45 protein-coding genes (1 of these 45 only partly in view) are annotated in these 57671 nt (G+C 69.6%); 26 read left to right on the forward strand and 19 right to left on the reverse strand.

Going from position 1 to position 57671, the window contains the following annotated elements; translation table 11 throughout:
* The first annotated feature begins 107 nt into the window (after nt 1-107).
* The 3 genes from OG736_RS32615 to OG736_RS32625 all read left to right on the forward strand — a co-directional run bounded on the left by OG736_RS32615 (nt 108) and on the right by OG736_RS32625 (nt 5460).
* Nucleotides 108-1049 (forward strand): DUF4232 domain-containing protein, encoded by a 942-nt coding sequence (locus OG736_RS32615; protein WP_327185543.1) that lies wholly within the window; start codon nt 108-110, stop codon nt 1047-1049.
* Nucleotides 1050-1375: 326 nt separating this feature from the next.
* The gene (locus OG736_RS32620) at nt 1376-2845 is read left to right on the forward strand and encodes a 3' terminal RNA ribose 2'-O-methyltransferase Hen1 (RefSeq protein ID WP_327185544.1); all 1470 of its coding nucleotides are present in this window, start codon (nt 1376-1378) and stop codon (nt 2843-2845) included.
* Complete coding sequence (locus tag OG736_RS32625; RefSeq protein WP_327185545.1) at nt 2842-5460, forward strand: polynucleotide kinase-phosphatase; 2619 nt, start codon at nt 2842-2844, stop codon at nt 5458-5460. The genes OG736_RS32620 and OG736_RS32625 overlap by 4 nt, the downstream gene beginning before the upstream one ends.
* 371 nt (nt 5461-5831) lie before the next feature.
* Here OG736_RS32625 and OG736_RS32630 read toward each other — a convergent pair whose 3' ends face one another.
* Both OG736_RS32630 and OG736_RS32635 read right to left on the reverse strand, forming a co-directional pair.
* Nucleotides 5832-6743, reverse strand: coding sequence for a hypothetical protein (locus OG736_RS32630; RefSeq protein ID WP_327185546.1), 912 nt, complete (start codon nt 6741-6743; stop codon nt 5832-5834).
* Nucleotides 6740-7909 (reverse strand): SPFH domain-containing protein, encoded by a 1170-nt coding sequence (locus tag OG736_RS32635; RefSeq protein WP_327185547.1) that lies wholly within the window; start codon nt 7907-7909, stop codon nt 6740-6742. The genes OG736_RS32630 and OG736_RS32635 overlap by 4 nt, the downstream gene beginning before the upstream one ends.
* 185 nt (nt 7910-8094) lie before the next feature.
* On the opposite strand from OG736_RS32635, the gene OG736_RS32640 reads away from it, so the two are divergent.
* Together OG736_RS32640 and argF are read left to right on the forward strand one after the other, a co-directional pair.
* The gene (locus OG736_RS32640) at nt 8095-9318 is read left to right on the forward strand and encodes an arginine deiminase (protein WP_020125172.1); all 1224 of its coding nucleotides are present in this window, start codon (nt 8095-8097) and stop codon (nt 9316-9318) included.
* A gap of 175 nt (nt 9319-9493) precedes the next feature.
* Complete coding sequence (gene argF / locus OG736_RS32645) at nt 9494-10507, forward strand: ornithine carbamoyltransferase (protein ID WP_327185548.1); 1014 nt, start codon at nt 9494-9496, stop codon at nt 10505-10507.
* A 144-nt stretch (nt 10508-10651) separates the two neighbouring features.
* On the opposite strand, the gene OG736_RS32650 is transcribed toward argF, so the two are convergent.
* The gene (locus OG736_RS32650) at nt 10652-11113 is read right to left on the reverse strand and encodes an ATP-binding protein (RefSeq protein WP_054243760.1); all 462 of its coding nucleotides are present in this window, start codon (nt 11111-11113) and stop codon (nt 10652-10654) included.
* Between the two features lie 313 nt (nt 11114-11426).
* On the opposite strand from OG736_RS32650, the gene OG736_RS32655 reads away from it, so the two are divergent.
* Together OG736_RS32655 and OG736_RS32660 are read left to right on the forward strand one after the other, a co-directional pair.
* On the forward strand, nt 11427-12254 hold the full coding sequence (locus OG736_RS32655; RefSeq protein WP_327185549.1) for an enoyl-CoA hydratase family protein: 828 nt from the start codon (nt 11427-11429) through the stop codon (nt 12252-12254).
* A 2-nt stretch (nt 12255-12256) separates the two neighbouring features.
* A complete protein-coding gene (locus tag OG736_RS32660) occupies nt 12257-14644 on the forward strand; it encodes a bifunctional salicylyl-CoA 5-hydroxylase/oxidoreductase (protein ID WP_327187764.1) in 2388 nt (795 codons plus the stop codon).
* A gap of 111 nt (nt 14645-14755) precedes the next feature.
* On the opposite strand, the gene cysC is transcribed toward OG736_RS32660, so the two are convergent.
* From cysC to OG736_RS32675, 3 genes are all read right to left on the reverse strand, one after another.
* Nucleotides 14756-15307, reverse strand: a complete 552-nt coding sequence (gene cysC, locus OG736_RS32665; protein ID WP_327185550.1) for an adenylyl-sulfate kinase — start codon at nt 15305-15307, stop codon at nt 14756-14758.
* Nucleotides 15308-15404: 97 nt separating this feature from the next.
* Nucleotides 15405-16232: a PaaX family transcriptional regulator gene (locus tag OG736_RS32670; RefSeq protein ID WP_327185551.1), complete on the reverse strand. Its 828-nt coding sequence runs from the start codon at nt 16230-16232 to the stop codon at nt 15405-15407.
* A 15-nt stretch (nt 16233-16247) separates the two neighbouring features.
* Entirely contained in the window at nt 16248-17975 is a 1728-nt protein-coding gene (locus OG736_RS32675) for an AMP-binding protein (RefSeq protein WP_327185552.1), read from the reverse strand.
* 308 nt (nt 17976-18283) lie between these two features.
* Between OG736_RS32675 and OG736_RS32680 the strand changes: the two genes are divergently transcribed.
* Together OG736_RS32680 and OG736_RS32685 are read left to right on the forward strand one after the other, a co-directional pair.
* The gene (locus OG736_RS32680) at nt 18284-19420 is read left to right on the forward strand and encodes an acyl-CoA dehydrogenase family protein (protein ID WP_327185553.1); all 1137 of its coding nucleotides are present in this window, start codon (nt 18284-18286) and stop codon (nt 19418-19420) included.
* The gene (locus tag OG736_RS32685; protein WP_327185554.1) at nt 19417-19815 is read left to right on the forward strand and encodes a RidA family protein; all 399 of its coding nucleotides are present in this window, start codon (nt 19417-19419) and stop codon (nt 19813-19815) included. Before OG736_RS32680 ends, OG736_RS32685 begins: the two co-directional genes overlap by 4 nt.
* A 252-nt stretch (nt 19816-20067) precedes the next feature.
* Here OG736_RS32685 and OG736_RS32690 read toward each other — a convergent pair whose 3' ends face one another.
* Nucleotides 20068-20271, reverse strand: coding sequence for a DUF5999 family protein (locus OG736_RS32690; RefSeq protein WP_327185555.1), 204 nt, complete (start codon nt 20269-20271; stop codon nt 20068-20070).
* A 230-nt stretch (nt 20272-20501) separates the two neighbouring features.
* Here OG736_RS32690 and OG736_RS32695 point away from each other — a divergent pair, with 230 nt between their 5' ends.
* Nucleotides 20502-20930 carry a DUF6299 family protein gene (locus OG736_RS32695; RefSeq protein ID WP_327185556.1) on the forward strand — a complete coding sequence of 143 codons (429 nt, stop codon included), beginning with the start codon at nt 20502-20504 and terminating at the stop codon, nt 20928-20930.
* Between the two features lie 383 nt (nt 20931-21313).
* Here the strand turns inward: OG736_RS32695 and OG736_RS32700 are convergent, their stop codons facing one another.
* From OG736_RS32700 to OG736_RS32715, 4 genes are read right to left on the reverse strand one after another with little or no spacing between them, the layout of a single operon-like run.
* A complete protein-coding gene (locus OG736_RS32700) occupies nt 21314-22492 on the reverse strand; it encodes an ABC transporter ATP-binding protein (RefSeq protein ID WP_327185557.1) in 1179 nt (392 codons plus the stop codon).
* Nucleotides 22489-23349 carry a molybdate ABC transporter permease subunit gene (modB, locus tag OG736_RS32705; protein WP_327185558.1) on the reverse strand — a complete coding sequence of 287 codons (861 nt, stop codon included), beginning with the start codon at nt 23347-23349 and terminating at the stop codon, nt 22489-22491. The genes OG736_RS32700 and modB overlap by 4 nt, the downstream gene beginning before the upstream one ends.
* Nucleotides 23346-24152: a molybdate ABC transporter substrate-binding protein gene (gene modA / locus OG736_RS32710; RefSeq protein ID WP_327185559.1), complete on the reverse strand. Its 807-nt coding sequence runs from the start codon at nt 24150-24152 to the stop codon at nt 23346-23348. Before modA ends, modB begins: the two co-directional genes overlap by 4 nt.
* A 59-nt stretch (nt 24153-24211) precedes the next feature.
* A complete protein-coding gene (locus tag OG736_RS32715) occupies nt 24212-24598 on the reverse strand; it encodes a TOBE domain-containing protein (protein WP_327185560.1) in 387 nt (128 codons plus the stop codon).
* A 276-nt stretch (nt 24599-24874) separates the two neighbouring features.
* Here OG736_RS32715 and OG736_RS32720 point away from each other — a divergent pair, with 276 nt between their 5' ends.
* Complete coding sequence (locus OG736_RS32720; RefSeq protein WP_327185561.1) at nt 24875-25315, forward strand: molybdopterin-binding protein; 441 nt, start codon at nt 24875-24877, stop codon at nt 25313-25315.
* 123 nt (nt 25316-25438) lie between these two features.
* On the opposite strand, the gene OG736_RS32725 is transcribed toward OG736_RS32720, so the two are convergent.
* The 4 genes from OG736_RS32725 to OG736_RS32740 all read right to left on the reverse strand — a co-directional run bounded on the left by OG736_RS32725 (nt 25439) and on the right by OG736_RS32740 (nt 28838).
* A complete protein-coding gene (locus tag OG736_RS32725; protein ID WP_054243411.1) occupies nt 25439-25834 on the reverse strand; it encodes a TOBE domain-containing protein in 396 nt (131 codons plus the stop codon).
* Between the two features lie 257 nt (nt 25835-26091).
* Nucleotides 26092-27621, reverse strand: a complete 1530-nt coding sequence (locus OG736_RS32730; RefSeq protein WP_327185562.1) for a UDP-N-acetylglucosamine 1-carboxyvinyltransferase — start codon at nt 27619-27621, stop codon at nt 26092-26094.
* A gap of 64 nt (nt 27622-27685) precedes the next feature.
* Nucleotides 27686-27886 (reverse strand): DUF4236 domain-containing protein, encoded by a 201-nt coding sequence (locus tag OG736_RS32735; RefSeq protein ID WP_327185563.1) that lies wholly within the window; start codon nt 27884-27886, stop codon nt 27686-27688.
* A 100-nt stretch (nt 27887-27986) separates the two neighbouring features.
* Nucleotides 27987-28838: a class I SAM-dependent methyltransferase gene (locus OG736_RS32740; protein WP_442817101.1), complete on the reverse strand. Its 852-nt coding sequence runs from the start codon at nt 28836-28838 to the stop codon at nt 27987-27989.
* Nucleotides 28839-29004: 166 nt separating this feature from the next.
* On the opposite strand from OG736_RS32740, the gene OG736_RS32745 reads away from it, so the two are divergent.
* The 7 genes from OG736_RS32745 to OG736_RS32775 all read left to right on the forward strand — a co-directional run bounded on the left by OG736_RS32745 (nt 29005) and on the right by OG736_RS32775 (nt 38976).
* Nucleotides 29005-29604: a TetR/AcrR family transcriptional regulator gene (locus OG736_RS32745; protein ID WP_327185564.1), complete on the forward strand. Its 600-nt coding sequence runs from the start codon at nt 29005-29007 to the stop codon at nt 29602-29604.
* Nucleotides 29605-29852: 248 nt separating this feature from the next.
* Entirely contained in the window at nt 29853-30242 is a 390-nt protein-coding gene (locus OG736_RS32750) for a CYTH domain-containing protein (RefSeq protein WP_327185565.1), read from the forward strand.
* 149 nt (nt 30243-30391) lie between these two features.
* The gene (acnA, locus tag OG736_RS32755) at nt 30392-33109 is read left to right on the forward strand and encodes an aconitate hydratase AcnA (protein WP_327185566.1); all 2718 of its coding nucleotides are present in this window, start codon (nt 30392-30394) and stop codon (nt 33107-33109) included.
* Between the two features lie 363 nt (nt 33110-33472).
* Nucleotides 33473-34198: a response regulator transcription factor gene (locus OG736_RS32760; protein WP_327185567.1), complete on the forward strand. Its 726-nt coding sequence runs from the start codon at nt 33473-33475 to the stop codon at nt 34196-34198.
* A gap of 233 nt (nt 34199-34431) precedes the next feature.
* On the forward strand, nt 34432-35859 hold the full coding sequence (locus OG736_RS32765) for a HAMP domain-containing sensor histidine kinase (protein WP_327185568.1): 1428 nt from the start codon (nt 34432-34434) through the stop codon (nt 35857-35859).
* A 473-nt stretch (nt 35860-36332) separates the two neighbouring features.
* Nucleotides 36333-37673 (forward strand): DUF3500 domain-containing protein, encoded by a 1341-nt coding sequence (locus tag OG736_RS32770; protein ID WP_327185569.1) that lies wholly within the window; start codon nt 36333-36335, stop codon nt 37671-37673.
* Between the two features lie 238 nt (nt 37674-37911).
* A complete protein-coding gene (locus OG736_RS32775) occupies nt 37912-38976 on the forward strand; it encodes a lytic polysaccharide monooxygenase auxiliary activity family 9 protein (protein WP_327185570.1) in 1065 nt (354 codons plus the stop codon).
* 384 nt (nt 38977-39360) lie between these two features.
* Here the strand turns inward: OG736_RS32775 and OG736_RS32780 are convergent, their stop codons facing one another.
* Nucleotides 39361-40353, reverse strand: coding sequence for an acetylxylan esterase (locus OG736_RS32780; protein WP_327185571.1), 993 nt, complete (start codon nt 40351-40353; stop codon nt 39361-39363).
* Between the two features lie 271 nt (nt 40354-40624).
* Between OG736_RS32780 and OG736_RS32785 the strand changes: the two genes are divergently transcribed.
* The 6 genes from OG736_RS32785 (at nt 40625) to OG736_RS32810 (ending at nt 48677) form a co-directional block, all read left to right on the forward strand.
* The gene (locus tag OG736_RS32785; protein WP_327185572.1) at nt 40625-41617 is read left to right on the forward strand and encodes an ABC transporter permease; all 993 of its coding nucleotides are present in this window, start codon (nt 40625-40627) and stop codon (nt 41615-41617) included.
* Nucleotides 41614-42528: a carbohydrate ABC transporter permease gene (locus OG736_RS32790; protein ID WP_327185573.1), complete on the forward strand. Its 915-nt coding sequence runs from the start codon at nt 41614-41616 to the stop codon at nt 42526-42528. The genes OG736_RS32785 and OG736_RS32790 overlap by 4 nt, the downstream gene beginning before the upstream one ends.
* Before the next feature lie 33 nt (nt 42529-42561).
* Nucleotides 42562-44217, forward strand: coding sequence for an ABC transporter substrate-binding protein (locus tag OG736_RS32795; protein ID WP_327185574.1), 1656 nt, complete (start codon nt 42562-42564; stop codon nt 44215-44217).
* Complete coding sequence (locus tag OG736_RS32800) at nt 44214-45719, forward strand: GH39 family glycosyl hydrolase (protein ID WP_327185575.1); 1506 nt, start codon at nt 44214-44216, stop codon at nt 45717-45719. The genes OG736_RS32795 and OG736_RS32800 overlap by 4 nt, the downstream gene beginning before the upstream one ends.
* Before the next feature lie 205 nt (nt 45720-45924).
* On the forward strand, nt 45925-46611 hold the full coding sequence (locus OG736_RS32805; protein ID WP_327185576.1) for a hypothetical protein: 687 nt from the start codon (nt 45925-45927) through the stop codon (nt 46609-46611).
* Nucleotides 46608-48677, forward strand: coding sequence for a beta-galactosidase (locus OG736_RS32810; RefSeq protein ID WP_327185577.1), 2070 nt, complete (start codon nt 46608-46610; stop codon nt 48675-48677). Before OG736_RS32805 ends, OG736_RS32810 begins: the two co-directional genes overlap by 4 nt.
* Here OG736_RS32810 and OG736_RS32815 read toward each other — a convergent pair.
* From OG736_RS32815 to OG736_RS32825, 3 genes are all read right to left on the reverse strand, one after another.
* Entirely contained in the window at nt 48671-50740 is a 2070-nt protein-coding gene (locus OG736_RS32815) for an alpha-glucuronidase (protein ID WP_327185578.1), read from the reverse strand. The genes OG736_RS32810 and OG736_RS32815 overlap by 7 nt on opposite strands.
* Nucleotides 50741-50766: 26 nt before the next feature.
* Complete coding sequence (locus tag OG736_RS32820) at nt 50767-51291, reverse strand: hypothetical protein (protein WP_327185579.1); 525 nt, start codon at nt 51289-51291, stop codon at nt 50767-50769.
* A 109-nt stretch (nt 51292-51400) separates the two neighbouring features.
* Nucleotides 51401-55255 carry a GH92 family glycosyl hydrolase gene (locus tag OG736_RS32825; RefSeq protein ID WP_442817102.1) on the reverse strand — a complete coding sequence of 1285 codons (3855 nt, stop codon included), beginning with the start codon at nt 55253-55255 and terminating at the stop codon, nt 51401-51403.
* 399 nt (nt 55256-55654) lie between these two features.
* On the opposite strand from OG736_RS32825, the gene ngcE reads away from it, so the two are divergent.
* Nucleotides 55655-57118, forward strand: coding sequence for an N-acetylglucosamine/diacetylchitobiose ABC transporter substrate-binding protein (ngcE, locus tag OG736_RS32830; protein WP_327185580.1), 1464 nt, complete (start codon nt 55655-55657; stop codon nt 57116-57118).
* Nucleotides 57119-57163: 45 nt separating this feature from the next.
* Nucleotides 57164-57671: the 5' portion of a carbohydrate ABC transporter permease gene (locus OG736_RS32835; RefSeq protein WP_054243397.1), read on the forward strand. It continues 419 nt past the right edge of the window; only the first 508 of its 927 coding nucleotides appear in the window; its start codon is at nt 57164-57166; the stop codon falls past the right edge of the window.

Consider the following 57671-nt stretch of genomic DNA (forward strand, 5'->3'; position numbering starts at 1 on the left):
ATTGTCCGGACGGCCCGGACGCGCCGCCGATCATGTGTGACACGGCTGTGACCGGAGGTATGGCTTCCGTCACAGTCGGCATGGCCGGGCCCTGATGAGGTGGCCGGATGCGCAGACCCCTCCCACTCCTCCCGGCCCTCGCCGCCGTGCTGCTCCTCACGGGGTGCGGATCGGAACAGGCCGGCACCCAGAACGGCGGCGTCGGCGCGAGCGACTCGACGCCGCGGACACAGGTCACCCAGCCCGCCGTGGACGGGGTCCGGATCACCTCGGTGACCATCCCCTCCGCCTCCGCTAGCCCCAGCGCATCCGACGGCGGCCTGGTCAAGGCCGAACGCCTCCCGACCGGGCGCGCCGCCGGTTCCGGCATCTCGGCCGCGTACGAGGTCACCAACCCCGGCACCGAGGAGTTGACGTACACCGTCCGTTTCGACTTCACGACGAGCGCGGGCGAGGTCATGAGCAACGAACTGGTGACCGTGCGCTCGGTGGGGGCCGGCCGGACGGTACGGGGCACCGTACGACCGGGGGAGCTCGTGCCGGGAGCGTCGCCGGTGACGACGGTGAAGGTCGGCGAGGTGACCAAGGTCCCGGCGGACGAGGCGCCGACCGAAGCCGGGGTCTGCCCGCCCTCCGGGGTCCGCGTCTCCGCCGACGACGGCGACGCCGCGATGGGGCTGCGCGTCGTGGGACTCGTCCTGGAGAACTGCGGCGATCGGGACTACACGGTGGACGGCTACCCACAGGTGACCCTCCTGGACGAGGACCACGAGCCGATCGACGGCGTCAAGATCTTCAAGGGCAGCGGCGGCATCTCCACCGTCACCGGGTTCGACGACCCGCCCCGGCCCGTCACGCTGAAGCCCGGCGAACACGCGAGAGCCGGCCTGATGTGGCGCAACACCACCGGCTCCGGCACCGCGGTCGACGTCCCGTACGTCCGGGTACGAGCCAAGGCCGACGCGGAGCCGGTGACGGTGACCCCCCACCTGGACCTCGGCACCACCGGAAAGCTGGGCGTCAGCCCGTGGCGAAGCACACCGGAGTAACAGCCGGACGGAGGGACGGCGGACGGAGCGGCGGACGAACCGGTGGTCCGAGAAACCTCCGGAAGGGGCAAGCCGGAATCCGGCGGCGCGCTACCGGCGGCTGAGAATTCGGCGACGGGAGATCGAAAGCGCGAAGCCGCACGCCTTCCGAAACCTCCGGCCGCCTCGCCCCCACCCCCGGCCCCCGGTGTCTGACCAGGGCGGACGGCCGTCGGTCGGCTTGGAAAATCGCGAGTGGCGCGGAAACGTTCTCTGTACGTTGTAGGGGTGCGCGAGCGCACGATCAGCGCTTCCGCTCCTTCTTCCGAACCCACCGAGGCACCCACGTGTTCCTGACGATCAGCACCACCGGCACCCCTGAACGTCCCGCCACCGATCTGGGCTTCCTGCTGCACAAGCATCCCGACAAGGCGCAGGCGTTCTCCACCTCGTACGGCAAGGCCCACGTCCTCTATCCCGAGGCCGATGCCGAGCGCTGCACGGCGGCGCTGCTGCTGGAGGTGGACGCCGTGGCGCTGGTCCGGCGCGGCAAGGGCAAGGGCCGGGGTGGTGCTCCGGACGCGGCCCTCGCCCAGTACGTCAACGACCGCCCCTACGCGGCCTCCTCGCTGCTCGCGGTCGCCCTGAGCGGCGTGTTCTCCAGCGCGATGCGCGGCGTGTGCGCGGCGAAGCCCGAACTCCCGTCCCAGAAGCGGCCGTTGCGTGTCGAGGTACCCGCACTGCCCGCCCGCGGCGGCGTCGACCTCGTACGCGGTCTCTTCGAGCCGCTCGGCTGGGCCGTGAGTGCCGAACCGGTGGCCCTCGACACGGAGTTCGAGGAGTGGGGAGATTCGCGGTATGTGAGCCTGGTCCTGGAGGCCGAGACGCTCACCGTCGCCGAGGCCCTGCGTCACCTGTACGTCCTGCTGCCCGTCCTCGACGACGCCAAGCACTACTGGGTCTCCTCCGACGAGGTCGACAAGCTGCTGCGCGCCGGTGAGGGCTGGCTGTCGGATCACCCCCAGCAGAAACTGATCACCAGCCGTTACCTCTCCCGCCGCTGGTCGCTGACCCGCCAGGCGATGGAGCGGCTGGAGCTGGTCCGGCTCGCCGAGGCCGACGACAGCGAGGTCGAGGAGATCGACAACGCGGTCGAGGCGGAGGCCGAGACGGAGGAGCGCCCGACCCCGCTTGCCGTGCTGCGCCGCGAGGCGATCGTCACGGCGCTGACGGAGTCCGGGGCGGCCCGGGTCCTCGACCTCGGCTGTGGACAGGGCCAGTTGGTGCAGGCGCTGCTGAAGGACCCGCGCTTCACCGAGATCGTCGGTGTCGACGTGTCGATGCGCGCGCTCACCATCGCCTCCCGGCGGCTGAAACTGGACCGCATGGGTGAGCGGCAGGCCTCCCGCGTCCAGCTCCTCCAGAGCTCGCTCGCCTACACCGACACCCGTCTCAAGGGCTACGACGCCGCCGTGCTCAGCGAGGTGATCGAGCACCTCGACCTGCCCAGGCTGCCTGCCCTGGAGTACGCGGTGTTCGGTTCGGCCCGCCCGCGCACGGTCCTGGTGACCACCCCGAACGTCGAGTACAACGTCCGCTGGGAGAGCCTCCCGGCAGGACACGTCAGGCACGGCGACCACCGCTTCGAGTGGACCCGCGAGGAGTTCCGCGGCTGGGCGGCCACCGTCGCCGAACGGCACGGCTACGTCGTCGAGTTCGTCCCGGTCGGCCTGGACGACCCGGAGGTCGGCCCACCCACGCAGATGGCCGTTTTCACCATGAGCAGTGTGAACGAGAAGGAGGCGAAGGCAGCATGACCGAGACTCAGGTTTCCACGAAGCAGGGCCGTGTACTGCCCGTCACCGACCTCTCCCTCGTCGTTCTGATCGGTGCGTCCGGGTCCGGCAAGTCCACCTTCGCCCGCCGCAACTTCAAGGCCACCGAGGTCATCTCCTCCGACTTCTGCCGAGGTCTGGTCTCCGACGACGAGAACGACCAGAGCGCGACACGGGACGCCTTCGACGTCCTGCACTACATCGCGGGCAAGCGGCTCGCGGCCGGCCGTCGCACGGTGGTCGACGCCACCAGCGTGCAGCAGGACGCCCGCCGTCAGCTGGTCGACCTGGCGAAGCAGTACGACGTTCTGCCCATCGCCATCGTGCTGGACGTGCCGGAGGAGGTGTGCGCCGAACGCAACGCGGCCCGCACCGACCGCGCCGACATGCCCCGCCGGGTCATCCAGCGCCACACCCGCGAACTCCGCCGCTCGCTGCGCCACCTGGAGCGCGAGGGCTTCCGCAAGGTGCACGTCCTGCGGGGCGTCGAGGACATCGAGAACGCCTCGGTCGTCACCGAGAAGCGCTACAACGACCTGACCCACCTCACCGGCCCGTTCGACATCATCGGCGACATCCACGGCTGCGCCTTCGAACTCGAGGGACTCCTGGGCAAGTTGGGCTATGTGGACGGCGTTCACCCGGAGGGCCGGCAGGCCGTGTTCGTCGGTGACCTGGTCGACCGGGGCCCGGACAGCCCGGGCGTGCTGCGTCGCGTGATGGCCATGGTCAAGTCGGGCAACGCGCTCTGTGTGCCCGGCAACCACGAGAACAAGTACGGCCGTCACCTGCGCGGCCGCAAGGTCCAGCACACCCACGGCCTGGCCGAGACCATCGAGCAGATGGAGAGCGAGAGCGAGGAGTTCCGCACCGAGGTACGGGAGTTCATCGACGGCCTCGTCAGCCACTACGTCCTCGACGGCGGCAAGCTCGTGGTCTGCCACGCGGGTCTGCCGGAGAAGTACCACGGCCGCACCTCCGGGCGCGTCCGCTCGCACGCGCTGTACGGCGACACCACCGGCGAGACCGACGAGTTCGGCCTGCCGGTGCGCTACCCGTGGGCGGAGGACTACCGGGGCCGCGCGGCGGTGGTCTACGGCCACACGCCCGTACCGGAGGCCACCTGGCTGAACAACACCATCTGCCTGGACACCGGCGCCGTGTTCGGCGGCAAGCTGACCGCGCTGCGCTGGCCGGAGCGGGAGCTGGTCGACGTACCGGCGGAGCAGGTCTGGTACGAGCCGACGAAGCCGCTGCGCTCCGAGGCACCCGGCGGGCACGACGGCCGCCCGCTGGACCTGGCGGACGTGCACGGCCGACGCATTGTCGAAACCCGTTACGAGGGCCAGAACCGTGTCTCGATCCGCGAGGAGAACGCGGCCGCGGCCCTGGAGGTCATGAGCCGTTTCGCGGTGGACCCGCGGCTGCTGCCGTACCTGCCGCCGACGATGGCCCCCACGGCCACCTCGCACGTCGAGGGCTACCTGGAGCACCCGGCGGAGGCGTTCGCGCAGTACGCGCAGGACGGTGTCGCGCGGGTCGTGTGCGAGGAGAAGCACATGGGCTCGAGGGCGGTGGCCCTGGTGTGCCGGGACGCGGAAACGGCGCGTAAGCGTTTCGGCGTGGACGGCCCCACCGGATCCCTCTACACCCGTACGGGCCGGCCGTTCTTCGACGACGAGAGCGTGACGGAGGAGATCCTCGGCCGGATACGGACGGCGGTGGACGAGGCGGGCCTCTGGTCGGAGCTGGCCGCGCCCGACAACGCCTCCGGTGAGGTGGACTGGCTGCTGCTGGACGCCGAGCTGATGCCCTGGTCGCTGAAGGCCTCGGGGCTGCTCCGCTCGCAGTACGCGGCCGTGGGCGCCGCGTCCCGCGCGGTCTTCCCGGGCACCCTGTCCGCCCTGGAAGGCGCGGCGGCACGCGGTGTCGACGTCGCGGACCTCCTCTCCCGCCAGCGTGAACGCGCCTCGGACGCGGCCGCGTTCACCGAGGCGTACCGCCGCTACTGCTGGACGACGGACGGTCTGGAGGGCGTACGGCTGGCCCCGTTCCAGATCCTCGCGGTCCAGGGCCGCAGCCTGGCCGACCTGCCCCACGACGTACAGCTGTCGCTCCTCGACCGGCTGGTGGAACACGACAACACGGGTCTGCTCCAGACGACCCGGCGCCTCTACGTCGACACGGCCGACCCCGAGTCGGTCCGGGCCGGTGTCGACTGGTGGCTGGAGATGACGGGCCGAGGCGGCGAGGGCATGGTCGTCAAGCCGCTGGGCGCCCTGGTCCGATGGGGGTCCCCCCGCTCGAGCGAAGCCGAGAGTGGGGGAAGCGAGGGCCGCCTGGTCCAGCCCGGCATCAAGTGCCGGGGCCGCGAGTACCTCCGGATCATCTACGGCCCGGAGTACACCCGTCCCGACAACCTCACCCGACTGCGCGGGCGCTTCCTCAACCACAAACGGTCGTTGGCGATCCGCGAGTACGCCCTCGGCCTGGAAGCCCTGGCCCGCCTGACCGAGGGCGAGCCCCTGTGGCGCGTCCACGAGGCGGTCTTCGGCGTGCTGGCCCTGGAGTCGGAGCCGGTGGACCCGCGGTTGTGAGCGGGGCGTCGGGGCTCCGACGCGACGGGCGAGGAGCTGTGCTGCGCCGCGTTCGTCCGGCTGGACGGGGCGCAGGCGGTGCTCGCCCGGGTCGGACTGCCCGGCCGCCACGACCGGCCGCCGGACGTCCCTGGGCATGCGGAGCAACTGCCGCCCCGACCGGTGCACGGGTGCCTGCGGCTCAACCCAGCGTTGGCGGGCAGGGGCTGTTGGTTCGGCTCAACCCCGGTGTCGGCGGGGAAGGGTCGGTGGCTTGGTCCAAACCGGCACTGTCGGGCGCGGCCGGTAGTTCGACGCAAATCAGCGCCAGGGGGCGAGAGTTGGCAGAACCGCCCAACCTGGCCACGCTGTAAGGGGGTTGGCGCTGTGGCTCAACCGACGAGCCGCAGCGCCGTCTCCGCCCGTCCCACCCGTACCCGCTGCCCCCACGTCAGCTCCACCGCATCGCTCTCGATCCCGTCGCCGAAGGCGATGAGCCGTTCCGATTCGACGGTGAGCGTCAGGCGGCCGCCGGTCGCGAGTTCGCCCGCGACCAGCGAGGTGCCGGTCGCGGGGGACGGCCACGCCTCCCGCACGAACCACACCAGCCGGTCCTCCGTCGGGCCAGGGAGGCGCAGGCTCCTGTCACCCCCGCCGCCCCGCTCCTGCCATACGGACCGGATCCAGCCGGTCGCCCCGGTGCCGGTGCCCACCAGCACCCCTGAGGAGGCCTGTGCCTCGACGGCACCCCCGTCGTCGTCGAGGCCCAGGCGGTAGCGGGCGGTCTGGTGGCCCGCGGCGCCCAGATAGATCTCGTTCAGGGCCAGCAGCCGCTGGGTGTCGTCGGCCACCGCCTCGACCATGGTCAGCCCGTCCGTGCCGGTGCCCGCGGCGAGCACGGAGGGCAGGAGCAGCCGGGCGTCCGCAGGGCGGTGGCGGACCAGGACGCCCGGGTTGCGGCCGGGGTCGGTGTCGATGCCCACCACCGGCTGACCGGCCAGGTACTTGGCGACGTTCGCCACCAGTCCGTCCTGGCCGACCACGACCACCACGTCCTCGGGGGCGAAGAGGAAGCGGTCCAAGTCCGAGCGCTCTACCCGTGTCTGACGCCAGGTCAGGGGAATCGCCGCCGTCACCTCCGCCATGGCCCGCCTGGTGCGCCGGTGGCGTTCGGCTACCTCCTCGATGTCCCGGCCCCGCGAGGAGAGGAAGAAGGCGGCCTGGCCGTGGGTGCCGTGCCGGGCCACCAACTCCTCGTACTCCGTGGTGCGGTGGACCAGCACGGCCCGCGGGGCGAGACTCATTCCCGTTCCCCGGCGCCGAGCCTCGACAGGAGCCCGGTGAGGACGTCCGGCGAGATCGTCACGCTGTCGATGTGCGGCAGGTTCTCGGCCAGACGCGTCCCGGTGAGGGCGTGCAGGGTCGCCACGTCGACGTCCGCGTGCACGCGCAGCCAGGCCGCCTGCGCCTGGGCCCGCGCCTCGCCGACCTCACGCGCCGCCTGGGCCTCGGCGTGGGCGAGCTGGACCGAGCGGGCCGCCTCCGCCTCCGCGAGCCGGACCGTGCGCGCCGCCTCCGCCAGGGTCAGCCGCTCCGAGCGCTGTGCCTCTGCGTCCGCCAGGCGCACCTGCTTGGCGGCCTCCGCCTCCGCCAGCTTGACCGACCGCGCGGCCTCCGCCTCCGCGAGCCGCACGGACCGGGAGGCTTCCGCCTCCGCCCGTACCTTGTCCGCCGCCGCGTTCTCCTCCGCCTCACGACGGGTGTTCGTACCGCGCTGCTCGACCAACTGCTCCTCGCGGCGGGCCAGTTCGATCTTGCTGGCCAGTTCGTTCTCGGCGATCGTCCGCTCCCGCTCGACGGCCACCGCCCGCCGCTCGTACGTCGCCCGGTCCGCCTCCTGCTGGATCTGCTCGCGCGCCGGGGTGCGCAGCGCCCGCTCCACCTCCGGTTCCGGACGCAGCGCGACGACCCGCACGGCCACGATCTCGATGCCCGTGGCCGGCAGTCGCGGCTCCGCCGCCAGCCCCGCCGCGACCCGCTCCCGTACCGACGTCACGCCGTCCACCAGCGCCGACGCCAGTGACGTACGCGCGAGGACGTCCAGTGCGTGCTGCTGTGCCGTCTCCGTCAGGAGGGTGCCGAGCTGCTCGAGGGGCGCACTGCGCCAGATCCCCGTGTCGGGGTCGATGGAGAAGTCGAGGCGGGCGGCGGCGACGGCCGGGTCGCTGATCCGGTAGGTCACCGTCGCCTGCACCGCCACGTCCTGGAAGTCGACCGTACGGGCGTGGAAGGTCATCGCCAACTCGCGGTCGTCCACCGGCACTTCGGAGAGAGCCGCGCTCAGCGAGCGGAACCAGAAGCTGAGCCCGGGACCGTCGTGCGCCAGCTTGCCGGAGCGGTGGTGGCGCACATGCGCCGTCGGCGCGCCGCGCAGATGGCGCCAGCCCAGGCGCCGGGTGATGTCGGCCATGAGAGACCCCCCTCGTTCCGTTTCTCGTCAGTGCGACGATAAGAAAACGATAGTCGCGCGTTCCCCTTGTCGTCAAGGGGACGAGAACGGGTGGGGGCGGCGGAGAACCGCGAGGGGAGGAACAAGCTCGTGCGGAAACGGTCCAGTAGGGGGTGAAGGCGGTCCTTGATGGTCAGGATGGAGACATGGGATTCCATGTCGACTCCGAGGCCGGGCGGCTGCGCCGCGTCATCCTTCACCGGCCGGATCTCGAGCTCAAAAGGCTCACCCCCAGCAACAAGGACGCACTTCTCTTCGACGACGTGCTGTGGGTGCGCCGGGCGCGCGCCGAGCACGACGGGTTCGCCGACGTGCTGCGCGACCGCGGTGTCGCCGTACACCTCTTCGGCGACCTGCTCACCGAGGCCCTGGAGATCCCGGCGGCCCGAGCGCTCGTCCTGGACCGCGTCTTCGACGAGAAGGAGTACGGGGTGCTCGCCACCGACCACCTCCGCGCCGCCTTCGAGACGCTCCCCGCCCCGGAACTGGTGGAGGCCCTCGTCGGCGGCATGACCAAGAGAGAGTTTCTGGAAGCGCATCCCGAACCGACCTCCGTGCGCTTCCACGTCATGGACCTCGACGACTTCCTCCTCGACCCGCTCCCCAATCACCTCTTCACCCGGGACACCTCCGCCTGGATCTACGACGGTGTCGCGATCAACGCCATGCGCTGGCCGGCCCGGCAGCGCGAGACCGTCCACTTCGAGGCGATCTACCGGCATCACCCCCTGTTCCGCGGCGAGACGTTCCGCGTCTGGTCCGAGGGGCAGGCGGACTATCCGTCCACCATCGAGGGTGGTGACGTCCTCGTCATCGGCAACGGCGCCGTGCTGATCGGCATGAGTGAGCGCACCACTCCGCAGGCCGTCGAGATGCTCGCCCACAAGCTGTTCGCGGCGGGCTCGGCCGAGACCATCGTGGCCCTCGACATGCCGAAGCGGCGCGCCTTCATGCACCTCGACACCGTGATGACGATGGTCGACGGCGACACCTTCACCCAGTACGCGGGCCTCGGCATGCTCCGCTCGTACACCATCGAACCGGGCGTCGGCGAGAAGGAGCTGAAGGTCACCGACCATCCGCCGGAGCACATGCACCGCGCGATCGCCGCCGCCCTCGGTCTGAGCGAGATCAGGGTCCTCACCGCCACCCAGGACGTCCACGCGGCCGAGCGTGAGCAGTGGGACGACGGCTGCAACGTCCTCGCCGTGGAGCCGGGCGTCGTTGTCGCCTACGAGCGCAACGTCACCACCAACACCCATCTGCGCAAGCAGGGCATCGAAGTGATCGAGATCCCCGGCAGTGAGCTGGGCCGGGGGAGGGGCGGGCCGCGCTGCATGAGCTGCCCGGTCGAACGGAGTGCCGTATAGGCGTGCTGTACGGGTGGGCGTGCCATATGGGCGTGCCGCGCGGGCGTGGCGCATGGGTGTGCGGGTGCCGCCCGGGTGTCTGTATAAAAATGCTGGGTGTCGTATAGACTTCCGAGGGTCCTTGCCACCGCAGTCCGTGCACTGCATCTCTTCACCGCACGTCTGGAGCGACCCCATGGCGACAGTCCCGACCGCCCTCGCCGGCCGCCACTTCCTCAAGGAGCTGGACTTCACCGAGGAGGAGTTCCGCGGCCTGATCGAGCTGGCCGCCGAGCTGAAGGCCGCCAAGAAGGCCGGGACCGAGGTCCAGCACCTGCGCGGCAAGAACATCGCCCTGATCTTCGAGAAGACCTCGACGCGCACCCGCTGCGCGTTCGAGGTCGCCGCCGCCGACCAGGGCGCTTCCACCACCTACCTCGACCCCTCGGGCTCGCAGATCGGCCACAAGGAGTCGGTGAAGGACACCGCCCGCGTACTGGGCCGGATGTACGACGGCATCGAGTACCGCGGGTCCAGTCAGCAGAAGGTCGAGGAGCTCGCCGCATACGCGGGGGTGCCCGTCTTCAACGGCCTCACCGACGACTGGCACCCCACCCAGATGCTCGCCGACGTGCTCACGATGACCGAGCACTGCGCCAAGAACCTCGGGGACGACGGTTTCGTCCTCGCCTACCTCGGTGACGCCCGCTTCAACATGGGCAACTCCTACCTGGTCACCGGCGCCCTGCTCGGCATGGACGTCCGTATTGTCGCGCCGAAGGAGTACTGGCCCGCCGACGAGGTGGTCGCACGGGCCCGCAAGCTGGCCGAGGACTCCGGCGCCGCGATCCTGCTCACCGAGGATCTCGCCGAGGGTGTGGCGGGAGCCGACTTCGTCGCCACCGACGTGTGGGTCTCCATGGGGGAGCCCAAGGAGGTGTGGAGCGAGCGGATCGCCGCCCTCGGCCCGTACGCCGTGACCATGGACGTGCTGCGCGCCACCGGAAACCCGGACGTCAAGTTCCTGCACTGCCTCCCGGCCTTCCACGACCTCGGCACCAAGGTCGGCCGCGAGATCCACGAGGCCCACGGCCTGGACTCCCTCGAGGTGACGGACGAGGTGTTCGAGTCGGCCCACTCGGTCGTCTTCGACGAGGCGGAGAACCGCCTGCACACGATCAAGGCCGTACTGGTGGCGACGCTCGCCTGAGCGGACGGCCCGGACTCACGCGCCACGCCCACCACAGGCGCCACGCCCACCACAGGCGCCACGCCCGCCACGGGCGTCGCGACTCACGGTCGACGGCTCACGGCTGACGCGCGACGCGCCCGTCGCGGCCGGGAGCGGTCGACGTCACGCCGGGTGCGGGCGCCACTGCGCCGGAACGGCGGCCAGCCTGAACCACACCGCCTTGCCCTGCTCGGTGGGCCGGTGTCCACAGGACGAGCTGAGGGTGCGGATGAGCAGCAGCCCGCGCCCGTGCTCCTGCCAGGGGTCGGGCTCCTCTCCGGAAGGGCGGGTGAGATCGCCGGGCGGCACCGGGTCGGGGTCGTGCACCTCGACCTGGCAGCCGGTCGGCTGCAGCTCCACCACCAGCTCTATCGGGGCGTCCCCGGCGGTGTGCTCCACGGCGTTGGCCACCAGCTCCGCGGTGAGCAGCTCCGCGGTGTCGCTGTCCGCCCCGTGCTTCAGCTCGGCCAGCGCCGTTCGGACCAGAGCACGGGCCACCGGCACGGCCGCGGCGGAGTGCGGCAGCGCGATACGCCAGGAGGCGGCCGGCTCGGAGGGGCGTTCGTACAAGGCGAGTCCGTTCATGGCGCAGGTTCCGATGATCGACATCAGGTGGCCCTGCTTTCAACTTCAGGAATGGTACGGCGGCCTCCGGCAGAGGCGCTCGTCGGGCGCCGTACGGGACCTTCGGCCCCTGCCCGGCGACTTACCCGGGTCAACGGTCCCTCTCGCGCACCTGATCCCGTTGTTACCGCGTTATTGACGACCGGTGACGTGTGTGACGAGAACATGCCGTGCGGTGACACAGCGATTCTTCCCGGGGTCCCTATCGCGTACTCATGACGACAGTCACGAGAAGGTGATAACTTCGGGAGTGACTGTCGAGGAGGCCGCCCTCATGAGTCCCTTCACCGGCTCCGCCGCCCGCACCTCCGACTGGCACCACCTGCGCGTCGAACACACCGACGGCATCGCCACCGTCACCCTGGCCCGACCCGAGAAGCTCAACGCCCTCACCTTCGGCGCCTACGCCGACCTGCGCGATCTGCTCGCCGAGCTGTCCCGGGAGCGGTCGGTCCGCGCCCTGGTGCTGGCCGGCGAGGGCCGCGGCTTCTGCTCCGGCGGAGACGTCGACGAGATCATCGGCGCCACCCTCGGCATGGACACCGCCCGGCTCCTCGACTTCAACCGGATGACCGGCCAGGTCGTGCGCGCCGTTCGGGAGTGCCCGTTCCCGGTCATCGCGGCCGTCCACGGCGTGGCGGCCGGCGCCGGCGCGGTCCTCGCCCTGGCCGCGGACTTCCGGATCGCCGACCCCAGCGCCCGCTTCGCGTTCCTCTTCACCCGCGTCGGCCTCTCCGGCGGCGACATGGGCGCCGCCTATCTGCTGCCCCGGGTCGTGGGCCTCGGCCACGCCACCCGGCTGCTCATGCTCGGAGAGCCGGTCCGCGCCCCCGAGGCCGAGCGCATCGGCCTGATCAGCGAACTGACGGACGAGGGCCGCTCCGACGAGGCCGCCCAGGCACTCGCCCGCCGCCTGGCCGACGGACCCGCACTCGCGTACGCCCAGACCAAGGCGCTCCTCACCGCGGAACTGGACATGCCGCTCGCCGCGTCCGTCGAACTGGACGCCTCCACCCAGGCCCTGCTCATGAACGGCGAGGACTACGCCGAGTTCCACGAGGCGTTCACGCAGAAACGACCGCCGAAGTGGCGGGGGCGGTGACCATGAGGACCGACGCGCGGACACCGGCGTCCACGGCACCGGGCGGCGCCGACCCGCGGCTCCACGCCGGGCCGCGACCGGCAGCGGGCGGCCCGCCGCCGCGCGACGGGACCGGCCACCCCCGGCGCATCGCGGTCATCGGCGGCGGCCCCGGCGGTCTCTACGCAGCGGCCCTGCTGAAACGCCTCGACCCCGCCCGCGAGATCACCCTCTGGGAACGCAACGCCCCCGACGACACCTTCGGCTTCGGGGTCGTCCTCTCCGACGAGACCCTCGGCGGCATCGAACACGCCGACCCGCAGGTCTACGCCGCCCTCCAGCAGGACTTCGTCCGCTGGGACGACATCGACATCGTGCGCCGGAACACCCGGCACACCTCCACCGGACACGGCTTCGCCGCCCTCGGCCGGCGCAGACTCCTGGAGATCCTGCACGAACGCTGCCGCTCCCTCGGCGTCGACCTGCGCTTCCGCGCCGAGGCGCCGGACCCGGCCCGGCTGGCGGAGGAACACGACCTCGTCATCGCCGCCGACGGCGTGCACAGCACCACCCGCGAGGCGTACGCCCAGGTGTTCCGCCCCCGGGTGGCCGGCCACCACTGCCGCTACATCTGGCTCGCCGCGGACTTCGCCTTCGACGCCTTCCGCTTCCAGATCGCCGAGACCCCGCACGGCGTGATGCAACTGCACGGATACCCCTATGCGCCCGACTCCTCGACCGTGATCGTCGAGATGCGCGAGGAGGTGTGGCGGGCAAACGGTTTCGACGAACTCGACGAACGGGAGTCGGTCGAGCGCTGCGCCAAGATCTTCGCGGATGCCCTCGGCGGACGTTCGCTCAGGTCCAACGACTCCACCTGGACCACGTTCCGGACGGTCGTCAACGAGCGCTGGTCGCACGGCAACATCGTCCTGCTGGGCGACGCCGCCCACACCGCCCACTTCTCCATCGGCTCCGGCACCAAGCTCGCCGTCGAGGACGCTCTGGCGCTCGCGGCCTGCCTGCACGAACACCCCTATCTTCACACCGCGTTGACCGCCTACGAGGAGGAGCGCAGGCCGGTCGTCGCCTCCACCCAACGGGCCGCCAGCGCCAGCCTGGAGTGGTTCGAGAACGTCGGCCTCTACCTCGATCAGCCGCCCCGCCGATTCGCCTTCAACCTGCTCACCCGCAGCCGCCGTGTCACCCACGACAACCTCCGTCTGCGCGACCCCCACTTCACCGACGCCGTGGAGCGCGAGTTCGGCTGTCCGCCCGGCACGCCCCCGATGTTCACCCCGTTCCGGCTGCGCGGCCTGACCCTGCGCAACCGGGTCGTCGTCTCGCCCATGGACATGTACTCGGCCACCGACGGCCTCCCCGGCGACTTCCACCTCGTCCACCTCGGCGCCCGCGCCCTCGGCGGAGCCGGACTGGTGATGACCGAGATGGTGTGCGTGTCCCCCGAGGGGCGCATCACGCCCGGCTGCACCGGCCTCTACACCGGCCGCCAGGCCGACGCCTGGCGCCGCGTCACCGACTTCGTGCACGAACGGGCGCCCGGCACCGCGATAGGCGTCCAACTCGGCCACTCCGGGCGGAAGGGGTCGACGAGGCTGATGTGGGAGGGGATGGACGAACCACTGCCCGAAGGCAACTGGCCGCTCGTGGCCGCCTCCCCGCTGCCGTACAAGCCGGCCGGCCAACTGCCCCGCGCGCTCACCCGAGCCCAACTCACCGACATCCGGCAGGAATTCGCCGCCGCAGCTGTGCGTGCCGCCCGGTCCGGCTTCGACCTGCTCGAACTGCACTGCGCCCACGGCTACTTGCTGTCCGGTTTCCTCTCCCCACTGGCCAACCGCCGGACCGACGCCTACGGGGGCTCGCTCGCCGAGCGGCTGCGCTTCCCACTGGAGGTCTTCGACGCGGTCCGCGCGGTATGGCCTGCGGAACGACCGATGACCGTCCGGATCTCCGCCACCGACTGGGCCGAGGGCGGCACTTCGGCCGACGACGCCGTCGAGATCGCCCGAGCCTTCGCCGCGCACGGCGTCGACGCGATCGATGTGTCGACCGGCCAGGTGGTGGCCGAGGAACGGCCCGAGTACGGACGCTCGTACCAGACACCGTTCGCGGACCGGATCCGGCACGAGGTGCGGGTGCCCGTGATCGCGGTCGGCGCCATCTCCTCCTGGGACGACGTCAACTCGCTGATCCTGGCTGGCCGAACGGACCTCTGCGCCCTCGCCCGGCCGCACCTCTACGACCCGAACTGGACCCTGCACGCAGCCGCCGAGCAGGGCTACACCGGCCCTGGCGCCGACTGGCCCGCCCCCTATCGTGCGGGCAGCAGGCCGCCGCGCACCGGACGCACGGACGCGCCCAAACCCCGACTCACGCTTACGAGTTGAGGTGCCCGGTGGCTGACCCGGGGGCTGACCCGGGAGCCGGCATGTGAGCCGGCCCGGGAATGGGCCAGGGGTCCGGCATGGGAGCCGGCCCGGGAACCGAGACCGCCGTGCTCACACCAGCCCCCGACCTGCCAGCACCGCGTACACGGCGTCCGCCGAGTCCGGCGGTGTCCGGTCCTGCGTCGTGAGCACCAGCTCGGGGTCGACCGGGGCCTCGTACGGGTCGTCGACGCCCGTCAGCCCGGTCGGCACGCCCGCGGCCTGCCGGGCGTACAGCCCCTTCACGTCCCGCTCCCGACACACCTCGACCGGGGTCGCGACGTGCACCTCGACGTACGGTGTGCCGCTCTTCTCGTGCCGGAGCCGCACCGCCTCGCGGCTGTCGGCGTACGGCGCGATCACGGGGACGACGGACAGGACGCCGTTGCGGGCGAGGACCTCCGAGACAAGACCGACGCGCTGGACGTTGATGTGCCGGTCGGCCCGCGAGAAGCCGAGGCCCGCGGAGAGGAATCGGCGTATCTCGTCACCGTCGAGGACCTCCACCCGATGACCCTCCGCCCGCAGCCGATCGCTCAGGAAACGGGCGATCGTCGTCTTGCCCGCGCCCGGCAGCCCCGTGAGCCAGACCGTGGCCCCTTGCGTCCTCGGCTTGTCGGTCATGCGCAACAGTCCTCCTTCCTGCCGTCGTCCACCCGTGGAACGGTAGGTATGGAATCTGAGAGGACCGGTCGAAGGAGCTGAGGTTTGGCTGAGTGACTCACGGAGCGTGCGGGGTCACTCCCGCGAACTGTGCCCCCGCGTCCCGCAGCCGCTCGTGCAGTCCCCGGAACACGGCCGCCGAACGGGTGCCCGGCCAGCCCTCGGGCAGCAGGCGGGCGGGCAGGCCGGGGTCGGTGTAAGGCAGGTGCCGCCAGGAGTCCAGGGCGAGGAGGTAGTCCCGGTAGGCCTCCTCCTGCGGCGTGTCCGGACGCTGTCGCCAGGCGTGCAGCACGCGCTCGTGGCCGTCGAGGAACGTCTCGTGCTCCTTGGCGATGGCCGCCAGGTCCCACCAGCGGGCGACGGACTCGACGGTCGGCGAGAAGCCGAGATGCTCGCCGCGGAAGAGGTCGACGTACGGATCGAGGCGCAGCCGTCGGAGGGTGTGCCGGGTCTCGTCGTGCAGCCGCGCCGGCGCGATCCACACCCCCGGTGCGGCGGTACCGAACCCCAGGCCCGCGAGCCTCGACCGCAGCACATGCCGCTTCTGCCGCTCCGACTCCGGCACCGAGAACACCGCCAGCACCCATCCCTCGTCCGCCGGCGGGGCCGTGGCATAGATGCGCCGGTCGCCGTCCTCGAGCAACTGTCTTGCCTCGTCGGACAGTTCGTACCCGGCCGCCCCCTGCGCCGTGCGGGCCGGCAGCAGCAGTCCGCGCCGCTTCAGCCGGGACACCGAGGAGCGTACGGAGGGCGCGTCCACGCCGACCGCGGCTAGCAGCCGGATCAGCTCGGCGACGGGCACAGGGCCCGGTGCGAAGCGGCCGTACGCGCCGTAGAGCGTGACGATGAGAGACCGGGGTGCGGGCTGGTCGGACACGTTGATCATCTTAGGTCTTCGGTATCAGTGCTGGTCACTATTGGTGTGATCACCGACGTGATCTTCGCTGTGGTCTTCGCTTCGGTCTTCGGCGCGGCCCTCGCTGTGGCGCTGGTCATGGCCTTCGACGCGGCCTGCGAGGTGGCCTTCGGCGCGCAGCCTGAATCTCTGGAGCTTCCCGGTCGCCGTGCGCGGCAGCGCGTCCAGGAAGACGAACTCACGCGGACACTTGTACGGTGCCAACTCCTCCTTGAGGAAGGCGCGCAGTGCCTCCGCGTCGGGCCGGGCACCCGCCCGCAGGACGGCGAACGCGACGACCACCTGCCCCCGTTGCTCGTCGGGCCGTCCCACGACCGCAGCCTCCACCACGTTCGGGTGCCGCAGCAGCGCCTCCTCGACCTCGGGCCCCGCGATGTTGTACCCGGCCGAGATGATCATGTCGTCGGCGCGGGCGACGTACCGGAAGTAGCCGTCGGCCTCACGGACGTAGGTGTCGCCGGTGACGTTCCAGCCGTCGCGCACGTACTGCCGCTGACGCGGGTCGGCGAGGTAGCGGCAGCCGACCGGGCCGCGTACGGCGAGCAGTCCGGGCTCGCCGTCGGGCACAGGCCTGCCGCCAGGGTCCTGCACGCGCGCGTGCCAGCCGGGGACGGGGACACCCGTCGTGCCGGGCCGGATGTGTTCGTCGGCGGCCGAGATGAAGATGTGCAGCAGCTCGGTGGCGCCGATGCCGTTGATCAGCCGGAGCCCGGTCCGTTCGTGCCAGGCCCGCCAGGTGGCGGCGGGGAGGTTCTCGCCGGCGGAGACGCAACGGCGCAGCGAGGAGACATCGTGCCCGTCGGGGCGGGGTGGGTCGTTCATGCTGGTCAGGTCGTCGAGCATCGCGCGATAGGCGGTGGGAGCGGTGAACAGCACGGTCACCCGATGCGCGGCGATCGCGGGCAACAGCTGCCGGGGGCCCGCCTGTTCGAGCAGCAGCGAGCTGGCGCCCGCCCGCATCGGGAAGACGAGCAGCCCGCCGAGGCCGAAGGTGAAACCGAGCGGGGGACTGCCGGCGAAGACATCGTCCGGAAGCGGTTTCAGTATGTGTCGCGAGAAGGTGTCGGCGATCGCCAGTACGTCCCGGTGAAAGTGCAGACAGCCTTTCGGGCGGCCGGTGGTGCCGGAGGTGAAGGCGATCAGCGCCACGTCGTCGGAAGCGGTTTCGACAGCCTGATACCGCCCCTGCGGCGCCGGCCGGTTCAGCAGGTCGTCGGGGGCGTCACCGCCGTACGTCGTGATCCGGAGCCCGGGTATCTCCGCCTTGGCGAGGTCGTCCACGGCCCTGATGTCGCAGAGAGCGTGCTCCACCCGCGCGATCTCGCACATGGTGCGCAGCTCGTTCGGTCGCTGCTGGGCCAGAACGGTGACCGCGATCGCGCCCGCCTTCAGCACTGCCAGCCAGCAGGCCGCGAGCCAGGGCGTGGTGGGACCGCGCAGCAGTACCCGGTTGCCGGGGACGACCCCGAGATCGCCGCTGAGCAGATGCGCGATCCGGTCGACGCGGGCCCGCAGCTCGCCGTACGTCCAGGACAGCCCGGAGCCGGTGTGGAACACGGGTCGGTCCGGGGCGGTGTGGTCGAGCAGCTCGGCGGCGCAGTTCACCCGATCGGGGTAGTCGAGTTCGGGCAGGTCGAAACGGAGATCGGGCCAGTGGCCAGGCGGCGGGAGGTGGTCGCGCGCGAAGGTGTCGACGTGTGCCGAGACGTTCATGGGCGTTCGCCCCCTTGCCTGGATGGACTGTCCGGCTGGGCTGCCCCGGGCGGGCGTCGTCTTGGGGTCGCGCAAGGAGCGTAGCGCGTTGGTGACGACAGTCAACGGTACGCGATACCGTCGAAGGGAGACGCAACCGGCCGGGCAGGACCTGCGGGGGACGGACGAACACGGCCAAGAGCAGACGCGACCGGTCCGGCCCGGCAGGAACAACAACGGCAGAAGCAACAACGGCAGAAGCAGCAACGGCAGAAACAGGAACAGCAGAAACAGGAACAGCAGGTCACGTACGGCAGAGGGGACAGGCGATGTCCGCATTCTCGCTCGAACCGGCACAGGCCGCCTGGTGCGCCGAACTGCGTGCCCTTGCCGCCGAACAACTGCGCCCACTCGCCGAGAAGGGCGAGCAGGGTCGCGTCAACCGCCCGCTCGTCGCCGAACTCGGCCGGCTCGGCCTGCTGTCGCGACTGTTCACCTCCGGTGCCGTCGACCTCTGCCTCATGCGCGAGTCCCTCGCCTACGCCTGCACGGAGGCGGAGACCGCGCTCGCACTGCAAGGGCTGGGCGCGCATCCGGTCCACGCCCACGGCAGCCCGGCCCAGCGGCAGCACTGGCTGCCCCGCGTCATCGACGGCACCGCGACAGCCGCCTTCGCTCTGAGCGAGCCAGGCGCGGGCTCGGACGCGGCGGCCCTGTCCCTGGCCGCCGAGCGGGACGGACCGGACGGTTGGCGGCTCACCGGGGAGAAGTGCTGGATCTCCAATGCTCCCGAGGCCGACTTCTACACCGTCTTCGCCCGCACCACCGCGGGAGCGGGCGCCCGGGGCGTAACCGCTTTCCTCGTTCCTGCCGACCGCACCGGTCTCACCGGCTCCGCCCTCGACATGCTCTCCCCGCACCCCATCGGCGCCCTCCGCTTCGACGCCGTCCCGGTCACGGTGGCCGACGTGCTCGGCGAACCCGACCGCGGCTTCCGGGTCGCCATGGGCACCCTCGACCTGTTCCGCCCCAGTGTCGGCGCCTTCGCCGTCGGTATGGCGCAGGCCGCCCTCGACGCGACCCTGGACCATACCGCCCGACGGGACGCCTTCGGCGGCAAGTTGAGCGACCTTCAGGCAGTGGCCCACCAGGTCGCCGAGATGGCCCTGCGTACGGAGGCCGCGCGTCTGATGGTCCACGCCGCGGCGTCGGCGTACGACAGCGGAGCCCCGGACGTCCCGAAGCGTGCCGCGATGGCCAAGCTGTTCGCCACCGAGACCGCGCAGTACGTAGTCGACACGGCCGTCCAACTCCATGGCGCACGGGCCCTGCGTCGCGGCCATCTGCTCGAACACCTCTACCGGGAGGTGCGCGCGCCGCGGATCTACGAGGGCGCCAGCGAGGTCCAACGCGGAATCATCGCAAGGGAGTTGTACGCCGAACTCGCCGACCTGGAGGCCAGGTGACCATCGAACGCGTCAACCCGCCCGAACTCTCCCCGCCCTTCGGCTTCTCCCATGCCGTCGTCGCCGCCGGTGAGCGGATCGTCTTCCTGGCCGGCCAGACCGCGCTCGACGCCGACGGGAAGATCGTGGGGGAGTCGCTGCCGGAGCAGTTCACCCGGGCGCTGACGAATCTGCTGGCCGCGCTGACGGCGGCGGGCGGTACGGCGTCGGACCTGGCACGCGTCACCGTCTACGTCACGGATGTCGCCGCGTATCGCGAGAGCGCTTCTGAACTGGGCGCGATCTGGCGAGGGTTGGCGGGTCGTGACTATCCGGCGATGGCGGTCGTCGGGATCGTACGGCTCTGGGACGAGCAGGCACTCGTCGAACTGGACGGGTTCGCGGTTCTCGAGTGAAGCGGGCCAGCAACCGGTATCAGAGACGCGTTTCCGTCACCTGTTTCCGCAACCGGTATCAGCGACGCGTTTCCGTAACGGGTATCAGCGACGCGTTTCCGTAACCGGTATGGCGACGCGTTTCCGTAACCGGTATGGCGACGCCTTTCCGTAACCGGTGTCAGTAACCAGACCCGGTAACCGGGTTCGGTAACCGAGATCAGCAACCGGCTTCGGTGGAGCGGGTCCCCGGGCCCGCCTCGATGATCAAGGTCAGGCGGCGACGGCCAGCGCTCCGGCGGTCACCCGGTGCGGGTCCACGACCCGGCCGTCGGGCAGCAGTTCGCCGGAGTCGTCGAAGACGATGGTGCCGTCGCACAGCAGGTTCCAGCCCTGCTCGGGGTGGGCGGCGACGATGTGCGCGAGGTGTACCGGCCGGGCGTCGGCAGAAGCGCTGGGAAGCTGGTGGGAACACATGGAGCACCTCCACGTCGGTGGGGTCGGCCGTCCGGTCGGCCCCCATGGATCGACCATGCGCCCGTCCCGTCCGCATCTCCAGAGGGTGCCCGCAAGCGTGACAGCACCAGGACAACTCCAGGACCGTTCGTCGACGACAGGTGCGGACTCGCCACCGAAGGAGTGACGATCACCGCCCCGGACGCGCCCGCCCGGTACCTGTGGAGGCCCCCACAACAGGAGGTTCTCCCATGTCGTTGCGTCCCGCCCTCTCCGCGGCCGTCGGTGCCGCACTGCTCCTGCTCGCCGCCCCGACGGTCACGGCCACCGCCGATCCGTCGGAGTCCGTCACCGTCGACCAGGTCGGGAGCATCGCCTCGGACGGCACCGTCACCCTCTCGGGCACCTACCGCTGTCTCGGCAACACGGGTCCCGTCTTCGTCAGCTCCTCCGTCGGCCAGGGTTCCGGCAAGGTCCGGCACGGCATCGGCGGCACCCGTGCCGTGTGCGACGGCGCCGAGCACGCCTGGAAGAACACCGGCAAGGCCAGTCCGGCCGACCTCGAACCCGGTGCGGCCCACGTCGAGGCCACGCTGATGGAGCTCCGCCCCCAGGGCAGCCTGCCGCTGCCCCGCTTCCACGCGGCGCAGGAGCGGGACATCACGCTGACCGCCGGCTGAGCGGCCGGTCCTGGGCGGCGGGCCCCTTGACGGGTACCGCGTCGTGAGCGGCGGGCCCGTGACAAGGCCCGCCGCTTCTGGCGTAGTAGGCCCGCGGAGGCCGCCCGCCGAGCGATGTCGGAAATTTCGATCGAGCTGGCCTGCGCGGTCAGCGCCACTGGTCCCACTGGTCCCACTGGTCCCAGTGATTCCACCCGGACCTTCCTCCGGGACTCGACTCGGTCGGGACTGGCCCCAACGGGCCGGTCCCGACAGACCCGGACCGGCCCAGACCGGTCTCGGCCCGCTACCGAACGCCCCCGGCCGTTTCCGGCCCGCTATCGACCGGCCCAGACCGTTCCCAACTGCTCCCGTGCCTGGACGGGCCCGCTCCCGGCGTCGCCTCAGACCGGGTAGGCGTGGGTCTGTGCGGCCTTCACCGCCGCCCAGACCCGTGCCCCCGGGTGCAGATCGAGTTCGGCCGCGGCGACCGTCGTGAGGTCCGCGGCGAGCGGGAGTTCGCCGGTGAGGTCGGCGCGGATCTGGTCACCGTGGGTCTCCAGGCCGACGACCTCGCAGTGCCAGAGGTTGCGGGCGCTGGCGCCGGTCGGGCGGTCGCGGTAGAGGGTGACCGCGCTCGGCGGGAACGCCACGAAAACCGGGCCGGACAGGACCTCGGTGGTGGTGATGGGTGGGCCGGCGTCGAGGCGGACGGTGTGACCGTCGGCCTCGCCCCGGTAGAGGTTCAGGCCGACCAGCTGGGCGATGTAGTCCGTTCGGGGATGGCGTGCGATGTCGGACGGCGCGCCCTCCTGGACGACCCGCCCGTGCTCGACGACGACCAGTCGGTCGGCGAGCACCATGGCGTCCAGCGGATCGTGTGTGACCAGGACAGCGACGGCCTCGAACTCGGCCAGGTGGCACCGTAGTTGGGCACGGACCTCCAGCCGGGTGCGGGCGTCCAGGGCCGCGAGCGGCTCGTCCAGGAGCAGCAGCCGCGGTCGGGTCGCCAGCGCACGGGCCAGGGCGACCCGCTGGGCCTGGCCCCCGGACAGCCTGCGCGGCCTGTCGCCGGCGTGCGCCGCCAGACCCAGCCGGTCCAGCCACTCGGCGGCCTGGGCACGGGCCTCCGCCTTCGTCGCGCCCTGGCAGCGCGGCCCGAAGGCCACGTTGTCCAGGGCGGTCAGATGCGGGAAGAGCAGGTAGTCCTGGAAGACGACACCGACCGGGCGGGACTCCGGCGGCGTACCGTCCAACGCGCTGCCGTCCAGCCGTAGCCGGCCGCCGGTGAGCGGCGTCAGACCGGCGAGGGCGCGCAGCGCGGTGGTCTTCCCCGCGCCGTTGGGACCGAGCAGGGCGACCACCTCACCCGGCGCCACGTTCAGCGCCACGTCGAGCCGGAACGCGCCGCGCTCCACGACCAGGTGGGCGTCGAGCCCGTCCGCCGTGGCGTCGGCGCGGCGGACATCGAGCCCGTCCGCGAACGTGCCGGCGGGGCGTACGTCGTGTACGTCGCGGACGTCGTGGATGTCGTGGACGGTCCGGGAGTCGGCGGCGGTCTTCTCGGGCTCGGGCTCGGTCATCCCGCTGTCATCCAACGGTCGCGCAGGCCCGCCAGCACCGCGACGGACACGGCCAGCAGGACCAGGCTGAGGGCGATGGCGGCCTCCGGGTCACTCTGAAGGGCCAGATACACGGCCAACGGCATGGTCTGGGTGCGGCCGGGGAAGTTGCCGGCGAAGGTGATCGTCGCGCCGAACTCGCCGAGCGCCCGGGCCCACGCCAGGACCGCGCCGGCCGCGACGCCCGGTGCGATCAACGGCAGCGTGACCCGGCGGAACGCGGTGAAACGGGAGGCGCCGAGGGTGGCGGCCGCCTCCTCGTAGCGCGGGTCGGCGGCGCGCAGGGTGCCCTCGACGCTGATGACGAGGAACGGCATGGCGACGAACGCCTCGGCGACCACGACCCCGGCGGTGGTGAACGGCAGCGTGACGCCGAACCAGGAGTCCAGCGTCTTGCCGACGATGCCGTTGCGGCCCAGCGCCATCAGCAGCGCCACACCGCCGACCACCGGCGGCAGGACGAGCGGCAGGGTGACGAGGGCCCGGACGAGGCCGCGCCCGGGGAACTCGACGCGGGCCAGCAACCAGGCCAGCGGCACGCCGACGACCAGACTCACGGCGGTGGCGGCGGTGGCGCAGACCAGCGACAGCCGGAGCGCCTGCCACACCTCGGCGCTGGTCAGCAGCTCGGGCAGGCTGCGCCACGGGGCCCGTACCAGCAGGGCGATCAGCGGCACGACCAGAAACGCCACGCCGATCAGCGCGGGCACCAGCAGGGGCAGCGGCACGCCGCGCACCTGGGCCCGGACACGTCGGCGCCGCGGCCCACCTCGGATGGTGTCGGCCGCGACGTCGGACCTGTCGGTCGGGAGGGTCACGGCTGGAGGAACCCGGCCTCGGTCAGGACCTTCTGGCCCTCGGCGGACTGCACCAGCGTGATGAACGCCTTGGCCGCAGCGGTGTTCTGCGCGTCCTTGAGCTGGACGATCGGGTAGTCGTTGACGGCGTCGGCCGACTCGGGGAACTCCACGCCCTCCACCTTGTCACCCGCGGCGTGCACATCCGTCTTGTAGACGACGGCCGCGTCGGCCTCCTTCAGCTCCACCTTGGTCAGGGCGGCCTTGACGTCCTGCTCGTAGGAGACGGGGGTGAGCTTCAGCTTGCTCGCGTCGAGGGCCTTCTGGGCGGCGGCGCCGCAGGGCACCGTCTTGTCGCAGAGCACGACCTTCAGGCTCGCCTCGGTGAGGTCCTCGAGGGAGGCGATCTTGTCGGGGTTGCCCGGCAGGGTGGCGATCTCCAGCTGGTTGCGGACGAAGGTGGCGGGCGTCCCCGAGGCGTCCCCCGCATCTGTGACGATCTTCATCGTCTTGGGGCTGGCGGACGCGAACACGTCCGCCGGGGCGCCGCCGGTGATGCTCGCGGCGAGGGAGTCGCTGCCGCCGAAGCTGAAGGTGACCTTCGTGCCGGGGTGCGCCTTCTCGAACTCCTTGCCCAGCGCCGTGAAGCTCTCCTTGAGGGAGGCCGCGGCGAACACGGTGACCGTGCCGGACAGCTGGTCCGACGCGGACGCGGAGGAACCGGAGTCCGTCGACGAGGAGCAGGCGCTCAGGGCCAGCAGCGCGGTGACTCCCAGGGCGGCCACCTGCATCGGTCGGCCGGTCCGGCGCGCGGTACGGGTCATCACGGGTCCACTCCCTCTGGTCCTGACGGACACAATCACGTGTGATCCTGACGGACCGTTCACGGTCTCTCGACGACCACGTTGGTCGACTTGATCACGGCAACCGCCGGAACACCGGGCTCCAGCTCCAGTTCATCGGCCGACTCACGGCTGACCAGCGCCACCACCCGGAACGGTCCGGCCTGAATCTCCACCTGCGCCGACACGTCCCCGAGGAGCATCTCGGGGACGATGCCGGAAAGGCGGTTGCGGGCCGAGGAGCCGGTGGATCCCCATTCCGCGCGGTGCACCTGCCGGACGTAGGCCGCGAGGGCCGGCCCCGGGATGATCCGGCGGCCCAGCTCGTCGCGTTCGGCGGTGAGTTTCCCGCCGTCGACCAGGCGCCTCACGGTGTCGGCGCTGACACCGAGCAAGGCGACAGCGTCCCCGATCCGGTAGGTGCGCATGCGCTGATGATACTGCCGCAGATGCAAGGAGAAAGTCTCCTGTCGCTTCGCATGAGCCGGAACCGAGATCGGAAGGGGTGGCATGTGCGTTTGCACGGCAGTCGGGTCCGGGTACGGTCGTCCAGGAGGTGGTAGCCCGTGCCCCAGTCCCTCGCAGCCGCCGGTACGACCGCCAGTACAGCCGCTGAAACCGTCGCAGAAACAGTTGCTGAATCAGTTGCTGAAACCGTCGCTGAAACAGCTGCCGAAACCGTCGCCGGTGCGGCTGTCGGTCCGGTGGCGGAACTCGTCCTCGCCGGCGATCTGACCCGGCCGGCCAGACTCACTGTGCCCGATCTGCTCGGCTGGCCGCAGCATCGGGCCGAGGTGCCCTTCGGATGCGCCACCAGCGGCCTCCGGCACCACCGCTTCACCGGACCGCTGCTGCACGAGGTCCTCGCGGACGCCGGCCCCGGCTTCGACCCGGCCCGGCGCAGGGACCGTCTGCGCTTCCTGATCGCGGTGGCCGGCGCGGAGGGTCACCACGCCCCGCTGTCCTGGGCGGAGATCGACCCCGACTTCGGGCGCGCGCCCGTCCTCCTCGCGGTCACCATCGACGACACTCCGCTCGACCGCGCCGGACCCCAGCTCGTCCTTCCGCAGGACCGCTGCGGTGCGCGGCACGTCAGCGGCGTCAGCGCGATCCACGTGGACGGCGGCTACACCTCGTGGGCGTGACGCCGAGCGATACCAGCGCGGCGACGACGGAGGGCGCCCCGTGAGCTGGGAGCCGGGCGGAACCGACGGGCGTCCTGGTCGTCGCCACGCGCGAACGGTGGCGGCCACGGCTGCTCCGCGCTCTCAGGTCCGGTCGATGTGCACGTTCGTCGACTTCACCCGGGCGGTGGCCTCCACCCCGACCTCCAGCCCCAGTTCCTCCACGGCTTCCCGCGTCAGCAACGACACGAGTCGGTGCGGCCCTGCCTGGATCTCCACCTGGGCGGCGACATCACCGAGTTTCACGGCCGTGACGATGCCGGGAAAGGCATTGCGGACCGAGGTGTACGAGGCGCCTTCCTCGCCGCCACCGCCCTTGGCCAGCTCCACCGAGAAGGCAGCCAGATCCCTGCCGTCGATGAGGCGTCGCCCGCCCTCGTCCCGGTGTGTGGCCACCCGGCCCGCGTCCGCCCACCGCCGCGCGGTGTCCGGACTCACCCCGAGCAGACGCGCCGCCTGGCCGATCGTGTAGGACTGCATAGGCGCCAAGATAGGCGATCAACGGCCACCCGACCGTGCGCAGGGGTGCGCATGCCCGACGCCGAGCAAGAGCCGAGGCCCGGTTCCCCGGAGACTCAGAGGCTCCGAACCTCCGAAGCCCCCAGGCTCACAAGCCCCCAGGCTCAGCGGCTCCCAGGCTCAGCAGCACCGGGCTCAGAAGCAGCCCCACAGTGCCGCCGCGCCCTCTCCGGACCTGCGCTCGTGCGGGTCGAAGAAGACGCGGCGGCACTCGCCGGTCAGATGTCCCGGAAGATCTCGATCTGCGCCCCGACGGAGTTCAGCCGCTCGGCGAGGTCCTCGTAACCGCGGTTGATGACGTACACGTTGCGCAGCACCGAGGTGCCCTCCGCCGCCATCATCGCCAGCAGTACGACCACCGCGGGACGCAGAGCCGGCGGGCACATCATCTCGGCGGCCCGCCAGCGCGTCGGACCCTCGACCAACACCCGGTGCGGGTCGAGGAGTTGGAGCCGTCCGCCGAGCCGGTTCAGGTCGGTCAGGTAGATCGCGCGGTTGTCGTAGACCCAGTCGTGGATGAGGGTCTTGCCCTGTGCGACGGCCGCGATGGCCGCGAAGAACGGGACGTTGTCGATGTTCAGCCCGGGGAACGGCATCGGGTGGATCTTGTCGATCGGCGCTTCCAGCTTGGAGGGCCGGACGGTGAGGTCGATCAGACGGGTGCGGCCGTTGTCGGCCGGGTACTCCGGCGTACGGTCGTGGTCGAGCCCCATCTCCTCCAGGACCGCCAGCTCGATCTCAAGGAACTCGATGGGCACCCGGCGCACCGTCAGCTCCGACTCCGTGACGACGGCGGCGGCCAGCAGGCTCATCGCCTCGACCGGGTCCTCGGACGGCGAGTAGTCGACGTCGACGTTGATGTTCGGCACGCCGTGCACGGTGAGCGTGGTGCTGCCGATGCCCTCGACCCGCACCCCGAGCGCCTCCAGGAAGAAACACAGGTCCTGGACCATGTAGTTGGAAGAGGCGTTGCGGATAACGGTTACACCGTCGTACCGGGAGGCGGCCAGCAGAGCGTTTTCGGTAACCGTGTCCCCGCGCTCGGTCAGCACGATCGGCCGGTCCGGGCGGACGGCACGGTCGACGACGGCGTGGTACTGCCCCTCCGTCGCCGCGACCTCCAGCCCGAACCGGCGCAGCGCGATCATGTGCGGCTCGATGGTCCGCGTACCGAGGTCGCAGCCACCGGCGTACGGCAGCTTGAAGTGGTTCATCCGGTGCAGCAGCGGACCGAGGAACATGATGATGGAACGGGTGCGTACGGCGGCCTCTGCGTCGATCGCGCCCATGTCCAGCTCGACCGGCGGCACGATCTCCAGGTCGACACCGTCGTTGATCCAACGGGTCCGTACGCCGATGGAGTTCAGGACCTCGAGGAGGCGGTAGACCTCCTCGATCCGGGCGACCCGGCGCAGCACCGTGCGCCCCTGGTTGAGCAGCGAGGCGCACAGCAGGGCCACGCAAGCGTTCTTGCTGGTTTTCACGTCGATCGCGCCGGACAGCCGACGGCCGCCCACGACCCGCAGGTGCATCGGTCCCGCGTAGCCCAGCGAGACGATTTCACTGTCCAGGGCTTCACCGATTCGAGCGATCATCTCAAGGCTGATGTTTTGGTTGCCTCGCTCGATGCGGTTGACGGCACTCTGGCTGGTTGCGAGCGCCTCGGCCAGCTGCGCTTGTGTCCAGCCCCGGTGCTGTCGGGCGTCACGGATGAGCTTGCCGATGCGTACGAGGTAGTCGTCTGCCATGGGGTTGAGGCTATCTCAGATATGAGATGGCACCTCTTGGGGGGTCCATTCGGGTGACGTGTTGTCAATGGTGCCTGTCCTTACGGGTACGCCGCCACCCGAAAGGTCCGGGCAAATCAACCGATGTCGTACGACGTCCGGTGCTGCTGTGCGTGTGACGCGGTCCGTGCTTGCCGCCGCCGGTCGTGATCGACCAGGAACGGCGATTGATGTTCAGTCGCACCCCGGGGAGGATGCGGAAACTCTTGCGGAAGGTGAGGGGCATCGAGCCTCCTTCGTTGCGTGGCGTCCGTTCGCACCCGTCTACCCCGACTCGGCGGACCCATGACCGGTGTGCATCCAATACCCCTCACTCCGCAGCTCGTTCAGGTGTCGACGTCCCGCACCGCCGTCACCGCCACGGTCGCGTACGGTGCGGTGAAACTGCCGCCCCTCGCGTCGATCGCGGCCCCGACCTCGGCCAGCACCTGCGCCACCTGGTCGGAGGGAAGGTGGGTGAGGATGCCGTGGGTGCGCATCTGGTCCAGCCAGGCGTCCCGGGTGTAGGTCCACTCCCAGTCGAACCGCCACTGCTCCGGCTCGCCGAAACCTTCCGTCCCCCGGATGGCGTCGGCGGCTTCCGTGGCCGCCGCCTGATAGCCGTCCGTGCCGGGCCGCATGGCCGCGCCGAGGTCGACCGGCGAGTCGGGTGCCACTCGACCGTAGGCGCCGGCCAGTGCCGTCGCCAGATCGTCGGGGAGCCTGTGTACGTTCCAGAACGCGGCGAGCCGTCCGCCCGCTCGCAGTGTCCGTGCGGCCTTCGCGGCCCCCGCGACCGGATCGATCCAGTGCCAGGCCTGGCCGGCGACGACGGCATCGAAGGTGCGGCCCGCCGGCTCCCACGACTCGAACGTCGCGATCTCGGCCTCCACTCCGTGGACGCGGGCCTCCTCGGCCATCCTCTCGTCGGGCTCGACCCCGAGCACCAGGCAGCCGGCCGCCTGGAGTTGCCGGGCGACGATCCCGGTGCCGCAGCCGACGTCGAGGATGCGCAGGGGGTCGGCCCCGGACCGGTCGGCGACGATCCGCTCGATCAGCGCGGCGGGATATCGGGGGCGGGTCCGGTCGTAGCGTCCGGCGTCGACGCCGAAGGACTCGGCCATCCGGCGGTGCGTGTGGGGCTGGGCTCGGGACCGGACAGGGGGCTGGTCGCCGGAGGGCGTGGGTAAAGTGGGCATGCGCCCACTCTAGTGGGCGCATGCCCACTCGCCAATGGGGCGAGGTCGCTGAGGAACCGCTTGAGCAACAGGCCGCTCGACAGACCGACAGACCGACAGGCTGCTTCACCAGCAGACCGATCGAGCAACTGACCGACCGTGCAACCGAAAAGGGAGACCGCGACTCATGGCGCCGACCGGAGTGGCCATCCGCGATGTTCGCGAGCAACTGTTCGATGCCGCCGAACGCGTCCTGCTACGTGACGGGGTGACCGCGTTGACCAGCCGGGCGGTCACCACCGAGGCGGGTTGCGCCAAAGGCGTGCTGCACCGGCATTTCGCCGACTTCGACGCGTTCCTCGCCGAACTCGTCCTCGACCGCATCGGTGGGCTCCGGCTCCGGGCGCAGGGCCTGCGCGAGTCCGCCGGGACCGGCACGGTCGTCGCCAACCTCACCACCACCCTGGCCGACCTGTTCGGCTCGGTCGCCGTGGCGATCGTCGCCCTAGTCATCTCCCGCGACGAACTGCGCGCCCGCCTGCGCGCCGCCGGCTCGAAGGGAATCCCGCTCCTCACGGAGGCGGCGGCCGTGATCGCCGCCTACCTCACCGCCGAGCAGGCCCGCGGCCGCATCGCGCCGGACGCCGACGTCGACACCCTCGCCCCCACCTTGATCGGCGCGGCCCACCTGCTCTTCGCGAGCGCCGGGAACATCGAGCCGCCGGCGATGACGGAGGTCGCGAAGGTCGTGACGGCGGTGGTGGGCGGGGTGGAGCGTGAGGGCTGAGGGGTGAGCGAGCCGATCGTCCCTTGCGGCCGGGGCGGGTCGGATCGGAGCGGCCGGGACGGAAACTGATTCCGTGAGGGAGCAGAAGTGCGCGCGGATCGAGCGCAAGAGACGGTTTCTGCCGGCCGCTCCTCCGACGCCTTCGTCGACAACGGTTACCCGGCTGATCCGGGACCGCTGTCTGGAGGGAGCGCGGTTGCGGCCCAGGCGGAGCGAACGCCCGGACACCGGATCCCAGGAGCCAGAAGGTGCCCGCGAACCAGCTGGGCGCCGTCCAGGGGCTGATCACGAACACCTACCTGTCCCAGGCCGAGTACGACCTCCTCGCCTCACTGTCGGCCGCGGTGCTGTCCAAGACGCGGTTCAGCGTGCCGCCCCTGGGTGTCGACGTCTTCGAGGGGCCTCTGAAGGGCCTGGTCCTCGCGGAGGCGGAGTTCTCGGATGACGAAGAGGCGCTGGCCTTCGGGTCGCCCGCGCAGTGCGTGGCCGAGGTCACGGACGACGTGCGCCCTACCGGCGGCAAACTCGTCAGTGCTTCCCGGCGGGAGCTGTCGGCCTGGCTGGCCGAGTACGGCATCCGGCTTTCCCCGGGAGCGGACAGCGAGCCCGGGCATGACCATTCAGCCCCCATGTACTAGAGTTATCTCGACATCGAGATATCTGCCGAGGCGCCCCGCAGCCGCCACCCTGGTAAGGGTTACCTAACTTAGCCTGACCTTAGCGGATCGGCCAAGTCTGCGTGGCGGCAGGATGCGGTGGTAAGCGCACATCAATGAAGGAGACTGTCGTGTCGGCGAACAGCTTCGACGCCCGCAGCACGCTGCAGGTGGGCGACGAGTCGTACGAGATCTTCCGGCTGGACAAGGTGGAAGGCTCGGCTCGCCTTCCGTACAGCCTGAAGGTGCTGCTGGAGAACCTGCTCCGTACCGAGGACGGCGCGAACATCACCGCCGACCACATCCTTGCGCTCGGCAACTGGGACTCCCAGGCCCAGCCGTCGCAGGAGATCCAGTTCACGCCGGCCCGCGTGATCATGCAGGACTTCACCGGCGTGCCCTGTGTCGTCGACCTCGCCACCATGCGTGAGGCCGTCAAGGAGCTCGGCGGTGACCCGGCGAAGATCAACCCGCTGGCCCCGGCCGAGCTGGTCATCGACCACTCCGTCATCGCCGACAAGTTCGGCACCAACGACGCCTTCGCCCAGAACGTCGAGCTGGAGTACGGCCGCAACAAGGAGCGCTACCAGTTCCTGCGCTGGGGCCAGACCGCGTTCGACGAGTTCAAGGTCGTCCCGCCGGGCACCGGCATCGTCCACCAGGTGAACATCGAGCACCTCGCTCGCACGGTCATGGTCCGTAACGGCCAGGCCTACCCCGACACCCTGGTCGGCACCGACTCGCACACCACCATGGTCAACGGCCTCGGCGTCCTCGGCTGGGGCGTCGGCGGCATCGAGGCCGAGGCTGCGATGCTCGGGCAACCGGTTTCGATGCTGATCCCGCGTGTCGTGGGCTTCAAGCTCACCGGTGAGCTCACCCCCGGTACCACCGCCACCGACCTCGTGCTGACCATCACCGAGATGCTCCGCAAGCACGGTGTCGTCGGCAAGTTCGTCGAGTTCTACGGCGAGGGCGTCGCCGCCACCTCGCTCGCGAACCGCGCCACCATCGGCAACATGTCGCCGGAGTTCGGCTCCACCGCCGCGATCTTCCCGATCGACGACGAGACGCTGAAGTACCTCAAGCTCACCGGCCGCTCCGAGCAGCAGGTCGCGCTCGTCGAGGCGTACGCCAAGCAGCAGGGCCTCTGGCTGGACCCGCAGGCCGAGCCGGACTTCTCCGAGAAGCTCGAGCTGGACCTCTCCACGGTCGTCCCGTCCATCGCCGGCCCGAAGCGCCCGCAGGACCGCATCGTCCTCGCGAACGCCGCCGAGCAGTTCAAGAGCGACGTCCGCAACTACGTGGACACCGCCGACGAGGCGGGCAAGGAGTCCTTCCCGGCCTCCGACGCCCCGGCCAACCACCCCAACGGCGCCCCGTCGAACCCGGTCACCGTGACCGCCCCCGACGGCTCGACGTACGAGATCGACCACGGTGCGGTGACGGTCGCGGCCATCACCTCCTGCACCAACACCTCCAACCCGTACGTCATGGTCGCCGCCGCGCTCGTCGCGAAGAAGGCCGTGGAGAAGGGCCTGACCCGCAAGCCGTGGGTCAAGACCACGCTCGCCCCGGGTTCGAAGGTCGTAACCGATTACTTCGACAAGGCGGGCCTCACCCCGTACCTCGACAAGGTCGGCTTCAACCTCGTCGGCTACGGCTGCACCACCTGCATCGGCAACTCCGGCCCGCTGCCGGAGGAGGTCTCCAAGGCCGTCAACGACCACGACCTCGCGGTCACCTCGGTCCTCTCCGGCAACCGGAACTTCGAGGGCCGGATCAACCCCGACGTCAAGATGAACTACCTGGCCTCCCCGCCGCTGGTCGTCGCGTACGCCCTCGCGGGCTCCATGAAGGTGGACATCACGCGCGACGCGCTCGGTGTCGACCAGGAGGGCAAGCCGGTCTTCCTGGCCGACATCTGGCCCTCCGAGGCCGAGGTCAACGACGTCGTGGCGAACGCCATCGGCGAGGACATGTTCAACAAGTCCTACCAGGACGTCTTCGCGGGCGACGCCCAGTGGCAGGCGCTGCCGATCCCGACCGGCAACACCTTCGAGTGGGACGCCGAGTCGACCTACGTCCGCAAGCCCCCCTACTTCGAGGGCATGACGATGGAGACCACCCCGGTCTCCGACATCGCCGACGCGCGCGTCCTGGCCAAGCTGGGCGACTCGGTCACCACCGACCACATCTCCCCGGCCGGCGCGATCAAGGCCGACACCCCGGCGGGCAAGTACCTCACCGAGCACGGCATCGAGCGACGTGACTTCAACTCCTACGGCTCCCGCCGAGGCAACCACGAGGTCATGATCAGGGGCACCTTCGCCAACATCCGCCTGCGCAACCAGGTCGCGCCGGGGACGGAAGGCGGTTACACCCGCGACTTCACCCAGGCCGACGCGCCGGTGTCGTTCATCTACGACGCCTCGCGCAACTACATCGAGCAGGGCATCCCGCTGGTCATCCTGGCCGGCAAGGAGTACGGCTCCGGCTCGTCCCGCGACTGGGCCGCCAAGGGCACCGCGCTGCTCGGCGTCAAGGCCGTCATCGCCGAGTCCTACGAGCGCATCCACCGCTCGAACCTCATCGGCATGGGCGTCATCCCGCTGCAGTACCCGGCGGGCCAGTCCGCCGAGACCCTCGGCCTGACCGGCGAGGAGGCCTTCTCCATCGCCGGCATCACCGAGCTGAACGACGGCACCACCCCCGCTACGGTGAAGGTCACCACCGACACCGGTGTGGAGTTCGACGCGGTCGTCCGCATCGACACCCCCGGTGAGGCGGACTACTACCGCAACGGCGGCATCCTGCAGTACGTGCTGCGCAGCCTGATCCGCAAGTAACCGATCGGGCAAGCGGTTCCGCAACCGATCGAGCAGCGGTTCAGCAAGGAGCAGTGCAAGCAGCACGGCACGGTAGTGGAGGGCCGCATCCCCGTCAGCGGGGGTGCGGCCCTCTGTCGTGCCGCCCGGACGCCGGGCCCGTGGCCGACCAGCGCCGATGCCCCTTTGGAACACGGCAGGCGGCGGGCAGGCGGCGGGCTTTCGGCAGGTACTCGGTGGGCAATCGGCGGGCGTGCCCGGGGGCCCGGGAAGGAAAGCCGTGCGCCGCCACGGGCCGGCCCAGGTGGGAAGAACCCCGGTTCACACGGCTTCGGCTCAGTCGGAGCACAGGGTTCCCCCAGCCAACCGGGACAGGATCAGGACATGGCTGGCATCTCCGGTACCCGAAGCGGACGGGTCCGCGTTCTGATCGTCGACGACGAGCCCGCGCTCACCGAAGTGCTCTCCGTGGCCGTCACCGAGGCGGGCTGGCGCCCCTACCCGGCCGCCGACGGACACAGCGCGCTCAGGATCGCGCGCGGCTGCGCCCCGCACGCCGTCGTCCTCGACGGCATGCTGCCCGACCTCGACGGCATCCAGGTGCTGCGCCGTCTGCGCTACGAGAACCCCGAGCTGCCCATCCTCATGCTCACCGCCCGCGACGCCCTGGAGTTCCGCATCGACGGGTTGGCGAACGGGGCCGACGACTACGTCACGAAACCGTTCTCCCTGGAGGAGGTCGTGCTGCGCCTGCGCGGACTGCTGCGCCGGTCCGGTGCCGAACGGACCCGCACCGACGACTCCGTACGCGTCCTCGGTGACCTGGTGGTGACCGGCGAGTCCCGTGAGGTGTACCGGGACGGTTCGCGGATCACCCTGACCGCCAAGGAGTTCGAACTGCTCAGCATGCTGATGGAGCACCCGCGGCAGGTCCTGAGCAAGACACAGATCCTCGACCGCGTCTGGACCAGCTCCTTCGACGGCGGCGGAAACCTCGTCGAGGTGTACATCTCGAGCCTGCGCCGCAAGCTCGACCGCGGCCACCCACCCATGATCCATACCGTGCGCGGACTGGGGTACGCCATCAGGCCCGCGGAGGACGGAAGATGAGGATGCGTCCGAGCAACGTCCGTCCGCAGGTTGCCGGTTCGAGGGACGCCCGTCCGGCCGACGCCCGTCCGGCCGATGTCCGACCACCGACCGATGTCCATCCGAGGGATGTCCGTTCTGGGGGTGTCCGCCGGTGGGATTTCCGTAGGGCGGATGCCGGTCCGCGGGGTGGTTCCCTGCGTACGCGTCTCCTGATCTTCATCAGCGTCGTTCTCGTCGCCGTGTGCGCCGTGATGGCGCTCACCACCGTTTTCGCCCAGCGTGCCTACCTGCTGGGCAACCTGGACGACCGTGTCACCAACGCCGCGGAACGCAGCCTGGGTGGCGCCTCCCTCCACCCGGACCTGACGCAGGACCTCACCTTTCTCAACGAGAGCGGCCATCCGGCCGGGATGCTCGCCGCCCGTCTGGCCGCGGACGGCACCGTCCTCGCGGCGGCGACGGTGGGTCAGGACGCCCCGCCACAGAGCCTCACGGAAACACAGATCGCGGCCCTGAAAGGCCTCGCGACCGACGGCGGTCTGCACACCAGGACGATCCCCGGGCTGGGCACCTACCGCTTCACCGCGCTCGACAACAACGGTGTACGCGTTCTCACCGGACTTCCGATGGACGACGTCCAGGACATGATCAGCGGCCTGGTGGTCGTGGAGGCGGTCGTCGCCGCGGCGGGCCTGACGGTGGCCGGCTGTGTCTGCGCGGTGGTCATACGACGCCAGCTGCGCCCCCTCGGCAGGGTCGCCGCCACTGCCGTCGAGGTCTCGCACGCCCCGCTCTGCCGCGGCGAGGTAACCGGTCTCACCCGGGTTCCCGAACGGGACACCGACCCCGGCAGCGAGGCGGGTCAGGTGGGCGCCGCCCTGAACCGCATGATCGACCACGTGGAGTCCTCGCTCGCCGAACGCCAGCGCAGCGAGGAGCGGATGCGCCGCAGCGAGGAACGCATGCGCCGCTTCCTGGCCGACGCCAGCCACGAACTGCGCACCCCCCTCGCCTCCATCGCCGGATACGCGGAGCTGATGAACCGGGGCACGGACCGCATCGAACCGGGACTGGCCTGGCGCCGGGTGACGGCCGAGTCGGCGCGGATGACGGGTCTGGTGGAGGACCTGCTGCTGCTCGCCCGGCTGGACGAGGGCAGACCGCTGCAATCCGCCGAGGTGGACCTCGCGGCGCTCGTCGCCGAGACGGTGTGGGACGCCCGGGCCGCGGGCAGCGGTCACGACTGGCAACTGGAGCTGTGCCTCGACGAGGCGCCCCTGGTCCTCGGCGACGAGGCACGCCTCCACCAGGTGGTCGCCAACCTGTTGGCCAACGCACGTGTGCACACACCCGTTGGCACGAGTGTCGTGGCGGTGGTGGAGGCGCGCCGGGGGATGTGCGCGGTGCGCGTCCGGGACGACGGCCCCGGCATCCCGCCCGACCTCCTCCCGACGGTTTTCGAACGCTTCACCCGCGCCGACGCGTCACGGGCCCGCGCCACCGCGGGCAGCGGTGCCGGCCTCGGCCTCGCCATCGTCGCGGCGATCACGTCGGCCCACGGCGGTCACATCGACGTGCGCAGCGAACCGGGCCGCACGGAGTTCACGGTGGAGCTGCCACTTGCGGGGGAGACCGGCGCGGACACCCTGACCTGGAGTCCACGGGTGTCGGTGCGATGAGCTGAAGTCCTGCCGAGGTGATCGAGTCGGCAAGCCCCGCCACACCATGCGGGGGCATCCCTCGGCTTGATCACCACGCGCAGCAGACCCGTGCCAACGGCTGCCTCGGTTCGCAGGCTCCGGCTGGTACCGGTCAGGCGCCAAGAAGCCGCTGTCCACGACGACGATTCGACAGCGTCGATCGCATCGATCGCATCGACAACGTCGGCCACATCGACAACGTCATCCACATCGGTCGTCTCGTTGCGTCGAGCCACCACAGCGGTTCACACAGGGAAAGCGGCAGAAACACCCGATCGGCCCTGTTCCAGCCGGCTACGCGCCCGACGAACCCTCGCGTTTCCCGCGTTCCCTCGTGTTACCTCGTGTTCCACGAGCCACCTCTTCAGTTTTCCCTCAGTTCCCGCACCCAAAGTCGTCCCCGGCCCGGCACTCCGTCACGGACGTGCCAACGACGAAGGGAGCCAGCGGAGATGACCGATTCCACCACCGGGGAACTGGAACCGCAGGCGGAACCGCAGCCCGAACCCGGTCGACGCGCTCACGCCGGCCGCCGAAACTTCATGCGCAAGGTTTTCCTCGCCAGCGGTGCCACCGCCGTGGCGACCATGGGCGGAGCCGGCGCCTGGGCCGCGATGGCCGACGATGCCACCGGCACGGCGGACGCCACCGCCTCCGCCTCACCGAGTGGTGCGCCCAGCGGCGGGCCGGGCGGCGGGGCCGGCGGGGCGATGCCGACGGAGGGCATCACGGAGGAGTTCTTCGGTCTCACCACGGACGGCAAGCGGATCGAAGACCTGTACACGATCCACTCGCAGAAGGTCGCCACCGCGCCGGTGACAGCCGCTGCCCAGGCCTTCCTCGCCGGGCTGAGCGACAGTGAGAAGACCGACGTGCAGTTCGCCGTCCACTCCACCGAGTGGCGGCTGTGGAGCAACACCGACGCCTACTCCCGACAGGGTGTTTCCATCGCGGATCTCTCCGACGAGAAGAACGCCCTCGGCGAGGCCCTGCTGAAGACCGCACTCAGCGCCCAGGGTCTGGAAACCACCCAGCTCACCCGGAAGATCAACAAGGCTGCCTGCGAAGCGGTCAACAGCACGCAGTACGCCGAGGCGTACTACTGGACGATCATGGGCACGCCCTCCGCCACCGAGCCCTGGGGCTTCCAGTTCGACGGTCACCATCTGGTCGTCAACTACTTCGTTCTCGGCGACCAGGTGGTCATGAGCCCGTGTTTCTGGGGTTGCGAGCCGACCTCGATGGAGATCGACGGTACGAAGACCGAGGTGATGCAGGAGGAGATCGAGGCAGCGCTCGCGGTCGTCAACTCCCTCGACTCCACCCAGCAGTCGAGGGCGATCCTCAAGTCCGAGAAGGACAACGACGAGATCACCGCCGGCGCCTTCACGGACAACGCGGTGGTCGAGTACAAGGGCATCCTCGCCGCCCAGTTCACCGCCGCCCAGCGCAAGCTGCTGCTCACGCTGATCGACCGTTTCGTGGGCAAGGCCAAGGACGACGTCGCCAAGGTCCGGATGGCCGAGATCAGGAAGCATCTGGCCGAGACCTACTTCGCCTGGATGGGAGGTACGGCCGCCGAATCCGCTTTCTACTGCCGGATCCAGAGCCCGGTCATCTGGATCGAGGTCGACTGTCAGTCGCCGTTCGCGTTCGGCTCGCTCTACGGCGAGACCAATGGCGGGGCCCCGACGCAGCAGCATCTGCACTGCGTGGTCCGCACACCCAACGGCAACGACTACGGCAAGGAGCTTCTGCGCCGGCACCTCCAGACGTCGCCGCACCACCACTGACAGCCGACGTTTCGCAGCAGTGCCGTACGCGCCCGTTTACAAGTGGGCCGTACGGCGCTACCTTCCGCCACAGGTGAAGTGGGAGCGCTCCCACATCTGCTCGCGTCCGGCGGACCGGAACCTGTCGGGCTCGGGTCCGGGAGGCTCCCACTTCACGCCCCCACACCCGCATCCGCAGTGCACCCCATGCACGCACGGTCCGTACACGGAAGGCGGACTCATTGCCATGCAATCTGTCATGATCACGCCAAACTCGCGGTCGAGGTTGCGCACCCGGGCCCTCCTCCTCGTCCTCCTCGCCCTGCTGGCCACCGTCCCCGCCCTGGGCCTGATCGTCGCGACCGGCGGCAAGGCCGAGGCTCACGGCACCCCCATGAAACCCGGCAGTCGCACGTTCCTGTGCTGGCAGGACGGGCTGACCGACACCGGTGAGATCAAACCGGTCAACCCCGCCTGCAAGAACGCGCAGCAGGTAAGCGGTACCACGCCGTTCTACAACTGGTTCTCGGTGCTGCGCTCCGACGGGGCAGGCCGCACTCGAGGCTTCGTGCCGGACGGCCAGCTGTGCAGCGGCGGCAACACCAACTTCACCGGTTTCAATGCGGCCCGCAGCGACTGGCCGCTCACTCATCTCACGTCGGGCGCGAGCGTCGACTTCTCCTACAACGCCTGGGCCGCGCACCCGGGTTGGTTCTACGTCTATGTGACCAAGGACGGCTTCGACCCGACCCAGACCCTCACCTGGGACGCGATGGAGAGCCAGCCCTTCCTCTCCGTCGACCACCCCCCGCTCAACGGCAGTCCGGGCACGGTCGAGGCCAACTACTCCTGGACCGGGCAACTTCCGGCGAACAAGTCAGGCCGGCACATCATCTACATGGTCTGGCAGCGCTCGGACAGTGCCGAGACCTTCTACTCCTGCTCCGACGTCGTCTTCGACGGCGGAAACGGCGAGGTAACCGGCATCCATGAGCCGGGCAACCCGACGGAACCCGTGCCCGGTACCTGCACGGCCACTCGGCGGACGACGAACAGCTGGACCGGCGGCTACCAGTCCGAGGTGACCGTCACCAACTCCGGTGACGTTCCGATGCTCGGCTGGATGGTCGACTGGACGCTGCCCAGCGGTCAGTCGGTGGCCAGCCTGTGGAGCGGCAACGCGACGTACAACGGGCAGGCGGTGATGGTCCACAACGCCGGCTGGAACGGCTCGTTGAGTCCGGGCCAGAGTGCGACGTTCGGATACGTCGTCTCCGGTTCGGGCGGCGACAGTGCAACGAGCCTTCCCTGCAGGGTCGGCTGAGAGGGAGCAGCTCAGGGCGGGCCCGGTGGGTGGTGAGCCGCACGCCCACCGGGCCCGCGAGCCGGGCCTGCCCCAAGGGGGGAGCGGGGCGGTCCGGGGTGTCCCCGCCCGGACGGTGCCACGGACGGGGATCGCGATGCGACAACGTTGTCTGAACGTCGCTCGGACGACCTTACCGGGTCAACGCGTGTAGGAGCCAACCGAGTTGGATACGGGTTGGCCGGAAACGCCTGCCGGTGCCCAGGTGCCTCCGTGCGTTCTCGCGCGCAGGGGGTGCGTGATCGCCTCGGCCCGACGCGTGGAGTCTTTCCCGCAGCGCCACCCGGATCCAGGCGGGACGCACAACACCGGCTGTCGCGAGAGGGTGGTGACGTGATGCGGACGTCAACCGTTCAACATCGCCGCGAGCCAGTGGAGTTGGCGTGCAACCTGTTCTGCCTCGCCGCCCTCGTGACCGTTGAACGGATACGCGTGCATCTCCCTCCGGGGACCGGCGCCGCCGCTCAGCTCCCCGTACCGGTTGAACGCGGCGTACGCCCCGCTCGGCGGGCAGACCGTGTCGCGCAGGCCGGTGCCGAAGTGGGCGGGGGCCTGGGCGCGGCGGGCGAAGGAAACGCCTTCCACGTAGGAGAGCGTGCGGTATGCGGCTTCTTCGGCGCCCCGGTGGACGGAGAGGTAGGTGGCGATCTCGCCGTAAGGACCTGCGTCGGTGAGGTCCAGGGCGCGCCGGATCCCGCACAGGAGCGGCGCCGTGACCAGAACGGCGGTCAGGTCGGGGACCAGGCCCGCGACAGCGAGGGCGAGTCCGCCGCCCTGACTGTTGCCGGCGGCGACCGTGCGGGTGGAATCGACGCCGGGTAGCGCCCGAGCCGCCGTCACCGCTCGTACCGCGTCAGTGATCAGGCGGCGGTAGTGGTAGTCGTGCGGGGAGCGGAGGCCGCGAACGGCCGGACCGGGGCCGCCGGGCGCGGTGGCGTGCGGGTCGGGGGTGGCGCCCCCGCTGCCGTACTGGTCGCCCTGGCCGCGGTTGTCCATCAACAGGTGCGCGTATCCGGCGTTCACCCAGATGAGACGCTCGTGGGGGAGACCACGGCCACGTCCGTAGCCGACGTATTCGACCACCACCGGAAGCGGTTCCCGGGCGCCTGCCGGCAGGCTGAACCAGGCGCGCACCGGATCCCCCGCGAAGCCCCGGAACGTCACGTCCCAGGTGTTCGTGAGGCGGAGACCGGTTTCGACGGGCTGCACGGACACCAGGGGGGCCGGCTGCCCAGCCTCCTTCAGGGTGTCCCTCCAGAAGGCATCGAAATCGTCGGGCTCGTCGGGTTCGGGGCGGTGTCGTTCCAGCTCCGGCAGCGGCAGGTCGAACGCGGGCACGGGGGCACCTCGCAGGGGTTGTGGGCGATCGATCGTTGCGTAGGTCAGACAGAAATTTGCGGTGGACCGTAGCACTCAACTTCCCGTTTCTACCCTGCCGGTGACGGAATCCAACACCATGCGCCGTCTCACCGGTCCGCCGTGCAGCACCCATTGACAGCGCTTTCCGTGAGCCCTTACGTTGCCGCAGAGTTACCGGTAAGGGCACGAAAGTTTCGAGATCACACGCTGCGAATCGAGCGTTTCGAAGAACGCCCCGGGAGGCCCGAGCATGAGTACCTCCACCACATCGGCCCCACCCCCAGGAACGCAGGACCCGCCGCCCAGGACCCGGCGCGGTCCCGAGCGTCCGGTCACCGCGCGCCGCGGCTGGCGGCGGGCGCTGCGACGGGACTGGCAGCTGTACTCGCTGGCGGTGCTGCCGCTGCTGTTCTTCCTGGTCTTCCGATACCTGCCGATGATCGGAAACGTGATCGCGTTCCGCCGCTTCGAACCCGGCGGTTCGATCCTGGGGGAGCAGTGGGTGGGGCTGCGCTATGTGCGGATGTTCCTGACCGACCCCACGTTCTGGCAGGTCTTCCGCAACACCCTGTGGCTCGGCGGACTGACGCTCGTGTTCTGTTTCCCCATCCCGATCGTCCTGGCACTGCTGCTCAACGAGGTGCGCCGACGCTCGCTGAAACGGTTAGTGCAATCGGTTTCGTACCTTCCGCACTTCCTGTCGGTCGTGATCGTCGCGGGCATCACCATGCAGATGCTGGCCACGGACGGCCCGGTCAACCATGCGCTGGACTGGTTCGGCCACGATCCGGTCCGGTTCATCCAGGAACCCGGCTGGTTCCGCACGATCTACGTCGGCTCGGAGATCTGGCAGACCGCGGGATGGGGCACGATCCTCTACCTCGCCGCGCTCACCACGATCGACGAAGACCTCTACGAGGCCGCCCGGATCGACGGTGCGAGCCGCTGGCGGCAGATCTGGCATGTCACCCTGCCCGGAATCCGCCCCACCATGATCACGTTGCTGATCCTGAACATCGGCACGTTCCTGGCGGTCGGCTTCGAGAAGGTCCTGCTGCTCTACAACCCCCTGACCTACCCGACGGCCGACGTGGTCTCGACCTACCTCTACCGGGCCGGCGTCGAGTCCAACAGTTTCAGCTACGCCGCCGCGATCGGTCTGTTCGAAGCAATCATCGGGCTGGTGCTGGTCACCGGCGCGAACCAACTGTCGCGTCGCACGGTGGGGACGAGCCTGTGGTGAGCCTCCTGACGTCCCGGGCCCCGCGTCCCCGCACCTCCGTCAACCAGCCCACGCGTGGCTACCGCGTCTTCCAGGGCGTGAACGGCGTGATCCTCACCCTGGTCGTGCTGGTGACCCTCTATCCCTTCGTCAACATCATCGCCCGGTCGTTCAGCGGCGAACGCCAGATCCGCGCCGGTGAGGTGACCCTGTGGCCCGAGGGGTTCAACCTCACCACCTACAGAATCGTCTTCCAGGACTCGATGTTCTGGCGAAACTACGGAAACACCGTGCTCTACACGGTCGTCTCCACCGTCATCGCCATGGCTCTGACGACCTGTTACGCCTACGTCCTGTCGAAGAGGAACCTCAAGGGGCGGGGCGTTCTGGTCGGCGTCGCCGTCTTCACCATGTTCTTCACCGGCGGGCTGATCCCGAACTACGTCCTGGTCACGAGCCTCGGCCTGAAGAACTCCGTCTGGGCGATCGCGCTGCCCAACGCGATCAGTGTCTTCAACCTGCTGGTGATGAAGGCGTTCTTCGAGAGCCTGCCGACCGAACTGGAGGAAGCCGCCGAGATCGACGGTCTGAGCACCTACGGCATTCTGCTCAGGATCGTGCTGCCGCTCTCCAAGGCGGTCATCGCGACGATGGTGCTCTTCTACTCGGTGTCCTTCTGGAACTCCTGGTTCTCCGCATACCTCTACATGGACCGGACCGAACTCATGCCGGTCACCGTCTATCTGCGCAACCTCATCTCCGGTGCCACCACGGGCGGCAACGCGGGCGCCGGTACGGAGCAGCTCAGTCAGGTGGGGGCCAACATCCAGGCGGTCACGATCGTACTGACGTCGCTGCCCATCCTCTGTGTCTACCCGTTCGTCCAGCGCTATTTCGTCTCGGGCGTGATGCTCGGCGCGGTCAAGGGCTGAGAGTCGTCCCTCTTACGGAACAAGGGAGTATCCGTGAAGAACGCCGGTCAGCTGTCCCGACGTCAGATCCTCACCGCCGCAGGCTTCATCGGCCTCGCCACCCTTGCCGGGTGCGGCAGCGGCGACGACGGAGAGGACTCCAAAGACCTCTCCAAGAAACAGAACGGCGCGATGAAGGAGTACAGGGCGGGCCAGCAGTTCAAGGCGTCGAAGCCGCTTTCCTTCTCGGTCCTGCACAACAACAACCCGGTCTACCCGTTGAAGGACAGCTGGCTGTTCTGGAAGGAACTCACCAAGCGCACCGGTATCACGCTGAAACCCGTTGCCGTGCCGCTGAGCGATTACGAGAAGAAGCGCAGCGTCCTCATCGGCGCGGGCGACGCCCCGTTCCTGATTCCCAAGACGTACCACCCGTCGGAGGTCGCCTTCGTTTCCTCGGGCGCGATCCTCCCGGTCAGCGAGTATGTGCACCTGATGCCCAACTTCCAGGACAAGGTGAGAAAATGGAAGCTGGCACCGGAACTCGACTCCATCAGGCAGTCCGACGGCAAGTACTACCTTCTTCCCGGCCTGCACGAGAAGGTCAAGTCCGGCTACTCGCTGTCCTTGCGCACGGATGTCCTCGAAAGGCTCGGCCTGAGCCTGCCCACCACCTGGGACGAGGTGTACGACGTCTTCAAGGCGATCAAGGCCGAGTACCCCGATCGCTACCCGTTCACCGATCGCTGGAGCACCAACACCCCGTTCCCGGCAGCCGCGTTGCTCAGCTACCTCGGCCAGGCCTACGGGGTGCGGGCGGGCTGGACCTACGACAACATCAGTTTCGACGCGAAGACCGAGGAGTTCGTCTTCACCGGCGCCACGGACGGCTACCGCCAGATGATCGAGTACCTGAGGAAGCTGGTCGCCGAGAAGCTGATGGACCCGGAGAGCTTCACCCAGACAGATGACGACGCCGTGCAGAAGCTGCTGGGCGAGAAGTCCTTCGCGATCAGCGCCAATCCGCAGGAGCTGGTCCAGAACTACCGCTACAACCTGGAGAAACAGGTCAGCGGAGCGAAGATCGAGATGGTGCCGGTGCCGCTCGGTCCGGCCGGTCCGGTGGTGATGGGCGGCGCCCGGTTGGAAAACGGTGTCATGGTCTCCACCAAGGCGCTCAAGAGCGACACCTTCGTCGCGATGATGCAGTTCGTCGACTGGCTGTGGTACTCGGACGAGGGCCAGCGGTTCGCAAAGTGGGGCGTCCAGGACGTCACCTACACCCGTGCCGGCGACCAGTACCAGCTGGAGCCGGGCATCACCCTCATGGGCTCGGAACCGGATGCCCCGAAGGACCTGCAAAAGGACTACGGCTTCTTCAACGGTGTCTTCACCTACGGCGGCAGTTGGGCGCTGGTCTCTTCTTCCTTCAGCCCGGACGAGAAGAAGTTCCAGGACGCGATGGCCCAACGCGAGCAGCTGCCGATCGGCCCCGCCCACCCGTTGCAGTCCGTGGAGCAGGAGCAGGCATCGCTGTGGGACACGCCCCTGAGGGACCACGTCACCCAGAACACGCTCAAGTTCGTCATGGGCAAGCGCCCGCTGTCCGAATGGGACGACTACGTCACCGAGTTGAAGGCCAAGAACATGGATCAGCTCGTCGGCCTGCACAACAAGGCGCGTGACCGTTTCAAGAAGGAGAACGGGTGAGCACGGTTCCCGCCGAGCCGACAGGTCGACTCTCCGGCGCCTGGCGTTTCTGTGTGGGCACCGGCCGGATCGAACTCGCCCTGCGTCGCGACTACCAGGACTCCCTCGCCCTGATCCAGCGCGGAATCGGTTTCCGGTACATTCGCGGCCACGGTCTGCTCAGTGACGGTATGGGCGTGTGCCGCCCGTACGGCCATGAGGGAAACCGGCGTACCCACCACTCCTTCACCTACGTCGACCAGGTCGTGGACGCCTTTCTGACGGCCGGCATCCGCCCCTTTCTCGAGCTCGGCTTCATGCCCGCAGAACTGGCCTCCGGAAGCCGGACCGTCTTCTGGTGGCAGGGCAATGTCACCCCGCCCCGCTCACACCGCGAGTGGGCCGACCTGGTGCGCTCCACCCTCGCTCACCTCGTCGACCGCTACGGCCTCGACGAGGTTCGCACCTGGCCGATCGAGGTGTGGAACGAGCCGAACCTGCCCGACTTCTGGCAGGACGCCGACGAAAAGGCGTATCACCGCCTGTACGAGGTCACCGCGCACACGGTGAAGGAAGTGGACGCCGGCCTCCAGGTCGGGGGCCCGGCCATCTCCCCGGGCGCCGACGACTGGCTGGAGCGGTTCGCCGCGTTCGCGGAGCATCGGGACGTGCCCGTCGACTTCGTGTCGAAGCACGCCTACACCTCCGGCCCCGCGCAGCACGTGCCGTTCGGCGTCCACCAGACCCTGGCCCCGGCCTCCGGCCTGCTCGACCAGTTCGCCACACCCCGCGCACTCCTCAAGGGAACCCGGCTGGCCGAGCTACCGGTGCACATCACGGAGTTCAACTCCTCCTACCGCCCGGACAACCCGATCCACGACACCGCTTTCCATGCCGCTTACCTGGCGCCGGTCCTCGCGCAGGGCGGTGACCTCGCCGACTCCTTCTCGTACTGGACGTTCAGCGACATGTTCGAGGAAACCGGTGTCCCCACGGCCCTCTTCCACGGTGGGTTCGGGCTGCTCACCCACCGGCAGATCAGGAAGCCGACGTACCACCTGTACGCGTTCATGGCGCGGATGGGCCCCGACCTGCTCGCGCGCGGCGAGGACCACCTGGTCACCCGCCACCCCGACGGCCGGATCACGGTCCTGGCCTGGGCGCCCGTCGACCCGACCGGCGAGACCCCCGGATCCGGGCAGCATGCGCTGCGGCTGTCCCTCCCGGTCGCGGCGCGTGAGGTCTTCGTCCGCCGGTCCACCGTCGACGACGAGCACGGAAACGCCTACACCGCCTGGCGGCACATGGGCAGCCCACGCTCACCGCGGTCCGGGCAACTGGACATCCTGCACGAGGCCGCCGAGCCCGCCCGCAGCCACCGGCGGCTGACCACCCCGGAGGGCCGCGCCGAACTGGACCTCACCCTGTCCCGCCACGAGGTCACCCTCGTCGAACTCACCCCGGTCACCGACGAGACCCCTCCCTGGTGGGACGAACGACGGCTTCTCGGCGGGGCGGCATGAGCGCGGCAAGCGCTTCGACACCGCTTTCCGCCCCCACCGCGTATCCGGCGGAGAGACCTCATGAACCGCCACGTGCGGGATTTCGATACCGGTTTCCCGCCCCGCCGTCGTCGACCACTCCGCAGCAGGGCTGCCCGGGCCGCGGGCCGAACGATTCCGGAACCGGTTGCCCCCGCCGCAGCCCGCCGACGGCAAGGAAGGCCTCATGAGCACCGCGACCACCACGGGCGGATTCGGCACCGGACCCCTGTCCCGAGCCGCCGCCCTCCTGCACACCCTCCTCACCGTCGAGGCCCTTCTCCTCGCGACGGCCGCCCCCGGACTGGTCGGCCTGCTCTTCCTGGGCCCCGAACCGGCGAACCTGCCCCTCGCCGCCTGCTGTCTGCTGCCGCTCGGCCCGGCCCTCTCCGCCGCGCTGTACGCCCTGCACCACCGCAGCCGCGACCTCACCGACCTCCACCCCGCCCGCTGCTACCTGCGCGGCTGGCGCCTCAACGTCTTCCCCGCGCTGAAGCTCTGGGCGCCCCTGCTGGCCTGGCTCACCGTGATCGCGTTCACCCTCACCCACTTCGCCGCCACCGGCCTGCCCGGCTGGTGGGCTGTGCTGCTCGGGGTGATCGGCGTGGCCTCGCTCCTCTGGGGCGCTCACGCGCTCGTCCTCACCTCGCTGTTCGCCTTCCGCGCCCGTGACACCGCCCGCCTCGCCGCGTACTTCCTGCTCCGGCGGGGCCGCGCCACCCTCGCCGCAGCCTCCCTGCTCGTCCTGGTCGGCGCTCTGACCGGCCTGCTCACGGAAGCCCTGCCCGCCCTGCTGGCCGCACCACTGCTGCTCTCCCTGCTGAGGTCGAGCGGCCCGGTGATCGTCGAGACCCAGGAGGACTTCACCGTATGACCGAGCCCGACACCGGCCCCGACACCGGAAACGACACCGGAAACGAGGGCCGGCTCCCGCGCACCGACAGGATCCCGTACGGCGGCGACTACAACCCCGAGCAGTGGCCGCAGGACGTCCGGGACGAGGATCACCGTCTGTTCACCCGGGCCGGAGTGGACACCCTCACCGTGGGCGTCTTCATCTGGTCGCTCACTCAACCTGACGAAATCGTTTACGACTTCACGATCCTCGACGGCATCCTCGACCGCGCCGTCGCGGAGGGGAGGCAGGTCTGCCTGGCCACCGGGACCGCCGCCCTCCCGCCCTGGCTCGCGAAGAAGTACCCCGAGGTGAACCGCACCGACTTCGAGGGCCGCCGGCACCGCTACGGTCAACGGCACAACTTCTGCCCCAGTTCACCCGAGTACCGTCGACTCGCCACGTCACTGGCCGGCCGTCTCGCCGAACGGTACGTCGACCACCCGGCGTTGCTGGCCTGGCACATCAACAACGAGTACGGCGGAGCCTGTTACTGCGACCTGTGCGCCGACGCCTTTCGCGGTTGGCTGCGCGAACGGCATGTCACGCTCGACGCGCTCAACGACGCATGGTGGACGACATTTTGGTCGCACCGCTACACCGACTGGGACCAGATCGAGCCGCCGAGCGCGCTCACCGAACACTGGCGCGGCCCCGACCACACCGCGTTCCAGGGCATCACCCTCGACTACCAGCGCTTCATGACGGAGGCCCTGCTCGGTTGCTTCACCGGTGAGAAGGAGGCGATCCGCGCCCACGACCCCGACACGCCCGTCACCACCAACCTCATGGGCACCTACCGCCCGCTCGACTACCACCGTTGGGCGCCCCACCTGGATTTCGCCTCCTGGGACAGCTACCCGCCCCTCGACGCCCCGCCCACCCGTCCTGCCCTCGCCCACGACCTGATGCGCGGCCTCAAGGACGGTGCTCCTTTCTGGCTGATGGAGCAGACCCCGTCCACCACCGCCTGCCGTGACGTCAACCCCCTGCGCCGACCGGGCGAACTCCGCCTCGCCACCTGGCAGGCCATCGCCCACGGGGCGGACGCCGCCCTCTACTTCCAGATGCGCGCCTCACGCGGCGCGTGCGAGAAGTACCACGGTGCGGTCATCGGCCACGCGGGCCGCGACGACACCCGTGTGTTCCGTGAAGTCGCCGCCCTCGGAAGGGAACTGGGCGAACTCGGAGCGATCACCCTGGGAGCCCGGACCCCGGCCCGCACCGCGCTCCTCTTCGACTGGGACAGCTGGTGGGCGCTGGAGATCTCCGACGGTCCCTCGCGACTGGTCCGTTACCAGGACGTCGTACACGCTTACTACCGAGCTGCCCGCGAGGCGGGAGCCGACGTCGATGTCGTGGCGGTGACCGCCGATCTCACGCAGTACGACGTGGTTCTCGCTCCCGTGCTCCACCTCGTCAAGGGAGACCTGGCGGAACGCCTGGAGGCGGTGGCCCGACGAGGCGGAACGGTCCTCGCCACCTTCCTCACCGCCCGCTCCGACGAACACGACCGCGCCTTCCTCGCCGACGTCCCCGGTCCGCTGGCCCCCCTCATGGGTATCCGCGTCGACGAATGGGACGCCCGGCCGGAGGACGTCGAACAGCCGGTACAACTGGGAGGTGTGGCGGTGCAGGCCCGGCTCGTCTTCGAGCTCGTCCAGCTCCGCGGCGCCGAACCGGTCGCCACCTACGGCGCCGACTTCTACGCCGGCACCCCGGCCGTCACCCGTCACCACTTCGGCGCCGGCCAGGCCTGGTACGTGGCGACCGCTCTCGACCAGCCCGGCGTCGACCACGTCGTCCGCCGGGTACTCGCCCGCCACGACCTGATCGGCCCCTACGCCGACCACCACCCCGTCGAGACCGCGACCCGCGTCACACCCGACGGAACCCGTCTCCTCTTTCTCCTCAACCACACTGCTGAGACCGCCTCGTTGCCCGCCCACACAGCCGCGACCGACCTCCTCACCGGCAAACGGCTCGAGCAGGGCGACGTGCTCGCCCTCGACCCGCTGGGCGTGGCCGTCCTCCGGCTTCAGTAGATCGTGCGTCCCCGAACGTCCGGGATCCCGGACTTCCGCAGGAAGTAGCTGTTCACCTGGTCCCGCCACTCGCGTGCGCCGCGCACCTGCTCCTCGTACCGTTCCGCCACGCGCGCGTGCCACGCCGGCTCCACCAGGTCCGCGAGGCCCGCCCACACCCGGCGGGCCTCCTCGGCTTCCTCCACGCCCTCGAAGTGCGTGTCGTAGATATGCTGCACAACCGTTTTCCCGCTCCTCAGCACATGCCCGTACGGCACATGGTGGAAGAACAGCAGAAGCTCGTCGGGACACGACGCGGCCGACTCGTACAGCTCGGCCCAGGGCTTGGCGTACTGCGCCGCGTACCCCGTGCCGGTGGCCGCGCTCCGGTCGACGCCGATCCCGTCCCGGTCGGCGAAGTGGTACGTCCCCCACGGGCTGTACTCGTAGCCGTCGACACTCGGCCCGTAGTGGTGGCCCGGCTGCACCATGAAGCCGACGCCGAGCGGCGCGGTGTACTTCTCGTACGTCCGCCAGGAGCCGTGCAGCACCGCCCGCAGCCCGGCGGCCAGCCGCTCCGAGGCAGATGGGAAGGTGAGCGCGATCCACTCGTCCAGGATCCGATGAGGGTCGGCAGCCGGTTGCCACGCGAGCCGGCCGAAGGTGTAGAGGTTCGCCTGTGCCAGGGGATGCCCCGTCCAGAACGGGTCGTCACCGACGTTGGCCACCGCCACCAGTCCGCCCCGCGTCGACTCACCCACGGTCGGGCGCAGTTCACCCTCCGGTCGGAAACGAAGCGCCTCGCTCCACATGGGACCCAGCCAACACACATGCCGTTGCTGTCCGGTGTACTCCTGAGTGGCCTGCACCTCCACAGCGAACCGGGTGTGCGACAGAGCTCCCAGCACCGGCGAGACCGGCTCACGCACCTGGAAGTCCATCGGCCCGTGCTTCACCTGGAGCACAGCGTTGTCGGCGAACTGCCCGTCCAGAGGGGCGAAATGGTCGTACGCGGCCCGCGCCCGATCCGTCGAGCGGTCCCGCCAGTCCTGGTGGTGGTCGTACACGAACGCCCGCCAGTGGACGGTGCCGCCGTGCGGAGCGAGCGCCGCCGCCAGCATGTTCGCGCCGTCCGCGTGTGAGCGGCCGTAGGTGAACGGGCCCGGCTGACCCTCCGAGTCGGCCTTCACCACGAACCCGCCGAAGTCGGGGATCGCGGAGTACACCTCCCGCACGGCCTCCGCCCACCAGCGGCACACCGCCTCGTCCAGCGGGTCGGCGGTGGCCAGTCCGCCGAGCGCGACCGGCGCGGCGAAGGTCACGGACAGATGGGTGCGGATCCCGTACGGACGCAATGCCCTTGCTATGTCCGCGACTTCGCCGATCCGGCCGGTGAGGAGGTGTGCCTCGGTCTCGTGCACGTTGACGTTGTTGACCGAGACGGCGTTGACCCCGCAGGCCGCAAGAAGCCTGGCGTACGCCCGGACCCGCTCCGACTCCTGCCGGGCTCGCCCGTTCTCCCAGAAGAGCGAGCCGCCCGCGTAGCCGCGCTCCACCTGGCCCATCACGGGATGTACGGCCACGTTGTCCCAGTGGTCCAGCATCCGCAGCGCCGTCGACGGGCGGTGTGCCTCACGGGCTCGTGTGCCCCGGAAGGCGTCCTCACCGAGCCGTACGACATGGAACAGGCCGTACAGCAAGCCGGGTTGACCGCTCGCCGTGACGATGGTGGTTCCGTCGGCGTGCTCGATCACGAACCCCTCTGCGCCGAGTTCGCCGGCATCAGCCGGGCCACCGAGGCCGCCGACAGCTCCGAGACCCGGACCGGTGTCGCCGTAGCCACCCACCTCCGCCACCCGCAGCACGAGGTCGTACGAGGACGGGGTGTCCGATTCGCCTCGGCCTCGTACGACCATCTCGCCGCCGAACTGAGCGCAGGCGTGGGCCACTTCACCGTGCACCGTGTCGACCAGTGGGCCCGAGCCGTCGACCAGTGTTCGCCGGCTGCCCACCGGCCGGAAGGCCTCCGGTGGCAGCCAGGCGGGGTCGATCCCCTCGGGCAGGACGGGCACGGTGAGCGGCATGGTCCCTCCGGGTGGTCCGGGCTTGCCTAGGCGATGGCCGAGCCGGTGCCGCGGGCGGCGCCGATGAGGTCGGTGAGAGCCGCGTCGTCATAGACGGAGATGTCGACGTAAGCGCCTTCGGGCAGGTCGAAGTCGATGACCTGGTAGTCCAGCACCGCCGTGGTCCCGGGCGGGCTGAAGGTGCCCAGGTTGTGGCTCACGCCGCCGGAGGTGTAGCCGACCTTGACGTAGTACGTGTCACCGTCGTTCGCGGTGTCGTACACCCACAGCTTCTCGTCGTTGGGGTGGAACTCCACCTTGCCGACGAACGCCCCCGAGTTGGTCAGCTCCATCTTCACGGCTTGGCCGCCGGCGTCGTTCGCGAAGTACGTGTTGTCGAACGGGTCGGTGAGGTTGCCGCCGCTGCACGGGCAGTTGTCGGTGTCGTAGTAGTACGCCTGGAACACCGGGTTGGGGCTGTACGCCTGCGCCGGAGCCGCCGTCGCGAACAGGGCCCCCGCTCCCAGCGCCGCACCCACGAGCAGTCCCGTGAACCGTCTGATGATGCTCATGTTCCGTTTTCCCCCTCCATGACGGGCCGCCCGGTGTCCACGGGCGGCCTGATCATTCTGGAAGACGGGTGACGCCCGGTACAGCACGCCATCGCTGTTGGTTACCAGATCAGGACAACAACTCCACCTCTGCGAGGGTGACTTGACCCGCCTGTGCTCCGGCGGAGGCTTTGCTCGTCGCGCCCGCTGTGCCCACCCCTCCCGTGTCGCCGTCGAGGACCAGCCGGTAGTGCGCGTACGTGCCCGGACGCTCGAGCGTGAAGGCACGTGTCTGCCGGTCCCACGGGAAGCTCTCGCCGGAGCGGCGGTCCAGGTCGGTCCATGTCAGGCCGTCTGCGGAACCCTGGAGCACCCAACTCGTCGGTGCCTGGGTGTGGTCGGCCGACGTGAGGGTGTACTGGACCGCTTTGGTGCCGGCGGTGACCGGCAGGTCGAGCGCGCCCGACAGCGCTTCCTGCGTCGCCGACGTGTCGTCGAACAGCGCGCCCGCTCCCTTCAGCACGTCCGTGCGCGGCGCCGGCACCTTGTCGTCCTGTGTGATCGAGACCGGACCCGCGTTCTTTCCGGACCCCCACGACGAGGGGCGCGGTCCCATGTCGAACTCGAGGACGCCACCCTTGGCGAGGAGTGTGTGGGGCAGCGAAGTCGACGTCCAGGTGCGGCCGTTGACCTTCAGGCCCTGTACGTACACGTTCTTGGCGCTGTTCTTCGGCGCCTTGACGACCAGGTCCTTGCCGTTCTCCAGGTGCACGGTCGCCTTGGTGAACAGCGGTGAACCGACGGCGTATTCGCCGCTTCCCATCACCAGCGGGTAGAAGCCGAGCGCGGAGAACAGGTACCAGGCCGACTGCTCGCCGTTGTCCTCGTCGCCGTGGTATCCCTGCCCGATCGAGCTGCCCGTGTAGAGCCGTGCGAGCACCTCGCGGGCCTTCGCCTGCGCCTTCCATGGCTGTCCGGCCGCGTCGTACATGTAGATCGCGTGGTGGGCGACCTGGTTGGAGTGCCCGTACATGCCCATCCGCACGTCCCGCGCCTCCGTCATCTCATGGATGACGCCGCCGTACGAACCCACAAACTCCGGGGAAGCGGTTTCCGGGGTGGCGAAGTAGGTGTCGAGCTTCTTCGCCAGACCGTCCCGGCCGCCGTACAGGTTGGCCAGGCCACGGCTGTCCTGCGGGGCGGTGAAGGCGTAGCCCCAGCCGTTGGTCTCGGTGTAGTCGTAGCCCCACACTCGCGGGTCGTAGGCATCCGACGGCACCCGCCAGTCGCCCTTCTCGTCCTTCCCCTGGAAGAACCCGGCCTTCGTGTCGAAGAGGTGCACATAGCCCTGCGCGCGGTTGAGGAAGTAGTCGGCTTCCTCCTGGTAGCGCTGTTCGCCGGTCTGCCGGTACAGGGCCTGGCCCATGCGGGCGATGCCGTAGTCGTTGAGGTAGCCCTCCAGCGCCCACGACAGACCCTCGTGCGTGGCTGTGCCGGTGTAGCCGAGGAAGGGCGAGGTGGACATGCCCTTGCGGCCCACTCCTGACGCCGGGGGCACGACCGTCGCGTTCTTCAGGGCGGCCTCGTACGCCGACTTGGCGTCGAAGCCGACTCCCTTCACGAACGCGTCCGCGAAGGCGACGTCGGACGAGGTGCCGGTCATCAGGTCGGCGTACCCGGGCGAGGACCAGCGCGAGGTCCAGCCGCCGTCCTTGTACTGCTGCACGAACCCGTCGGTCAGCACACCGGCCTGAGTGGGTGTCAGCAGCGAATAGGCCGGCCAGGTCGTCCGGTAGGTGTCCCAGAAGCCGTTGTTCACGTACACCTTGCCGTCCACGATCTTCGCGCCGGTGTGCGTCGGGGTGTCCGGGCCGGGCATCGGCGAGAAGGGCGACGCGTACCGGTACGTCGAACCGACCTTCTCGAAACCGGAGTTGGGATACAGGTAGAGGCGGTACAGGCTGGAGTAGAGCGTCGTGAGCTGGTCCTGGCTCGCACCCTCGACCTCCACGGTGCCGAGGAGCTTGTCCCACTGCCGCTGGGCGCGCTGTTTGACCGTGTCGAAGTCGGTGTCCTGCGGGATCTCCTGGCGGAGGTTGTCGCGGGCCTGGTCGACACTGATGAGGGAGGTCGCCAGGCGCAGGGTGACCGTGCGGTCGGCGCCCGCGTCGAAACGCAGGTAACCCTTTACCCCGCTCGATGAACCATCCGTCACCGGTGCGTCGAACTCGCCGTACACGAACAGCCGGGTCGCTCCCGTCGACAGTCCCGACTTCACGTCCGAGTAACCGGTGACGACGCCTGCTTCCTTGTCCAGGGTCAACCCCGCCTGGTCGGTCACGTTGTCGAAGACGACGCTCGCGTCCGAGCCCGGGTAGGTGAAGCGCAGGGCGGCCGCATGGTCGGTCGGTGCCATCTCCGCTGTGAGACCGTTCTCGAAACGGACTCCGTAGTAGTACGGGCGGGCGGTCTCGTTCGCATGCCGGAAGGGCAGGGCCCGTGCCGTCCGCCCGGTGTCCGGGACGCCTGCCGCGGCCGACGGCATCATCTGGAAGGTCTGTCGGTCGCCCATCCACGGACTCGGCTCGTGACTCGCGCTGAACGCCTGGATCGTCGGCAGGTTGTCCGCGTTGTTGGCCCGCGCGTAGTCGTACAGCCAGCCGAGCGAGGACGCGTTGGTCACCGGCGTCCAGAAGTTGAAGCCGTGCGGCACGGCCGTGGCGGGAAACGTGTTTCCGCGCGAGAAGCTCCCGCTGGAGTTGGTGCCGCGGGTGGTCACCGCATAGTCGGACAGATGCGCCTTCGCCGCCTCAGGGGCAGGGGTGCGCAGCGCGATGTCGTCCACCCAGCCCCTGAACCGGGCCGGCCCGCCGGGGGAGTCGTAGGCGAGGAGAATCCGGTCCACGGTCTTCCCGGCCGCCACCGTCCCGATCGCGGACATCACGTCGTTCCACTGGTTGACGTACAGCACCTTCGCGGCGCCCTGTCCGCGAGGCGACAACGGGAAGCCGTACTGATCGCTCGCCCCGAGCCCGCTCAGGTACGTGCCGTCCGTGAAGGCAAGGTCCACGGAAACATTTGTCGCGGCGTAGTCGCGGTCGCCGTCCGCCATTCCGGGGAAGATCCGGTACGCCAGCTGGGTGCGGGTGCCGACCCGGACATTCACGTCGAAAACCTTGTTGTACGAGTAGGCGCGGCCGGAAGCGGTGTGCCGACCCGCGTAACGCAGCGCATGGCGCCCGCTGAACCCGGCGCCCGCCTTCGCGGTCGGTGATCCGCTCGGGCCCCGGTCGACGACGGTGAGCATGTCCGGCGGGACGGGCCCGTCGCTGCCGCCCGTGCCGAACCGCACGTCTGCGAGCTGCAGGATCCCGGCGCCGTGGTTGCGAGTGACCTCCAGCCGGAAGTGCCGATACTCGGCCGGGGCCGCGAGGGCGTACGTACGTGTCTGGAACCGTTCGGCGAAGGACTCGCCGGCGCGGGTGTCCAGGGGTGTCCAGGCGGTGCCGTCCGCCGAGCCCGAGAGGCTCCAGTCGGCGGGGTCGCGCTCGGCGGAGTCATTGGCCGAGGTGAGTGCGTAAGCGTTTACCCGCGCGGGCTTGTCGAGGTCGAACTCGACCCACCCGGTCGATGCGAACGCCAGCCACTTGGTGCTCGACTCGCCGTCGACGAGGTTCTCCTTCACCTCGCCGCCGGCCGTGTTCTCCGCGCTCGCCCGGACGTCCGTGACCCGGTCGGTCACATCGCCGGGGAGCCCGCCGCCGTAGCCGCCGTCCACCCCCGAGGCCCGCTTGCCGCCGCCCGGTGTGGTGTCGACGGTGCTCTGCCAGTCGGGGGCGTGTTCACCCGTCTCGAAGGACGAGGCGAACCCCCGGCCCGGTATCGGCACCGGGGAGGGCAGTGCGACCGCCGTCCCCTGTGCGCCGACCGTCATGACCAGAGCAGCCGTGATCACGACCGCCCGCAACCGCCCCAACCGCTGCATGCGTGAGCACCCTCCCCGCGCCGGACAACGCCCCGGACAACGTTGTCCTCCTGGTTGCGCAGGAATCAGTAGGTGGCCAAGTGGACAGTGATGTCAAGGATGTTGATTGCGCCAGGCGAGGCTCATGTCATGCAATTTTCCGGCAAGGTACCCACCGGCCGGTCATATTTCCAGGAGGTCTCAACTCGGAAAAGACCAACGGCCAACCTTGCATTCGATCTTGCTCCGCTGGCAAGAAGTGGACTATACCTGTCGGCGATTCACCGTTGAATCCGGCGATGCCGTCCGACCGCGTGATCCGTACGACCGCATGATCCGTACGACCCTGCTTGACCTGACCGCGGTGCCGGGAAGGATCCGGTGCACCGCCTGAGTCCTGGAGAAGGCGAGGACTTGAGCATGGGATCCCACTCCGAGAACATCGGCTCCGACAAGAACGGCTCCGTAGGGGTCGGCCGCCGAGACCTGATCAAGAGATCCGCGGCGCTCGGCCTGATCTCCGTCCCCACGATGAGCTTTCTGTCCGCCTGCGCCAGCAGCGGAGGGGGCGGCGAGGACAAGGCCAAGGCCGGCAAGAAGACCGCGAAGAATCCCCTCGCGGTCAACGAAGCCGCCCAGATGGAATTCGTCCTGTTCGACGGCGGTTTCGGCAAGGAGTACGCCGAGGACGCGGTCAAGATCTACGAGAAGAGCTTCCCCGACGCGAAGGTGAAGTTCTCGGCCACCCAGAAGATCCAGTCGACCCTCCAGCCCCGCTTCAACCAGGGCACCCCGCCCGACCTCATCGACAACTCCGGCGCCGAGCAGATGGACATGGGTGTGCTGGTCGGCAAGAAACAGCTTGCCGACCTCACCCCGCTCCTGGACGCCGCGTCCTACGACGACCCGAACAAGAAGGTGCGCGACACCCTGCGGCCCGGCATCGTCGAGATGGGCCAGTTCGACGGCGACCCGGTCTGGATCATGTACTACGCCTACACCGTCTACGGCGTCTGGTACTCGCAGAAGGCCCTGGACTCGCTCGACGCCACGTACCCCGAGACCTGGGACGAGATGCTCGCGGTCTGTGAGAAGGCCAAGAAGAAGGGCATCGCGGGTTGGACGTACGCGGGCAAATACCCGTACTACCTCCCCTTCTCGCTGTACCCGATGATCGGCAAGGTGGGTGGCCGCGAGGTCCTCGACGCCATCGACAACCTGGAGCCGAACGCCTGGAAACACCCGGCGGTAAAGGCTTGCTTCGACGCCTACTACGAGCTGTTCGCGAAGGGTTACGTCCTCAAGGGCACCCCGGGCCTGGACCACATCCAGTCGCAGACCGCGTGGGCCAAGGGCAAGGCCCTGTTCATCCCCAACGGCTCCTGGGTGGAGAACGAGTCGGCGAACGTCATCCCCGCCGACTTCGACCTGGCCGTCTCCGCGCCCACCGGCATCGACTCCTCCGACAAGATGCCCTTCGGCACCATCTGGGCCTCGGGCGGCGAGCCGTTCGTCGTACCGGCCAAGGCGAAGAACACGGCGGGAGGCATGGAACAGCTGCGCATCATGCTCAGCGAGGCGTCCTCCAAGAACTTCACCTCGAAGGTCAAGTCGCTGACCGCGTACAACGGCGGCACCGACGGCATCACCCTCACCCCCGGCCTCAAGTCGGGCGTGGCGGCGCTGGACAAGGCCGGCGAGAACGTGGTGAATCCGCGACTTCAGGACTGGTATGTCCAGCTGCAGAAGGAGAAGATCGGGGTGTCCGGCCTCGGCGAGATGATGGCCGGCCGACTCACGCCGGCCGAGGCGATCAAGAAGATCCAGGGCTACGCCGACGAGGCCGCGAAAGACACCTCGATCAAGCATTACAAGCACCAGTGACGGTGAGAATCACGGCGAAGTATCCATAAAAGCACCGGAGTGGCGATGCAGCACGGCAAGTACCGGTTCATCGTGGGGTTCCTGGCGCTCCCCCTGGGACTGTACGCGCTCTTCGTGGTGTGGCCGTTCATCCAGTCCATCTACTACTCGTTCACGGACTGGACCGGCCTGAGCCCCGAATTCAAGATGGTCGGCCTGGACAATTACCGGAGGATGCTGGACGACGAGATCTTCTGGAAGTCCTTGCAGCACAGCTTGATGTTCGCGGTCGTGCTGCCGCTGGTGACGATCAGCCTGGCGCTGTTCTTCGCCTTCATGATCAATGTCGGTGGACGGCGAAGGAAGGGCGGCCCGGTGATCTCCGGGGTCCGGGGCTCTTCCTTCTACAAGATCGTGTACTTCTTTCCGCAGGTGTTGTCGATCGCCATCGTGGCGCTGCTCTTCGCCTTCGCCTACAACCCGGACAGCGGCGCTATCAACTCCTTCTTCCGGGGGATCGGGCTGGACGGCCTCCAGCCGCTCTGGCTCGGCGACCCGGATCTCGCGCTGTGGT

It is taken from the genome of Streptomyces sp. NBC_01334, from assembly GCF_035983595.1.
Classification (GTDB): Bacteria; Actinomycetota; Actinomycetes; order Streptomycetales; family Streptomycetaceae; genus Streptomyces; species Streptomyces coriariae.

Bases quoted from the DNA above. Each gene is read 5' to 3' on its own strand.
- OG736_RS32660 (WP_327187764.1), top strand. From the start codon at position 12,257: ATGAGGACCGACGCGCGGACACCGGCGTCCACGGCACCGGGCGGCGCC.
- OG736_RS32810 (WP_327185577.1), top strand. From the start codon at position 46,608: ATGACCGAGCCCGACACCGGCCCCGACACCGGAAACGACACCGGAAAC.
- OG736_RS32770 (WP_327185569.1), top strand. From the start codon at position 36,333: ATGACCGATTCCACCACCGGGGAACTGGAACCGCAGGCGGAACCGCAG.
- OG736_RS32615 (WP_327185543.1), top strand. From the start codon at position 108: ATGCGCAGACCCCTCCCACTCCTCCCGGCCCTCGCCGCCGTGCTGCTC.
- OG736_RS32655 (WP_327185549.1), top strand. From the start codon at position 11,427: ATGAGTCCCTTCACCGGCTCCGCCGCCCGCACCTCCGACTGGCACCAC.
- OG736_RS32805 (WP_327185576.1), top strand. From the start codon at position 45,925: ATGAGCACCGCGACCACCACGGGCGGATTCGGCACCGGACCCCTGTCC.
- OG736_RS32725 (WP_054243411.1), bottom strand. From the start codon at position 25,834: ATGCAGTCCTACACGATCGGCCAGGCGGCGCGTCTGCTCGGGGTGAGT.
- OG736_RS32690 (WP_327185555.1), bottom strand. From the start codon at position 20,271: ATGTGTTCCCACCAGCTTCCCAGCGCTTCTGCCGACGCCCGGCCGGTA.
- OG736_RS32640 (WP_020125172.1), top strand. From the start codon at position 8,095: ATGGGATTCCATGTCGACTCCGAGGCCGGGCGGCTGCGCCGCGTCATC.
- OG736_RS32820 (WP_327185579.1), bottom strand. From the start codon at position 51,291: ATGAGCATCATCAGACGGTTCACGGGACTGCTCGTGGGTGCGGCGCTG.
- OG736_RS32785 (WP_327185572.1), top strand. From the start codon at position 40,625: ATGAGTACCTCCACCACATCGGCCCCACCCCCAGGAACGCAGGACCCG.
- OG736_RS32745 (WP_327185564.1), top strand. From the start codon at position 29,005: ATGGCGCCGACCGGAGTGGCCATCCGCGATGTTCGCGAGCAACTGTTC.
- OG736_RS32825 (WP_442817102.1), bottom strand. From the start codon at position 55,255: ATGCAGCGGTTGGGGCGGTTGCGGGCGGTCGTGATCACGGCTGCTCTG.
- ngcE (WP_327185580.1), top strand. From the start codon at position 55,655: ATGGGATCCCACTCCGAGAACATCGGCTCCGACAAGAACGGCTCCGTA.
- modA (WP_327185559.1), bottom strand. From the start codon at position 24,152: ATGACCCGTACCGCGCGCCGGACCGGCCGACCGATGCAGGTGGCCGCC.
- OG736_RS32695 (WP_327185556.1), top strand. From the start codon at position 20,502: ATGTCGTTGCGTCCCGCCCTCTCCGCGGCCGTCGGTGCCGCACTGCTC.
- OG736_RS32730 (WP_327185562.1), bottom strand. From the start codon at position 27,621: ATGGCAGACGACTACCTCGTACGCATCGGCAAGCTCATCCGTGACGCC.
- OG736_RS32815 (WP_327185578.1), bottom strand. From the start codon at position 50,740: ATGCCGCTCACCGTGCCCGTCCTGCCCGAGGGGATCGACCCCGCCTGG.
- OG736_RS32715 (WP_327185560.1), bottom strand. From the start codon at position 24,598: ATGCGCACCTACCGGATCGGGGACGCTGTCGCCTTGCTCGGTGTCAGC.
- OG736_RS32775 (WP_327185570.1), top strand. From the start codon at position 37,912: ATGATCACGCCAAACTCGCGGTCGAGGTTGCGCACCCGGGCCCTCCTC.
- argF (WP_327185548.1), top strand. From the start codon at position 9,494: ATGGCGACAGTCCCGACCGCCCTCGCCGGCCGCCACTTCCTCAAGGAG.
- OG736_RS32735 (WP_327185563.1), bottom strand. From the start codon at position 27,886: ATGCCCCTCACCTTCCGCAAGAGTTTCCGCATCCTCCCCGGGGTGCGA.
- OG736_RS32630 (WP_327185546.1), bottom strand. From the start codon at position 6,743: ATGAGTCTCGCCCCGCGGGCCGTGCTGGTCCACCGCACCACGGAGTAC.
- OG736_RS32625 (WP_327185545.1), top strand. From the start codon at position 2,842: ATGACCGAGACTCAGGTTTCCACGAAGCAGGGCCGTGTACTGCCCGTC.
- OG736_RS32740 (WP_442817101.1), bottom strand. From the start codon at position 28,838: ATGCCCACTTTACCCACGCCCTCCGGCGACCAGCCCCCTGTCCGGTCC.
- OG736_RS32700 (WP_327185557.1), bottom strand. From the start codon at position 22,492: ATGACCGAGCCCGAGCCCGAGAAGACCGCCGCCGACTCCCGGACCGTC.
- OG736_RS32670 (WP_327185551.1), bottom strand. From the start codon at position 16,232: ATGATCAACGTGTCCGACCAGCCCGCACCCCGGTCTCTCATCGTCACG.
- OG736_RS32760 (WP_327185567.1), top strand. From the start codon at position 33,473: ATGGCTGGCATCTCCGGTACCCGAAGCGGACGGGTCCGCGTTCTGATC.
- OG736_RS32765 (WP_327185568.1), top strand. From the start codon at position 34,432: ATGGCGCTCACCACCGTTTTCGCCCAGCGTGCCTACCTGCTGGGCAAC.
- cysC (WP_327185550.1), bottom strand. From the start codon at position 15,307: ATGACCGACAAGCCGAGGACGCAAGGGGCCACGGTCTGGCTCACGGGG.
- OG736_RS32675 (WP_327185552.1), bottom strand. From the start codon at position 17,975: ATGAACGTCTCGGCACACGTCGACACCTTCGCGCGCGACCACCTCCCG.
- OG736_RS32650 (WP_054243760.1), bottom strand. From the start codon at position 11,113: ATGAACGGACTCGCCTTGTACGAACGCCCCTCCGAGCCGGCCGCCTCC.
- OG736_RS32680 (WP_327185553.1), top strand. From the start codon at position 18,284: ATGTCCGCATTCTCGCTCGAACCGGCACAGGCCGCCTGGTGCGCCGAA.
- OG736_RS32635 (WP_327185547.1), bottom strand. From the start codon at position 7,909: ATGGCCGACATCACCCGGCGCCTGGGCTGGCGCCATCTGCGCGGCGCG.